Source organism: Vibrio sp. CUB2 (genome assembly GCF_001557945.1).
Lineage (GTDB): Bacteria > Pseudomonadota > Gammaproteobacteria > Enterobacterales > Vibrionaceae > Vibrio > Vibrio owensii.
In genome coordinates this window covers 57672-115342 of record NZ_LNRB01000013.1, presented here as the reverse complement: position 1 = coordinate 115342, position 57671 = coordinate 57672, and the positions used below count along the sequence as shown (strand labels likewise).

The following is a 57671-nucleotide window of genomic DNA, read 5'->3' as shown; positions in this document are numbered from 1 at the left end:
AATTTCACCTTGTAGATCATCCATAGAAACGCCAGCTTTAGCGAATACAGATGCTACACGAGTGTAAGCGTATTGCATGTACGGTGCAGTGTTACCTTCGAACGCTAGCATGTTATCCCAATCGAACACGTAGTCCGTGGTGCGGTGCTTAGAAAGGTCTGCGTATTTAACCGCTGCCATTGCAACTGTGTTTGCGATCGCTTTCTTCTCGTCTTCTGCTAGTTCTGGGTTCTTAGATTCGATCAACTGTGCTGCACGAACTTCTGCTTCATCAAGAAGATCAGCAAGACGAACCGTACCGCCTGCACGAGTCTTGAATGGCTTACCATCTTTACCTAGCATCATACCAAACGCGTGGTGCTCAAGAGATACTGACTCTGGTACGTAACCCGCTTTACGAACGATAGTCCAAGCTTGCATTAGGTGTTGGTGCTGACGAGAGTCGATGAAGTAAAGTACGCGGTCCGCGCCTAGTTCTTCGTAACGGTATTTCGCACATGCGATGTCCGTTGTTGTGTATAGGAAGCCGCCGTCGCGTTTCTGAACGATAACGCCCATCGCTTCGCCGTCTTTGTTCTTGAATTCTTCAAGGAACACAACTTGCGCGCCGTCATCTTCAACCGCAAGACCTTGTGCTTTAAGGTCTGCTACGATCTTAGGTAGCATGTCGTTGTACATGCTCTCGCCCATTACGTCATCACGAGATAGAGATACGTTTAGACGATCGTAGTTACGTTGGTTTTGGATCATGGTTACGTCAACCAGCTTCTTCCACATTTCTGCGCAGAACTCGTCGCCGCTTTGCAGTTTCACAACGTAGTTACGTGCTTTCACTGCGAATTCTTCGTCTTCGTCGTACAGTTTCTTAGACTCACGGTAGAAGCCTTCAAGGTCAGCCAGTTCCATAGAAACTTCGCCAGACTCTTGTTGTACACGCTCAAGGTTTGCGATAAGCATACCGAACTGAGTACCCCAGTCACCGATGTGGTTCGCACGGATCACTTTGTGACCTAGGAACTCAAGAGTACGTACTACTGCATCACCAATGATGGTTGAACGTAGGTGACCAACGTGCATTTCTTTAGCAACGTTTGGTGCAGAGTAGTCAGCAACGATAGTTTGAGCTTCGTCTGCTGCAACGCCAAGACGTGAATCAGCAAGTGCTGCTTCCGCTTGTTTTGCTAAGAATTCTTCGCTTAGGAAAATGTTGATGAAACCAGGACCAGCGATTTCTGTCTTGCTCGCAATACCGTCTAGGTCTAGAACATCCAGTACTTTCTGTGCAAATTCTCGTGGGTTAGTACCCAGTTTTTTAGCAACGCCCATTACGCCGTTTGCTTGGTAGTCACCAAATTGTGGCTTTGCTGATTGGCGTACTGCAGCAGGACTGCCTGCAGGTGCGCCAGCGGCTTCTAGAGCCTGAGATACTTTGTCATTAATAAGTGCTTGGATATTCACACGCGTTTCCTTCAATTCAAGGACGAAGAACTCGGCGAAGTAAGTGCCGAGTTCTGTTGGAGTTCACAAAAATGGGGCTAATGATAACAACTTTATTGCTTTTCATACAGAGAGGAATTGGGGAAATTTATACTTTTTCGATTGAATGGAAATGTGGCTTGGTTTGCGTTTACTATTGCGCGCAGAGTAATGAGATAAATCGCCCCATAAGAGAGCCACAATGACGACTCAACTAGTTGAAAAACGCCTAGCGCCTGAATTGATGATCCAAGATCTGGATGCATTTATGGCGAAGATTGAAGAGCTTGCATCCCTGTTAAAACTGGATCTGAGCTTTGCTCAAGCTGACCATATTGCGTTGCGTATTAACGATACTGAAACAGCGAAAGCCGCGCATGAAGCATGGATTAAATACGGTAAGGTGATTTCACAAGCGAAAATCAACGGTCGCCCGATTATTGTTATTGAATTCGGCAAAGCGTTAGAAAGCCGTGGCTGGAAGATAGAGTGTCTGGAGTTGCCATACCCTGCGGAAGGCAAAATCTACCCAAGCGAAAGTTGGGAGCATGTGGAGTTCGTGATTCCATCTCACGCCGATACCGCAGATGAGTTTCTTGCTGATTTGAAACACACTTACCCAGCGTTTGGCGCGCGTTTTGAGGAGTTAGAAGAGCTAGGTGTGAAGATCAAACTGTCGAGCCCGAAAGGGGAAGGCGAACGCTTGAACAACCCAACCGTGGCGTTTAAGTATCAAGGCATTTGTATCAAGCTGCACCCGCATTCACTTAAGCGTATTGTGGAGTCTGAGCAGGCTGAATAAGTTGGCTCTGAATAACTATAAAAAAGAAAGGGTTGCCAAATGAGCAACCCTTTTTTTAAATGCGGTGAACTTAAAGAATAACCGTCTTATTGCCGTAAACAAAAACGTGGTCATTGATCACTTTGTTCAGAGCCTTGCTCAATACGTTCTTCTCTACATCGCGACCTGCTTGCGCCATATCTTGTGCGCTGAACGTGTGATCCACTGGAATAACGTCCTGCTTGATGATTGGACCTTCATCCAAGTCATTTGTTACGAAGTGCGCCGTAGCACCGATGATCTTCACACCGCGGTCGTAAGCCTGCTGATATGGCTTTGCACCGATGAAAGCGGGTAAGAAACTGTGGTGGATGTTGATGATCTTATGACGGTATTTCTCTACGAAAGTCGGAGTGAGAACACGCATGTATTTCGCAAGAACTAGATAATCGGCATCATATTGATCAATCACTTCAAGCATCTTCTGCTCGTGCTCTTCACGGCTAAGATCTTCGTGAGTAACGTGATGGTAAGGAATATCAAAACGCTCCGTGAGTGTTTGCAGTTTGTCGTAGTTACCAACTACCGCAGCAATTTCAACATCTAAGCTGCCATCGTAAGTCTTCATCAGAATATCACCCAGACAGTGCGCTTCTTTGGTTACTAGAATGACGATGCGTTTGCGGCGAGAGCTGATAAGTTTGCGTTTTGCACCTTGTGGCAGTGCTTGGTCTAAATCGGCGAGTAGCGTTTGATCGTTGAAGTAACCCTCCAACTCGGTTCTCATGAAAAAGTGCCCACTGGTGTTATCAACAAACTCGTTATTATGAACGATATTCAGCTGATGTTTATAACAGATATTGGTGATTTTTGAGATCAAACCCGGTGCGTCAGAACAATGGGTTAACAGTGTTTTCTTTTCCATAAATCAGATACTTCCAGGCATTATTTTTCTAGCGTACGAATAAAAGGGTCACGTCAGAAGCGTGAATCGTACTGCAATCTGACTTCATAAATAATCTATTCTCGGCGCGGTTTCAACAAATTATCCGCGCGATGCTAAAACCTAGTGCTTTTGTTGGCTGATGTTTACGCTCAACTCCTGATATACTCTCGACAATTTTTCCAACCAGATGTCAGGCATGATCGCAAAAACATTCTCCTCTGAGGGCGCGTTAGGCAAAGCCATTCCGGGCTTTCAAGCTCGCCAGCCACAAATCGATATGGCAGAAGCTGTCAGCAGTGCGATCAAAGACCAAACTCAGCTGGTGGTTGAAGCAGGGACGGGAACGGGGAAGACCTTCGCTTACCTTGTGCCTGCGCTCTTGAGCGGCAAAAAAGTCATCATCAGTACGGGGTCGAAGAACCTGCAAGAGCAGTTGTATCACCGTGACCTGCCGTTGATGGTCAGTGCTTTAGGCTTTTATGGACAAGTCGCGCTACTAAAAGGTCGCTCCAACTACCTATGTTTGGATCGTCTAAGCCGACAAATGGTCGAGAGTCATACTAATCAAGCCGATCCAACATTGTTGACCCAATTGGTAAAGGTTCGCACTTGGTCGTCTGAAACCAAAACGGGCGATTTAGGGGATTGTGAGGACCTGCCAGAAGACAGCATGATCATCCCAACCATTACCTCAACCAACGACAACTGTTTGGGTAAAGAGTGTCCGAGCTACACCGATTGTTTCGTCTTAAAAGCACGCAAACGCGCGATGGATTCAGACATTGTTGTCGTTAACCACCACTTGTTCCTTGCAGACCTTGCGATCAAAGAAACCGGCTTTGGTGAATTGATCCCAGAAGCTGACGTGTTTATCTTCGACGAAGCCCACCAGCTTCCAGACATTGCCAGTGAATACTTCGGACAATCGATCTCTAGCCGTCAGATCCAAGAGCTCGCTAAGGACATTGAGATTGCCTACCGTACTGAAGCAAAAGACATGCGCCAGCTACAAAAAGTGGGCGATAAGCTGATGCAAAGTGCCATGGATATGCGCATCGTACTGGGTGAGCCGGGCTTTCGTGGTAACTGGCGTGAGGCGTTGCAATCTGAATCGATCAAGCGTGAGTTGGTGCGTTTAACCGATAGTTTAGATTTGGCGATTGATGTGTTGAAACTGGTGCTAGGTCGAAGCCAATTGCTGGATACTGCCTTTGAGCGTGCCAACCTGATCAAAGGACGAATTGACCGCGTCTGTGATGTTGATATTACCGGTTACTCATACTGGTACGACACGTCTCCCCGCCACTTTGCTCTGCACATTACGCCGCTATCGGTGGCGGATAAATTCCATGAGCAAATCGAAATCAAACAAGGCGCGTGGATTTTCACGTCTGCAACGCTCGCGGTATCGGGTGATTTTAAACACTTTACCGACCGTCTTGGATTGAAGCCGAAGCAGCAGTTTTCGTTGCCATCTCCGTTCGATTACGAGAAGCAAGCACGTTTGTGTGTGCCTCGTTATTTACCAGAACCAAACAGCCCAGGCTTAGCCGACAAACTGGTGCGAATGCTTGCGCCTGTGATTGAAGAGAACGACGGGCGTTGTTTCTTCCTGTGTACTTCGCACAGCATGATGCGTGAGCTTGGTGAACGCTTCCGTGAAGTACTGGATCTGCCTGTGCTAATGCAAGGTGAGATGAGCAAACAAAAGACCCTTGCGGAGTTTATGGAACTGGGTAATGCACTGCTGGTGGCGACGGGTGCATTCTGGGAAGGGATCGATGTTAGAGGTGATGCGCTGAGCTGTGTTATCATCGACAAATTACCGTTTACTGCCCCTGATGACCCGCTACTCAAAGCCCGAATCGAAGATTGTCGATTACGTGGTGGTGAGCCGTTTGCAGAAGTGCAAATCCCAGATGCGGTTATCACGTTAAAGCAGGGCGTAGGACGTTTGATTCGAGACCAAAAAGACCATGGTGCCTTAATCATTTGCGACAACCGTTTGGTAACGCGTGATTATGGTGGCATCTTCCTCGGTAGTTTACCGCCAATCCCAAGAACACGGGATTTGGAACGAATCAAAACATTCCTAAAAACAGAACAACCTGCCGCAGACTAATGCGCTGCGGCATCAATAAATTAAAGAAGAATTGTAGAGAGTTACATGAGCGCAAAAATTCTTGCTATCGATACGGCAACTGAGAACTGTTCAGTTGCGCTACTGGTTAATGACCGAGTGATTTCACGCAGTGAAGTGGCTCCTCGTGACCACACTAAGAAAGTACTGCCTATGGTGGACGAGGTACTGAAAGAAGCGGGGCTGACTCTACAAGATCTAGACGCATTGGCGTTTGGTCGTGGTCCGGGCAGCTTTACTGGCGTTCGTATCGGTATTGGTATCGCACAAGGTTTGGCGTTCGGTGCTGACTTACCAATGATCGGCGTTTCAACGCTGGCTGCTATGGCACAAGCAAGCTACCGCCTGCACGGTGCAACGGATGCCGCGGTTGCGATTGATGCGCGCATGGGTGAAGTTTACTGGGCACGTTATACTCGCCAAGAAAACGGTGAATGGGCAGGTGTGGATCCAGAATGTGTTATCCCACCAGCGCGTCTAGCGGAAGAAGCACAAGCAGACGACAAAACGTGGACTAAAGCGGGTACTGGTTGGGATGCTTACCAAGAAGATCTTGGCAAACTGCCATTCAACGTCACCAGTGGCGATGTTCTTTACCCTGATTCGCAAGACATTGTGATTCTTGCTGAGCAGGAACTTGAGAAAGGCAACACAGTCCCAGTAGAAGAATCGAGCCCGGTTTATCTGCGTGATAATGTGACGTGGAAGAAACTTCCGGGTCGCGAATAATCGGACTTTCAATGACATGACAAAGTGCAGGGCGTTTGCCCTGTATTTTTATGGAGCGTTATGGCGTCTATCAATGGTTTACCTCCTGCGTTAATACCGGGTGCAAATCGCACCAACAAAGTCGGTAAAAAAGGGCAGGTAAAGAAAGCTCAAGATAAGCAGCCTGTTGGTCAACCTTCTAAGGTGGCGAACGCTGTCGCGCATTCCATTAAGCAAGTGGATGAGTCTCAGATTCATCGCGCTCAAGTGCAATATGATTTGCCCGAGGGTCATGCTCGCAAAGCAATGGAACAGTATATGGACGTCATGAATCGAGCGAAGAAAGAGGAACTTGCTCAGTTACTTGGTGTCGATATCTATGTGTAAAACAACGAATTTATAGTGGGGGTTTATGAAACTTTCTGGACGTATTTTTCTGGTTATTATCGCGGCATTCGGGCTTTCTGCCTGTAGTTCTCTTCCTGAAGATCTGAATGCAAGCACCGAGCAGGTTTTGACGGATTACAAAGCCTTTGCTGAAGACCAAGGACAGGCTGCTAATGATGTCCGTCTTGGTGGTGTTATCGCGAAAGTAGATAACTTGAAAGACCAAACGCGCCTGGAGATCGTAAACCTACCAATCAGCAAATCAGGCAAGCCAGACATCGACCAAGAACCAACGGGTCGCTTCGCGGTTTATTTTGATGGTTACCTAGAGCCAGTAGCTTTCAGTAAAGGTCGAATCATTACCGTGGTTGGTAAAGGTGCGGGCGAAGAAGAAGGTAAAATTGGTGAACACCAATACATCTTCCCAGTAATCAAAGGCGATGGTTACCGCTTATGGAAGATTGAAGAGCGCGTACGTATGTACGACACGCCAACCTATTACTACCCTTGTTACTCCATTAACTGCCGAATGTGGCGAAATGATTTCCCTCAAGACGGCAAGGTGATCAAGAAGGTTAAATAATCTGTGATGAATGAGCGCCGTTTCGAACTCCCAAATGGGAGCATGGCAGCCTTAGAGATCGGAAACGAAAAAACGACTGCTTGTTCAGTCGTTTTTCTTCATGGGTGGATGGATAACGCAGGCAGCTTCAAAACCTTGATGAACGCCATCCATCAGCACAACCCTGATCTTCATTTACTGGCAATTGACCTATTTGGTCATGGCTTATCCAGTCATAAATCCTCAGACAATTACTACCCTTTCCACGACTACATTGCTGATTTACACCAATTATTGGATGAATTATCGCCAAACAGACTGGTGTTAGTAGGGCATTCACTAGGCGCTTTAATCGCAAGTTGCTATAGTGCTGCCTTTCCTGAACAGGTCGAAGCGTTAGTGCAAATTGAAGGAGCGGGTCCACTCGCAGAACAGCCTTCCAATAGCGTAAAACGACTGCGTGATGGTGTCCTTAGCCGGCAACGTCAACGCAACAAACCGGAGCGAGCTATCGCTTCTTTCGATCTGGCGTTAAAGCTACGCATGCAAGCGAATCACCTGACCGCCGAGCAGTTGATGCCAATCGTAGAGCGCGGAACTGAATGTCGTGATAACCAATGGTTTTGGCGACACGATGCCAAATTAAAGTGCGATTCTCTTTATCGCATGGCACAGGATCACGCGAACTCGATCACCAGCCAAATACGCTGTCCGCACCTAATCATATTGGGTGACAAAGGATTTCAGCATTTACAGTCTAACCAAGTCGATTGGGGCGAAAATCCACCGAATGTGGTTTCTGTCGCGGGTGGGCATCATTGCCATTTAGAGCAAACACTCGAGGTCGCAAAGCGAATTCTTGGTGTAGTTAACAAAATTTAAACAAGTGTTTGAGAGTTACGTGCTCAAGCACGTTTGCTGTGCTGTAATAGTGCTCAAAATAAAAAGGACGCTATTTTTTAGCCAGTTATAAACGAGGAGTAACATCGTGGATAAACCATGGCTTTCACGTTATCCAAGTGACGTACCTGAAACCATTAATCCAGAGCAATATGAGTCTTTGGTAGAAATGTTCGAGCAGTCTGTTCAAAAATACGCAGACCAGCCGGCATTCATGAACATGGGCTCGGTCATGACCTTCCGCAAATTGGAAGAGCGTAGCCGCGCATTCGCCGCATACCTACAAAACGAACTTAAGCTGAAGAAGGGCGACCGCGTTGCTCTTATGATGCCAAACCTGCTTCAATACCCTGTCGCGCTATTTGGTATTTTGCGTGCAGGCTGTATCGCTGTGAACGTGAACCCACTTTACACTCCTCGTGAGCTTGAGCACCAGCTAAACGATGCTGGCGCAACGGCGATCGTTATCGTTTCTAATTTCGCGAACACACTAGAGCAGATCGTAGAAAACACGCCAGTGAAACACGTGGTTCTAACCAGCCTTGGTCAAATGCTGCCACGTGCTAAAGGTACACTTGTCGACTTCGTGGTTAAGTACGTGAAGGGCATGGTGCCTAAGTACGATCTACCGGGTGCAATCTCAATGCGTAAAGCACTGCACAAAGGTCGTCGTCTTCAGTACGTGAAACCATTTATGTCTGGCGATGATATTGCATTCCTACAGTACACTGGTGGTACAACGGGCGTAGCGAAAGGCGCAATCCTGACGCACCGCAACATGATTGCTAACGTAATGCAGGCGAAAGGTGCTTATGGTCCAGTATTGTCTCCGGGTCGCGAGCTTGTTGTAACGGCGCTGCCGCTTTACCACGTATTCGCACTAACAGTGAACTGTCTACTGTTCGTTGAAATGGGTGGCAACAACCTGCTTATCACTAACCCGCGTGATATTCCGGGCTTTGTGAAAGAGCTACAAAAATACCAGTTCACTGCAATTACTGGCGTAAACACGCTGTTTAACGCGCTAGTGAACAACGAAGATTTCCATGAGCTAGATTTCAGCAACCTTCGCCTAGCAGTAGGTGGTGGTATGGCAGTGCAACGCGCCGTCGCTGAAAAATGGCAAAAGACCACAGGCTGTTACCTACTAGAAGGTTACGGTCTAACAGAATGTTCTCCATTGGTGGCGGCTTACCCGCACGACCTAGTGGAATACAACGGCTCTATCGGTCTGCCTGTACCATCAACTGAAGTACGTATTGTGGATGAAGAAGGTAACCCACTAGCAAATACTGAGACAGGCGAGCTTCAAGTTCGCGGTCCTCAAGTGATGCAAGGTTACTGGCAGCGCCCAGAAGCGACCAAAGAAGTGATCAACGAAGACGGTTGGTTATCGACGGGTGACATCGTTAAGTTTGATGATGAAGGCTTCCTGCATATCGTTGACCGTAAGAAAGACATGATTCTTGTCTCTGGCTTCAACGTTTACCCGAACGAAATCGAAGACGTGGTTGCACTGCACGGTAAAGTGTTAGAAGTTGCGGCAATCGGTCAGCCTCACGAAGTGTCTGGTGAGTTGGTTAAGATCTACGTTGTAAAACGCGATCCAAGCCTAACCAAAGACGAAGTGATTGCACACTGTCGCCAACACCTAACTGGCTACAAAGTGCCGAAGTTGGTTGAGTTCCGTGAAGATCTACCGAAGACCAACGTAGGTAAGATCCTTCGTCGCGTACTGCGTGAAGAGAACGACGCAGAGCTAGCGAAGAAGAGCGCATAAGCGGATTTCTTTGTGCAACAATCATTTATTGCCAAATAGTGTTAGAATGCCAGCGTTTTGCTGGCATTTTTTTATAGCGAGAAGCATGTGAATTATCAGATCATTACGAAAAACAAAGACCTAGAAGAAGTCTGCGCTCTAGCAAGAGAAGCCGACGTAGTTATGCTGGATACCGAATTCGTGCGAATCAGGACTTACTATCCGCAACTAGGTTTGATTCAGCTTTTCGATGGCAAACAACTTTCCCTTATCGACCCGACCGAACTGACTGACATGACATCGTTCGTCGAGTTGTTAAAAGACACCTCAGTACTCAAAGTGCTGCATGCGTGCGGTGAAGATTTAGAAGTCTTCCAAAATGCCTTTGGCTGCACACCATTCCCAATGGTCGATACGCAGTTGATGGCGGCTTTCCTAGGTCATGGCCTGTCGACGGGCTTTGCTACGCTGGTGGAAGAATACCTTGGCGTAGAGTTAGATAAGAGTGAGTCTCGCACTGATTGGATGGCGCGTCCACTGACTCAAAAGCAGCTTGATTACGCCGCGGCTGACGTGCACTACCTAATGCCTCTTTACGAGAAGCTATTAGATAAAGTCAACGAAGCTGGCTGGTGGGAAGCGGTTCAGCAAGAGAGCGACCTACTGGTATCAAAGCGTATTCGTAACTTAAATGAAGAAACCGTCTACCTAGACATCAAAGGTGCATGGCAGCTAAGACCCGCTGAACTTGCGATTCTTAAACCTTTAGCGACGTGGCGTTACCGCGAAGCGATCAAGCGCGACCTTGCGTTGAACTTCATTTTCAAAGAGGGCGACTTGCTGACGGTGGCTCGCCTTGGGCTGACAAACTTTAAGAAGGTGGAAGCGGAAGGCATCGACATTCGTGCGATTAACCGCCACGGCGCACGAATTGCGGCTATCGTGAAAAGTGCAAAGCAAACACCTGCCGATGATTACCCAGCGAAAATCGAACGTTTGATGGATTACCCAGGCTACAAGCAAATCTTCAAGAACATGAAGGATGTGGTGAAGGTAGCGTCGCAAAAGTCAGGCTTGGCGACCGAGTTCTTGGCGTCTAAAAAGCAGATTAACCAAATCATCAGTTGGGTATGGAAGAAAGACCGTGACCCAGCGCGTCTACCGGATGTGATGCAAGGCTGGCGTCTTGAATTACTCGGCGAGAAGATGAATAAGGTGCTGAAGTAAGTACCAAATAAAAAAGGTTGGCATTATCGCCAACCTTTTTTGTAACACGCATTTGTCTTTTGCTTTGAGTGCTCAAGTGTCTAGAGCGCTCAAGTAAAGTTGAAAAGTAATTACTTCTCGTCTTCTGGCAGCTTCACGTTTAGCTCAAGAACGGAAATATCATCGTCCTTATGCTCAAACGTCAAATCCACCATGTTTGGATCAATTGCAACGTATTTGCTGATCACCTTCAAAATATCCTCTTTCAATTGAGGCAAGTAAGAAGGCGCAGGATCGTTCTGGCTACGACGCTCAGCAACGATGATCTGCAAACGCTCTTTGGCTAGATTCGCAGAAGTTTTCTTTTGTGGGCGGAAAAATTCTAGTAGTGACATGTCTAGCCTCCGAATAGTCGTTTAAAGAGTCCTTTCTTCTCCTCAGTAAGGAAACGAAATTCAACCTGGTTACCCAGTAGGCGGTCTACCGTATCAGAGTAAGCCATGCCCGCGTCTGTGTTCTCGTCAAAGATCACTGGCACACCTTTGTTTGATGCATTCAGTACTGCTTGGCTCTCTGGAATCACGCCCAGTAGAGAAATGTGTAGGATCTCTTCTACGTCTTCAACGCTTAGCATCTCACCTTGTGTTACGCGAGAAGGGTTGTAACGGGTCAGTAGTAAGTGCTGCTTAACTGGCTCTAGACCTTGCTCAGCACGTAGAGACTTAGAATCCAAAATACCTAGGATACGGTCAGAGTCACGTACCGAAGACACTTCTGGGTTGGTCGTTACAATCGCTTCATCTGCGTAGTACAGCGCCATCAGAGCACCTTGCTCGATCCCTGCTGGAGAGTCACAGATGATGAAGTCGAAGCCCATTTCATCCAACTCAGTGAACACACGTTGCACGCCATCTTTGGTTAGCGCGTCTTTATCACGTGTTTGAGAAGCTGGAAGGATGAATAGGTTATCTGTGCGCTTGTCTTTGATCATCGCTTGGTTAAGCGTTGCTTCACCGTTGATGACGTTAACAAAGTCATACACCACGCGGCGTTCACAGCCCATGATAAGATCGAGGTTACGCAAGCCGATATCAAAATCGATCACCGCAGTCTTTTTGCCCTTAAGAGCCAGACCAGAGGCGATGGCTGCGCTTGAAGTGGTTTTACCAACGCCACCTTTACCAGACGTTACTACAATAATGCGTGCCATTTTATTTCCTTTTTAGACTAAATCGTGAGTGTTTCTAGATGTAATGATTCTTCGGCTTTACTGATCATTACTTTCTTTTGCCAATACTCACTCTCAATTTGATCGCTCAACCAGTAATCTCCTGCAATGGAAACCAGTTCAGCTTGTAAATCGTGACAAATAATTCGTGCTTCTTGTTGGCCGCTCGCCCCAGCAATGGCACGTCCGCGTAGGGTGCCATGAATGTGGATAGAGCCATCAGCAATCACTTCTGCACCAGCACTAACGTGTGCTAGTACAACCAAGTCACCGTCTTTGGCGTAAATCTGCTGACCAGAACGTACAGGCGTACGAACGATTTTGGTCGGCGCCATTTTCGCTGGTGCTTGAGTTGGAGATTTGCTCGCAGACATGATGGCGAAGCCCGCTTCTGAGGCAAGGTTTTGAACACGCTTATCTTTACAGCCAGTCACACCAACCGGAATAAACCCTGCATCGGCGATGCCTTGTTTAAGTGCGGTGAAATCAATATCGCCTTCTACTTTTGCTATATTGATAACCAGAGGTGCGGATGCGAAGAAAGAGGGTGCTTGAGAAACCTTTTCTTGCAAAAATTCGACAGTCTTAGCGATCTCGTTGTCAGAAAGGTGTAAAACTGACAATGTAAAACTGCTACCTTTAAGGTCAGGTGAATGGGTCATCGTGGACTTCTTGCCTTTATTGAAAGAGCGTTGCCTTAAACTAGGTCTGTCATGTTATATTTCATCCTTTAGCGCAGCAAGTTCTCAAGCGGGCAAATAAGTGAATTAATCTCAAATTTGCTATCAAGTTTGCGAGAATTTTACGTTTTCAACAAAATCCGCATTCAAAGCGGGTAAATCAGCACAAAAGGCTCGTCATGCTTTGTTCTATTTATAAAAGCTCCAGAAAAGAAGGCACTTATCTCTATATTCCGAAAAAGGATGATTTCTCACAGGTTCCTGACACGTTAATGCAGATGTTCGGTAAGCCTATGCCGGTGATGACAATCAAACTTGATGGTCGTACTTTGGCACAAGTTGATGTCGAGAAAGTGAAAACGTCATTAATTAATGATGGTTTCTTCCTACAGGTTCCGCCTCCGCCGGAAAACCTACTAGAAAAATACAAAGAACAAAAAGCCCAGCAGAAAGGCGAATAACGTCACCGCTTTTCATCTGGGAATTCTGCCTCGCTCAAGGAGGGCGATATGAAAAAGATACTGGCAGCAATGCTCAGCGTTGGTATGTGCACTTCAGCCTTTGCAAGCAGCGATGGCTTTGATGAATACCTAAATAAATTGCGTGCAGAAGCGCGTGATAAAGGCATTTCCGAACAGGTGATCAGTGCCGCTTTTGCTGATGTGGAATACAAACCACGCGCGGTAAAAGCCGATCGTAACCAACCTGAGAAGAAACTGACGTTAGACGAATACATTCCGCGCGCGGTACCTGAGTGGAAGGTAAAACAAGCGAAGCAACTGTATAAAGAACACTACGCTGAACTTAAACGCATTGGTGATGAGTTTGGCGTGCAGCCGCGCTTTATCGTTGCACTTTGGGGCGTGGAAAGTAACTTCGGTAAGTTTACTGGTAATTTCCGTGTGATCGACGCGTTGTCGACCATGGCGTTTGAAGGTCGTCGTGAAGAGTTCTTCCGTAAAGAAACCATGGCGGCGCTACAAATCCTAGATGAAGGCCATATCGAGCTAGAGAACTTCAAAGGCTCTTGGGCCGGTGCGATGGGTCAATGTCAGTTTATGCCAAGCTCATTCCTACGCTTTGCCGCGGATGGTAATGGCGACGGCAAGAAAGACATCTGGCAATCAGAAGCGGACGTGTTTGCTTCTACTGCGAACTACCTAAGTAAATCTGGCTGGGATGATAAGTTCACTTGGGGTCGTCAGGTTAAAGTGCCACACGGCATCGACCATAACCTGCAAGGTCGCGAAGCGGAAAAAGGTAAGTACCTGCAAGAGTGGAGTAAGCTTGGGATCACCAAATACGATGGCAGCCCACTTCCTAAGCTGGACGAAGACATCAAAGCTTGGTTGATCATGCCAGACGATGAGAACGGTCGTACTTACTTGGTGTACAACAACTACAATGTGTTAATGAAGTGGAACCGCTCTTACTACTTCGCACTGGCGGTAAGTCACTTAGCTGACCGCATCACATTCTAGGTTGAATGTATAAACGAATAAAAATGGGCTCTTCGGAGCCCTTTGTTTTTTCTATTTGAAACGAGGTTTGCGTGTTATCTGAACGTGCTGCACAAATGGTGATCTTCTCAGCGTTGATCAAACATAAGAACTTTACCGCTGCGGCAAAGAGCCTAGGCGTGTCTGTTTCTCACGTTAGTAAACAGCTCAGCCAGTTGGAAGCGTCACTAGGCATCAAGCTTGTGCAACGCACCACGCGCAGCTTCACGCCAACCGAAGCGGGGCAAACCTTCTATCATCATTGTGAACAAGTGGTGCAAGCCGTTAGCAGCGCAACGTTAGAGATGGAAAGCCAACGCGATGAAGTCGCCGGTTTGGTTCGTCTTGGGTTGTCGCAGTCTTTTGGCACGCTGCACATCATTCCTGCCATTCAAGAACTTCGTGAGAAATACCCGCAACTGCAAGTCGAGGTGCATTTGTTCGATTACAAAGTTGATATGCTCGAAGAAGGTTTGGATTTGTGGATCACCAACAATGAACACTTACCAGAAGGCTACATTGCTCAGCGATTAGCAGATTGCCAATTTGTGGTAGCGGCATCGCCGGATTACTTACTCAAGTTCGATACGCCAACCGAACCGAATGACTTGTCGCAGCATAACTGCCTTATTTACCGCAGTTGGGAGCGTGACTACACCAGTTGGGCCTTCACCAATCGCGAACAAGAGCTTAATGTGAAAGTCTCTGGTAACTACTCGGTTGATTTAGCAGAAGCTGTGCGTGATGCTGCAATCGCAGGGTGGGGGATTGCTTACTTAGCCACTTATTTACTGGGGGATGAGTTCCGCTCAGGCAAATTGATCCAGCTTCTACCTGATTGGAGAGCTAGCCAATCCATGCCGTTTTATGCGGTGTACCCAAGTCGTCAGCATATGCCGAAAAAGATCTCAGCAGTGATCGAATTCATCAAACAAAAGATCGGATCGCCTTGCCATTGGGATCAGCGATTAGCCCCGTATATTTCGATTCCGAAGTAGGGAATACATAAGGTGATTTGAATCACAAAATTTTTCCAAATCCAGAAACATCTTTTCCATTTGGAAATAATAACTTTAGGCAAACGTTTATCTTTATTTAATTCAATGAGTTATTTTGCTGGTTAAAGAGTGGTCAGGCGAGATTCTCAGCCTGTTAACATCCCCAACTTGCAGCATTTTTCACGCTCTATACAATCCGACGCCTTTCCTGTTCCCCCTTTTGTCGGATTCATTTTATGAACTCAATTCTTGGTATCGTAGTCATCCTATTCGTAGCATGGCTGCTTTCGACTAACCGTAAGAACATTCGTCTACGAACGGTGTCTTTGGCTTTTGCTCTGCAAGTAATCTTCGCGCTATTGGTACTTTACGTACCAGCGGGTAAAGAAGCACTTAACGCCGTAACTGGCGCAGTTTCTAACCTAATCAACTACGGTCAAGAGGGCATCGCGTTCCTATTTGGCAACCTAGCAACAGGTGGCTTTACCTTCGCGATTAATGTACTAGGTATCATCGTCTTCTTCTCAGCGCTGATTTCTGGTTTGTACCACATTGGTCTAATGCCAAAAGTGATCAACCTAATCGGTGGTGGCCTACAGCGTTTGCTAGGTACAGGCCGTGCAGAATCGCTGTCTGCAACAGCGAACATCTTCGTTGGTATGATTGAAGCGCCGCTAGTAGTAAAGCCATACCTGAAGCACATGAGCGATTCTCAGTTCTTCGCAGTAATGACTGGTGGTTTGGCATCGGTTGCAGGTGGCACGCTAGTGGGTTACGCATCACTGGGTGTGGATCTTAACTTCCTGATCGCGGCGGCATTCATGTCAGCACCTGCGGGTCTTCTAATGGCTAAAATCATGATGCCAGAGACAGACAGCGCAGCACAGGATATGGATCTAGACCAAGTAGAAATGCCACGCGCGACCAACGTGGTTGAAGCAATGGCAGACGGCGCAATGTCTGGTCTACGTATCGCAGTAGCGGTAGGTGCAACCCTATTGGCGTTCGTGAGTGTTATCGCGATGCTAAACGGCATTCTAGGCTGGTTCGGTGGTCTATTCGGTATGGAACTGAGCTTCGAGCTAGTGCTTGGCTACCTATTCGCACCAATCGCATGGTTGCTAGGTATTCCTTGGAATGAAGCTATCGTGGCTGGCTCCCTGATCGGTAACAAGATTGTGGTAAACGAGTTCGTAGCCTTCATCCAACTGATGGAAGTGAAGTCTCAGCTAAGCGCACACTCACAAGCTATCGTGACCTTCGCACTGTGTGGTTTCGCAAACATCTCAACCATGGCGATGTTGATTGGTGGCCTAGGTTCATTAGTACCAGAGAAGCGTTCATTCATCTCGAAATACGGCTTCCGCGCAATCGCAGCAGGCGTAATGGCGAACCTGATGAGCGCATCAATCGCTGGCGTGATTCTGAGTTTGTAACCTATTAGAGCGCTGCGCTTCTGGAATCGGGAACGCTTCGCTTCGAGAGAGTAGAGGAAGGAGCTTTGGCTCAAGCACTTCTTCTTACTCCCTCAAAAAGCAAAAGGGTTGACGTTTATCGTCAACCCTTTTTATTTCTTCGAATCTCGAATCTCGAATCTCGAATCTCGAATCTACTTCTTCGTATGGAACTGCTCGCAAGCCAGCATCGTGTTCTCAATCAAGCTTGCTACTGTCATTGGGCCAACACCGCCCGGTACTGGAGTAATGAAGCTCGCGTTCTCACGTGCTTTATCGTATTCCACGTCACCGACTAGTTTGCCTGATTCAAGACGGTTGATGCCCACATCGACCACAACAGCGCCTTTCTTAATCCACTCACCAGGAATGAAGTTTGGCTTACCAACTGCAACCACAACAAGGTCAGCTTGACGAACGTGGCCTTCTAGGTCTTTGGTAAAGCGGTGACAAGTTGTTGTCGTACAACCAGCAAGAAGCAGCTCAAGTGTCATTGGGCGACCAACGATGTTTGATGCGCCAACCACAACCGCGTGCTTACCGCGTAGTTCGATGTTGTAACGGTCAAGCAGCGTAATGATGCCTTTTGGCGTACAAGAACGAAGCTTAGGAATACGCTGCGCTAGACGACCCACGTTGTAAGGGTGGAAGCCATCAACATCTTTCTCTGGGTGAATACGCTCAAGAACGTGCGTTGCATCGATGCCAGCAGGAAGTGGCAACTGAACAAGAATGCCATCGATTTCTGCGTCGTTGTTCAACTCATCGATAAGTGCCAACAACTCTTCTTCCGACGTTGTCGCAGGAAGGTCAAAAGACTTAGAGACAAAGCCAACTTCTTCACACGCACGGCGCTTACTGCCAACGTAAACTTGAGAAGCTGGATCTTCACCAACTAAAACAACTGCAAGACCAGGAGCACGAAGGCCAGCCTCAACGCGAGCTTTCACACGTGCTGCAACTTCGGATCGAACAGTTTGGGAAATGAGAGTTCCATCTATATTTTGAGCAGTCATGACTTTCCTTTTTAAATTGAGAAGGCAAATTATTTGCGGCGCATTGTCGCAGAAAATCTATTTAACATCCATACGCAAACGTTTGCTTTGAGGTGTTTTTGAACATTTATCGCTTTAGTGCCCTTTTTTTAGGCATTCAGATCAGAATGTTATGAAAACCCGTTGATTTAAGCGCTTGAACTCGTATAATCCTGTCCCTGTAGCGCGCCCTTAGCTCAGCTGGATAGAGCACGTCCCTTCTAAGGATGTGGTCATAGGTTCTTATATTAGGTTATTTCTGGTGTAATGAACTAAGATGACTGACTAGAGGCTTTGTAACCTAACTTGGTGCAATGAGCGTACAAACAATTTGAATTTCGTTTTTTAGCTAGATATAGTTGAAAAGCAAAATAAAGCGCCCTTAGCTCAGCTGGATAGAGCACGTCCCTTCTAATTGGCTAGATTTTTCTAGCATTCAGATTGGGCCTCTTTTTGGAAACGATAAGAGTGTAAGATGTCAAATTCGGGGAAACCTTACTTTAACGAGTTGGCAATCCCGAGCCAAGCCCAATAATTTTGGGAAGGTGTAGAGACTAGACGGCATCTACCTAACGCTTTCAAAGCTATGGTAAAGGTATAGTCCAGCGCACGAAGCCTCGATAGGTGGTAGCGAAAGCTATAGTGTGACGAAGGATGTGGTCGTAGGTTCGAATCCTACAGGGCGTGCCACTTTTAAGAACCAGTATCTATTAATTTAGGTGCTGGTTTTTTTTTGCTCAGTAAACCATTTTCGCTATCGCGATCACAGCTTGGCAAAAAGAATTTCTTCATTGCACCAAATTTAAGGTTTTGATTGTAAGATATACATGTTGAAAGGTTAATTTTTGGTGCAATGGAAGAAGTGGCTAGAAAAACTAAAAATATTATTAAGAGAGAACTCACCGCTCCCGATGGAGTGATTTTTTATTCATTCGTATCGAGAATCACAGGCCCAGTGCTTGAGCTTGAAGAGCATATTAATAATCTAATACTGAGTAGCCAACCTTATAACACAGTGAAAGCTAAGGCTTCAGATTTAGCCAAGTTCTATGATTACTTCATCGAGGCATCAGATGTGCTGCATACTCAAGAGTTCGAGATGGCTTTATCACAAAGCAGCTCACACTCACCGGGTTTCCATCTAAGAACTACGCTTACAAATATCTTTTATGCCTACCCTTCTTACCTTCTCGATGGAAAAGAATCTAAAAACCCATTAGCTAAAATATGTGCATTAAACCTTGATGCTATACCTCTAAAGCGCACGTCAGCGAAACGAATGATTTCAAGCTTATGTGAATTTGTCACGGCATCAAACGCACTTGAGTACAGTTTAATGCAGCAGCGAAAGCTGGATGGACTTATTGACGTCGATCAGGCGTTTACTGCTGTTGGTCGTGAGCTTGGTGCTGTCAGAGAGTTGTCATCAAGCCAAAGAAAAGCACTGTTAGAGCATTCCTATTTAGCTTCTTGTATTTCCGGCGGTGCAAAGGTGGCTCAAATCAAAAACTTTTTCAAATTGCCTCCAGAACCTAAAGTAAAAAAAGAAAAACATTTCCCAATAGATGAAATTGGTAGATTTCTTTTGAGTACCAAATCGCATCGAGACAGGTGCATGTATTCACTTTGCTTTGGTGGTGGGTTGCGTTTTTCTGAAGCTAAAAAGTTGCGGTTTCGCGATATAGATGTAATTAAAGAGAAAGTGAGACTTCACGATAAGGATGTTATTAGCTATTTACATGGCATTGATTATAAGACACTCAATGGTAAGCCTATTGACCATTTCGATGTGCACTTCATTGAGCCATTTAAATCGTTTTTCTTTGATGAACTGATGAAGTACCTAGAGGAAGAGAGACCAGAATCAAATTCTGAGTATGTGTTCTTACAAGGCCGTGCCACCGCAAACAAACTAACAGATCAGCTTGAGCATCAGCCTTATTACAGATCTGCGCAAAGCACTATTAAAGATGCATGGGATCTTAACCTACAACGAGCTGGCTTAACTGACTCAAGATTTGATGACATTGGAACTCATTCAATGCGCCATTTTTATGGTGTCTACATGGTCAATTATGCTCCTCATCCTAGAGGAAGCTATGGGTATCCGCTTAATGAGGTTCAATATCTTATGAGGCATACGCAGTTAAAGAACACAAAAATTTACACGATGACTGCTAGCTTTGAAAAAATGGCAAGAGATATAGAAGTTACAAATCAATTTTTATTACAACGGGAAGCTGACTTCTATTCTGACACTCGTCAAACAACACCTATTTCAATTACCAATCAGAGCCATGGAAAATGATTTTTTTAGATGCTTTCAGTAAAGAGAAATTCAATTCACTCTTAACCGATTTTTCACCAAAGCTTAAAGAATACTGTAAGGAAGCATACCCTGCCGAGTATATAAATAATTATAGAGGTGCCTCCGATGGTTCTGATGCTCTTGTTGCCGCTTTAACTGAAGTTTCGAAGAAGCGACTAGATGATATAAAAACCTTTTTAGTTGATTGCCAGACTGCCATTATCAAAGAGTGTCGTGGTGGATCGTTTGATGAGTATAAGGAGTTGATGGATGATCTGATTCCCACTGATGGCAAGGTTAGAAAGAATGATTATAACAACCGCTTGCACAAGCTGCGTCTTTTCTTAAGTTACTTGGCTTTGCATAAAGTAGTTAGGCTGAACTGCATGTTTGGCTCCCACCCCAAATCAACAAATGCTGCTGAACGCATTAGTTTAACAAAACTAAGATTTTTTATGCCTCCGCTAGCTAGTGACTTTTGGATTGGCTCCACTTTGAAGCGCTTTGGTGAATTCGAAAGCCATATTCAAACCGCTTTCTTTGCCGACAGTTACAATGGTTATTTATCACACGAAAAGTTTGGTACAGATACTTTAAATCAGTCATTCAAAAGGATGGCTGATATTATCGTAGCGCATGGAATTACAAACCCAAGTGATATCAAGTTAGATACGCTATTAAATTACCACAATGATCTTATTGATTACCACGATGGCTATGTTCCTGCATACAATCTGAAGCCAGCTCTCGGACTCTTTGTTTATGCTGGCGAGCTGCCAAATTATGATTTTTATGGTGAATTTACCAAACTTCGAGCGGCGACCAAATCAAAGATTAAGTCAGATAGGACGTCAGAGAATATATATAAAGGAGGCACAAAGATGGCTGTGTCTCTTATTGGTGAAAAAGTCCAGAACGTTGAGGAAGTCAGAGTCCCGGTGCGAGATAGGAAAGTTCTTGTCGATTATGGGTACTGGCATGACGCCTCTGGTTCTGATACGAAATATTCTCCTGATAACTTAGATAGTAAAGATATCTGGATTGCTGCGCAGCTTGATTATATTCGCTCAACCTCAACAGAGGCCGCAACTGTAAAGCAAAAGAGGGCAAGACTGAGTTTGCTCAACAAGTATCTCTTCTCTTATCTTCCAGCATATTTTTCATCCGGTCTATCAGGGCAGTTTACTTTACCTAAAGCTCCAAGTGATTTGATACACAGTCTGTATATTCAGAGGAGTAACGTCTTTGAGTTGGAAAATGAGGCTAAGTTTACGGATGGCTTCCAGTATCCGGTCTCACTACCGCAGTTCGTATATGATATGACTTCTTCTGCCAGTAAACACAACACTAAAGAGAACAACAGTGGACGAGACGCTTTAGCTGTTATTAGTCATTTCTTTGACTATTTAAGTTCATTGGATTCGAGACAAATTAATGATTTCAGAAATCCTTTACTTGGAAAAGCGAAGGAAAACGTCGGCAGGAAGTTTATTAAGAATAGGAAGTATGTATTTAGTCTAAATTATTGGCTGGGATTGCGTTCTTTTTGTAAAGCTGTAACAAACCAGATGCTTGATGATGTTTTGAGCAGCTTAAAAAGTGGTGTCAACTCTCTGAGCACCATCGATGTACACCATGACGTTAGCATTAGTGGTGATGCTGAATTATTGATTGGTAGAGTTTCTTTAAAATCAATCCCACAGTTAAAGCTAACTAAAGATGATAGCGTTGTACGCAAAAACGGCGTCAAAGATACTCACATTTATGTTAGTAACTACACTCCGTGGGCAATGATGACGCTGCTGCTTCACTCTGGTATTAGAAGATCCAACGCACTCTGGTTAGATGATCGGTATTGTTTCGACCTTGTATGCGACGGTAAAGAATTCCAACAATTACTGATTTCAACCGATAAGGCCAGAACAGAAGCATATTCAGTTGCTGTAAGTTCAGAAATTGTAGATTTGCTCAGAAAAGTAAAAAACATAAAGGATTTTGCAGCCAAAGCTAACCCAAAACTAGCAGCGACTATCCCGTACTCAAATCATGAAGACTCTAAGTGGGGAGATATTTCACCTCTTTTTAGAATTAAGGAGAAGTACGGCGATTCAGTAGTCCCCCACTGTTTTTCTGAAATTATTAATGAATACGAGAACTTCTTGACTAGGAATAGTGTTGGTTTCGAACCAACAACGTTATATGCACCTTCTCAACACTACGTTCTCGATGAATTCATATACTTACGTGGACATGGAAATTTCGATACTAGAGTTTGTGAAATATCAGTCAAGTATGTAGATGATGCCAATGCAGTGTCATTCGTTCCAATGGTAAAGAAAACACTAATTACGCCACATTCATTACGAACTATGACGGTTAGCATTTATGCCCCAATCGTTGGTGCTGATATTGTAGGTAAATTACTGACTGGTCAATCAGAAGAGACGGTTGGTTTCTATACTAAGCAGCTACCAGATAGTGCATCTCAGGACTTTGTAAACCATTTGGCCTATCTACTAACGGTAGGTAAAGACGGTGGTGGTTTGGTAACCGTAGCCACCACCCAGATCAATGAGCAAAAATTTGAAAACGATCTTAAAAATGCCCCCAAAGAAACGATCACCAAATACAATGCGCAGTCGATCAATTTCGATATGACTGAAGATGTTGGGAATCAACTAAATGGTCTTGCTGAACTCGGTAGAACAAACCCTCAAAATATTGCTTATTTCCGGACACATATTTGTCCTGTAGGTGGATTCTGCCCAAAGAAAGTTATCGATGATATCGGTGAAAAGCATTGTTATGCCTGTCCCTTAACCGTTATTACAAATAACCATTTGCCTGCAATTGGTGCAACCATCCGTTCTTTGTGTGAGGAAATCAAAAACATCAATACTAAGTTGGAACATTTTGAAAATATGCTTGCTACTGAGTTTGACGGACTTGAACGAAGGAAGACTCAATGTGTGGCTGAAGCTTCATACTGGCAAGCACGAAAAGGTATCGCTCAAGAGTCCAATGATGGCAATACGTATTATGTATCGGAAGAAGGTATTGAGTGGATGTACGAGTTCAAACCACAAGAAGCCAGTGAGCAGGCTCTATTATTATTAAGGCTAAGGGAGACTCAAGGTATACCAACGTTGCAAAGTGAATATCTATCGAATCAAGCAGCAAGATTAAGAAGAAAAATTCAAGTGCTGTCTAAGGCTGCGTGGGATGAATTTTCAGAGCTATCTGATATTGAATACCTAGCTCAATTATTTAATGTTAAGTCTGATATTCATGGCTTAAGTAATAGTGACAAAGTGAAGTTGCTTTCAATTGCAGAGGAGTAAAGATCTTATGGCAAGTCTAATTGATAACAAGGTAAAAACGGCAAGCCGTAGAGCTGACATGATCCAAGAGATTCTAGCTTCACTTTCTAAATCCAATGCAAGCTTTAAATCGGCAAGAAAGCTATCTGAGTTTGTTGCTGAAAAAATGCAAGAGAAAGGAGAGCCAATCGATAGCTCTACATTGAGAAGAAAAGGATCTCAATACAAGGAGCTAATCGATAATTTCATAGGAAAAGGAGCCTATCAGAGTGAACACGCTGCCAATATCACAAAAGATCTAAAGTTAAGAAAGCAAAATAAGAGAGTCACTGAACTTGAAGCCCTACTCAAAAAAAAGGATCGTGAACTGGCTGATAAAGAGACAGAAATCGAAGTGCTACTTATTAATCGACATAAGGAAAGAAGCAGCGGTTTGGCAACAATTGCACCACCTAAGGCGTCAACATACAAAAAGAGCGAACTCGATGAAGCACATTCAGTATTACAGGAGCAGCTAAAAGATTTAGGACTACTTCAGCGTCAACTAGACTTAGCTTGTAAGACTATCAATAAAATGATGAAAGACGCCAGTGAATCATATGTAGTTGAAGATGGGCAGTTCAAAGATACTTTAAATGCAGATAACCCAGTGATGTTCCACAGAGGTAACTTAGAGAGATACTTCTTACTGTACCATACAGAGTAGGTAAGACGAGGTTGTTGAGCGCCATCGTCGCATTTTGGGTATAACATTTTGCGTGATGGCTATACTACATAGGGTATTCAGGCTGCGCAGACAGTACCAGTTTATCGTTTTGACGTCATAGTTTATCAATTTGGTGCACACAACACCGAATGGCAGTTATGGGCTGAAGGAATGAATATCGTCACTACCTCGCTATCCCCTTAGTCGAGTGACTGACGAAATGAACAAGTTCATTGATGACATACTCGGTAGCTTTTATGCTGTCGAGCTAAGAGGCGAATTGACTCACTCTACTTTAATCATTGGTTTGTAAAGAGGTTACACCGTTGAAGTCCAATATAACCTCACCGCAATTTTCACCAGACATTGACCAATGGCCTGTTGGCTCGCATGAGCGCCTAATAAATGGGTATTGGGAGTTGGGTATGATGAGGTTTCATACATTCACCAATGAGTGTGGGGAAGACCTCCAGAATACATACGATCGCATCAACAATGGATTAGGGATTCAAACGATCTACATCGACCTTCTCTCACTTGCAGGTGAAGATTACAGAAACAAGTCGCAAATCATGGATATCATTCGAAGTGACAAGCCAACGTGGATCTGGTTTATCAATTGCGAGGCGCTTCTAAGTGGTTCACTGGCTAGCTGGCTGCGATCAATCCTCACCACATACAATGCAGATCATATTCGAGTTACTTTTGTGCTCGATAATCAAGAGCAGTTCAGCAGTATCTTCCAGCGCTATTCCGCGCCACTATATCAATCGACTATGGCTCTCGATCTTAAGAAGAGCTAGCTCAGAATTGCCCAAAGATGAGTTGCAACGACCGTAACGGTATTTGTGATCACCAAGTTCTGGGACAAAAGCACCATAGATTGATTGCCCTAAACCGTTTCTGCCCCATTAGTGGTCTCGCTTGAAAAGTGAGCGTATTTAATCGTTCGAAGCAATTACAAAAGTAGCCCACCGAGGATATCCTATCGGCTTAGGTGTTTCCCCATTCTCCAAATGAAACACAGCACTAGATCATTCATAGAGGCAGAGAACTCTTAACACGTTGTGTTATCCCGAATTTTTTCCTACCAACATCACAAAACTGAACTGTTAGCAATGGCCCATACTCGCCGATATCACTATGCAAAGTGTGAACTTTCAGATTGGAACATCCTATCTCTCTATCTACTCAACCGAATGCACTATTAAATGCTCGTATTCTCCGTCAAATTGCCACGGTGATAAGCGTCATAGAGCTTGATACAGTTCGACTATTTAACGTGCGGCGGTGAACCCTTTTCCGCTCATTTCTTCGTTGTCATAAGAGCCGAATGGTATGGTTAATGATTTAAATTTCACCTTTGATGTTTCTGGGTTCTCCGGTGCATTTAAAGTCGAAAGCTTCCGGGTCACGGAAACAGTCTCTTCTCCCTTTGAAATGAATCTAACGGTATTGTCTGACGATGATGCCATCACGTTTGATGCCTTAAGTCGAAAAATGGGTGTTCTGAGCCTGTTTGGTCAAGGGGTGGGAGCGGCTCGTCAGTTTAACGGCAGCATCTCTGAGCTTCGCTACTTAGGCTCTGGTCGCCGCTTCTCGCGCTATCATATTACCTTGGTTCCACACCTCTGGTTCTTCACTCAGCGCCAAGACTGTCGTATCTTCCAGATGCAAACCGCGCCCGACATCATTCGTCAGGTATTTGATGATGCAGGCATGAGCGATTACCGCTTTGAACTGTCAGCGCAATATGAAGCGAAAGAGTACGTTCTTCAATACCGTGAGAATGACCAGCACTTTGTTCAGCGATTAATGGCAGAGCATGGCCTTTGGTACTATTTCGAACACAGTGATGCTGGGCATACCATGGTTATCGTCGATAGCAATGATGCGATACCAGAGCTTATCAGTTCACCTATCAATGCTTCTTACCTAGGACCAGTGATTTATCACACTCAAGGTGGGGGCACACCAGACCGAGAGCATATTTTCGACCTTGAGCAAATCCATAGAACTCGTACTGGGTTAGTGAGCTACGGCGATTACAATTATCTCACGCCAAAAATTCCGCAAGGCAAAAGTGCAGATGAGGGGCCAAACTTTGATTTGCAGCGCTACGACTATCTTGGTCGTTACACAACGCCAGAATTAGGTCAGCAGCGTGCAACAGAGTGGATGTCCGAATACACGGTGGATAGCCATCAGATTGAAGCTGCGAGCGATATCATGCGTCTCACCGCAGGTTACAGCTTCGATATCAGCCAGCATCCTCGTTCCAACATCAACCGTGATTACCTCATGTTGACGGTGATGCACACGGGCTTTAACCCTCGTGTACACGAAGAAGAATCGAGCGATGAGCCTACGACTTATCACAATCAGTTTGTCTGCTTACCAAGAGACGTAACATTCCGTGCACCTAAAATGGCGTCACCTGTAGTTGATGGTCCTCAAACCGCGGTTGTAGTTGGTCCTGCGGGCGAAGAAATCTACACCGATGAATATGGACGCATCAAAGTTCAGTTCCATTGGGACCGCTATGCGCAAAGTGATGAACATAGTTCATGTTGGTTACGTGTTAGTCAATCAATGGCAGCCCCGAACTGGGGAGCAGTCTATCTACCTCGTATTGGGCATGAAGTGATTGTGACCTTCCTAGAAGGTGACCCAGACCGTCCACTAGTGACGGGCGCGGTGTACAACGGTCTACACACGCCGCCATACCCATTACCAGAAAACAAAACGCGCACCGTGTTCAGAACCCAAAGCCATAAGGCTGAAGGTTACAACGAAATGTACTTTGAGGATGAGAATGACCAAGAAGAGGTTCACTTCCGTGCTCAAAAAGACATGAAGACCAAAGTGCTCAATAACCGTTACCGAGATATCGGTAATGATGAAGAGTTAAAAGTCGGCAACAACCAAGAAAACAACATCTTAGGCGACCGTAAAGAAGTCATTGATGGGCATAAAACTTCCATCACCAAGCAGACCTTTATGGAGCGAGTTGAGAAAGATGTTCACGTTACTTATAACGCCAACGCATCCGAGAAAATCGCCAACAACCGAGATTTGTACATCGATGAAAATCGTCAGACCTTGATTGGTAAAGACGATTCATTGGACGTAGGTCAAGACCAAAATACGGTCATCAAGGCATCACGTTCTATCGATGTGGGCGCAGATGACACGCACAGTGTCGGTAATCACCTCAGTGTTGAAGTCAACGGCAATACCTCTATCCGCTCTGATGGTGAAACAGCGGTGATCTCTGCGAATGAAATCAAGGTGCAAGTCGGTGCATCCAGCTTAGTGCTAAAGAGCAGCGGTAATATTCATTTAAACGGCACTTCAATCACGATTGATGGTGCAAGTAACGTTACCGCTACGGGAGGCAAGGTAGACATCAATCCGGGCGGCGCGGCAAACGGCAACAGCAGCGTTTCCACAAGAAGGCCAAAGAAACCATCGTTGGCGATGAAAGCGATGCCTGTGATGTCACCAGCGGCGTATGCCGGATTGGTTGAAGACGGCGCTTTATTACAAGAGATTTGTGATTGTGGGAGTGGAAGAACATGCCAACTGCACAGCTAAACCCAGAATGGGACATTCAACTTAACGAGCCGCTATTTCCATCCGCTGATGAAAAGCTTTATGTGCTGTTTGAACCTACGTTGTGGTCGGACTGGGAGGGAACCTTGTCGGAAGGTGAAAGTGCTCAACTTTTTTCTCACACTCGATTTGCAGCCTTGGGTAATGGGCCGGTATTGGCGGAGGTTGTCAGTAAACAAACACTCGAAAGCGTTAAAAGCCATCTAGAAGTGACGCCTTCGGGGGCCCTTTTCTTCGCTCCTAGCTCGATAGATATGGCGAGCCTGGCCGAGTCCTTACGCCGACGCCTTGTCGTGCAGCATGGTAAGACACAAGCGATGATGCGTTTTTATGAACCTCGCAAACTGGTCTCCCTCATCGGGTCAATGACAACCCATCAAAGGCAGCAGTTCTTCCCATCGTTGACTCGTACCCAATGGTTTGACCGCGATTGGCTGGACGCCTCATGGCACACACCAGAGCAGAGCACGCCATCCATTTGGGATTTAACGTCGTCGCAAACTCAACTCATGAACTTAATCTCAGCCCATTGGCAAGGAGTAAACGCCTAATGAGCCAAACTTACACCATCAAATCCGGTGACACATTGCTACAAATTGCGATTGAGCAAGAGGTGGACTTCACCACATTGCTTGAGCTGAATCCTCAATATCAAGCAAACCCTGATTTTATTCGTATCGGTGAGGCGCTTACCTTGCCGGATGAATCGGCGATTGAACCTGTTGAGCCTTCCTACCCAGTAGAACCTGTATCAGCGATGCGTCCGTGCTCTAACGACGGCGCATTGTTTGCGCCTCCGCTGTGTAAGAAGGGAGAGAGTGTTTATGATGTGGTCTTTATTACAGGCGATGGTCCGCTGGAATATTATTTATTAGACGAGAAAGCCAGCAACCAGCTAGAGCATGAAGCAAAGGAAACCGACCGCTTAGTCGAAAGCTATAAAGCGTTGCTAAGCTCAGCGCCTAGTGATAAAGAGGCGACCCGAGAAGCACTTGAGCAACATACGCTGAAGAGAGCCGCGTGGTTTGAAGATGCCATGCACGCGGGTATCTTCGGCGATAACAGCCGCCCGTTAAGCCCAGCTTCACAACGTGCCGCCGCCATGAGAGCGGCGCAGCCCAAGCCAAACCCGAACCTCGATTTAACTCAAGACAGACTCACTTCACTGCAACAGCGAAAAGCTTTCGTAGAGCAATACCGCTACCGTTGGCTTGAAGAAACATCGATGGAAACACTGAGAAAAGAAACCCTTCGTCAGTTAGACCGTCAAATTGATGAATTCAAAAAGCTAGAAACGAAAGCAAAACCCAAAGAGGAAAGCACAACCAAGCTTGGCGTTGGGGCAGACAACTTCACCAATGATAAAACTCAGCTCGTGACACAAAAGGCCAAGCGTCATGTCGTTGAAGCCTACTCCATCAACCAAGGTCGTTACGTGTACCTTCGTCACGCCTTTTTTGAACGAGAAAAGCCACGTTGGAGCCAGTCTTATCATCACAGTAATGCCGACGCTGCGCTCAAGCGAGGGGACTTAAATCGTCTGAGTCAGGAGATTGCGAAAGACATCAAAGAGAGCACCAAAGAGTTTAAGGTCGAAGCGAAGTTTGCCGAATGGAAAGCAGACGGCGGTAAATTCCACGAATGGAAGTCCACTCAGAAATACTTAACGGAAAGTGGTGAAACACGATTTGCGATTAGCCCAGAAGCGCAGTTGCTTCGCTGGGGCGCTCAAGCCAGTGTCGCGACAGTGTTTGAACCCACGAACGGGCGAGTCGACATCGGTATTGGCGCAGAGGCCAGTGTATCGCTCGCAGAAGCCAAAGTCGAAGCCAATCTTTACCTTCCGTACGAGAAAGGTTGGCACATCCGGCTCACTTACCTCGATGCAAATAAAAAAACGGCGACTTATTCATTTGGTTGCTTTCGCTTTGTCGGCAAAGTGGCAATTGGCTGCTTTACTGGCGCAATGGCGGAAGGCAGAGCAAGCGTTGCAGCGGGTGGGCGTCAACAAAGCAGAGAGGTTAATGAATATGGCGAGAGCGTTGGCGTCATGTATTCACCGAAAGTGAACCTTGCCCAAGGGGCTAAAGGTGACGTCGGTTTTAAGGTGCAAGGGTTTGCGGGAATGCAGGCCAATGGTCAGTTAGTGGGTGGCGTTGAGTGGCTACCACCTAAAAATGCCTCTTCCTCAACAGATGAGCCGGAAGGTGGTAAAAAGGAAAGCAAAGAAGCGGAGTTTCAAGCATTAGCCGAAGTTAAACCAGAGGGTAATATTGCGTGGGGTGTGGGCGTCAACGCTGAGTTTCAACTGGCTCTAGAGGGCGGTAAATTTTATGTCAAATGCTCAGGTCAAATTGTTTGTGGTTTTGGTGCTGGCGGCGGTTTTGGTGCGATGTTAGACACGACCCAACTCTGGGCATTGACCAAAATCATATTGCAAGGATTGCAGTACGTTGATTATCGGATGCTTAACAATATTAACCCGCTTGCTTACGAATATTTGGTGAACTCAACACTGGTTGCATTTGCTAGAGACTTGATTGCAGACCCGATACAGTCTTTTGAAGATGTCATTTTTGCGGGTGAAGAGCGTGTGGTTCGCTGGAAACGTGAATTTGAGTCTCTAAATGAGCGTCAACAACAAGCCACTGCACTGGCTAATCGTATTCTTGATGAATCGACCTTGTCAGGAGTGCCATTTGAGCAACTCCTGCCTGAGGCCATTGGAATTATGCTTGATGTATTGGTAGAGGAATTTCCTCTGAGTTTTAATGAACAGCAAGAGAGTGCGATACATAAATTGCTGTGTAAAAGCACTTACAGTTGGCACAAGTTTGAAGAGATTTTGCAACGCATGAACCCAGATGGGCGTGCTATTGCTGGTGAGAAAGCGATGTTTGATAACCTTGCGCGCATTAATGCGATTTTGGACAACATCCAGCAGCATGACTTTAACTTGTGGGTGACGCAGTTAGCAGAGAAAAATAAACTGGATGCTACCAGCAAGCCTTACACGCCGTTAAGTGGTGAGGCACTTGCACGCAAGAAAGCCCAAATTACCGCACCTAGCGATGAATACATGCCGTATCAATAAACCTAACGAGAGGAAGTAGGTCGTTGTGACCTATTTCCTCTCTTTCGCGTCATTACTTGGCTGGCGAGGTTTGCTGAAGTGCACAGCGAAAGCTCACCGACGGAAAGTATGCTTCTTTCTCTGGCTTGTCATGCATACGAGAGAAAACCATAGTCGTTCCTCCGGCATCGCGAAGCACTTTTTCTGTGCCTGACTCAGGACCTTGCGGATTACGCTCTGGTGAGACAAGATAATAATCTTTCGCATACCAATCATTTACCCACTCACTTATTTGGTTCGACATGCCTGCTACACCTAGAGGGTTGGGTGGATACGCATCCACATCTTCGATACGCTTAGCTGCATTCACCTCTTCATCGGTATACTCAATATAACGATCGGATGCAGGATCAAAGTAATAGCCATCTTGGAGTTGGGCATAGCCATTATTGGTGGCGAAATACACTTTTTTTCCACGACTTCTTGCGGCATACTCCCACTGTGCTTCCGTTGGCAGATCAAACGGTAATGTGCTGACATCACCTAGCCATTGGCAGTAGTCTTTCGCTTCTTGCCACTGCTTTGCTGACGCCGCATTATTTTTCCATTTTGAAATTACTTTTTTATACAGTTCGGAATTTCGCTCTATTATGTGTATCCCTCGATCGGCAGCCACCGGAAACCCATTGATTTGACGCATCCACTCCATATCAATAAAACGCGTTTCAAATTTTGCAATCGAGTATGAGTCCAATGTTACCTTGTGCAAGTTATAAGCTCCGGTTTCTCCGGTATTTGGGGAGCTAAAGCACTGCACATCCGGAGACCAGTCCATGCGATTTGGCGTACCGCTTGGAATTTCACATGGTGCACCAAAGTCCCCCATTTCAAAACTTCCACCTTCAACAAATACAAGCTCTTCAATTGCTCGAACTACGGTTTTTGCTGCTCTCAGCTTTTGCTCTTGAGTTGCCTCTGGATAAAGCTTATTGATGTTCGACACAATCGTATCGATTTGCTTTTGAGATACGGTCTCGCTAGACACTGGGATTGCTGAACTCTCGCGATTGCATGCAACCAATAAGGGAAGCACACAAGCCATACCTAACCATCTGTTTTTCATTTGATATTCCTTTTACTTTATGAGCATATTTTACGCAAAAATAAAAGGCGAAAACAGTTTCAAAGGCACTGTATGACTAGTTATAACGACTTCGTTCCTGTTTTAGGGAGGAAGCTACTTCGTTTCAGTTGGTGTTGCTGAAAGGAAGGAAGTCTCCAAGCTGATGTGGGTCTGATAACGCTTCGGGACAAAAGCAACCCAACTACAAATTTAGTTGTTAGTGGCAAAAGTTAGTTCTTCATTCAGAAAAGCCGCCACGGTTTCCAAAGCAGTGATATCGACGCATGTGTGGTTGTCTAGCTTTGCTTCTTTGGTATGTTTAGGATACAGAAATCCCCTATCAGGTTGCGGTATTGAATGATCTGCTTGGTAAGGGTATCGCTGATGCGTAAATACATTCGCATTTCTCGTTAGGTCATCACGTAAATCTCTTTTATAGCGAACTTGGTACAGGTTGATTAGATAAAGGGTATCTCGGGGGTGTTTACTGCTCAAATTCGAAAAGAGTTGTAATAAATCATGCCCTTTTTCATGCATAACACCTACACCTCTGCCGCCGCTCCAGTATGTTTTGGTTCGAATACTCTTTAGGTAGCACTCTATTGATAGTGATAACAGCACATAATAAGGAGTGCCACTTACTTTATGTTTGTGCAGGACCATTGCTGCATCATAGTAATCTTGGCCCTGAGAGCTAAACCCAAAGTCAACGATCTCATTCGTAGCTGTAATGGAGCCCTTATCAAGCGCATCATTCCACCGTTTTTGAATTTTTGTTTGAGTCTTATTTTTCATAGCGTCTTATGGATTTGTTGATGCTGTATGGATGAAAGAGACAATAGCACCTTAGATTGATAGTAAAGCTATAGTTACGCTATCGACAGTGAGAACGTTGCCGTAAACCCTAGACGATGAATTTTTGTTGCTGTAGAGCTGGACTTTACTGCAACTTTTGTCGAAGTCCATTTTTATACCCCAAACATCTCCCGAGTGAGGGCGATTATCCATCAATTCCTTTGTAATAAGGTTTTCGATGTCAGAGAGTGGCATTAAGATAAATTGGTCAGGCACCACTCGCACTAAAAGGTATGCATCTGTCGATAAGCGGTCGAGATTCACTCTACGCAAATCAAACCAATAACCACCAGTGCTATTTTGAGCAACTGATGGTGATATGATGCTTATTGCCTCTTTGAAAAATACAGTAGTATTTGAGAACTGCCTGAAACCATTATTTGTAAGTACTTGGATGTTGTGATGTCTTGTGGATGCAGTCATCATTTCCCCCCTTGTTCAAGCTGAGGCTGTCCCTCTTCAATCGGCACAAGACCTTGACGTTGCCTTAGTTTAGATATGGAATTTGGTATTCCCCATTACTCGGCAGAGGTTTCCCTGTTACATGTTCGAAAACTCTAGCTCCAGAACCATTATAGACTGGGCTTCACTTTCGCAATGGGTCTAAACTCATGGTTTTAGGAGGACAATGATGAAATCACCAACGTCAGTCAAAAAACTAGAAGATTTGGGGCGAACCCAACTTTCAAAAAACTACTTCATGCGCGATTTTTTATATTCTGAAATTTCGCAGATAGAAAGGATACCCAACGTCCCCGACTTCCCAGATGTTGCAATTGAAGCTGGAAGAAACTTATGTTCTCAATTACTTGAACCTATCGAAAAGACGTTCGGTCGGGTTTCGATACGTTCTGGTTATCGCTCTCCTTTAGTCAATGCTAAAGGTGCCGAAAATAGCAATCAATACAATTGCGCCAGTAATGACAAGAACTATGGTAAGCATATCTGGGACTATCGGGATAAAGATGGTTGTTTAGGAGCTACCGCTTGTATTGTAGTGAACTCGTTTATTCCTTATTACGAACGCACCCACCATTGGCAAGCATTGGCTTGGTGGATTCATGATAATGTACCGGAATACTCAGAAATGTATTTCTTTCCCAAGTTGGCTGCCTTCAACCTAACTTGGAGTGAAAGGCCGAAGAAAGTAATAAAAAGTCACATTGCTGGTTCTCGGGGAGTTCTTACTAAACCAACAATGGCAAACTTCAAAGGCAGTCACGCTGATGAGTACGCCAAACTTCTAGAAGAGCTGGCTTTTACAACAAAATAAGCAGGGCTACGTGATACCTCCGTGTTTTGAGTTGGGGGCTTTGGGACCGAAGCGACTTAGTGATAGCCCTAAGTTTGTGCCATCTATCTCGAATCTAGACTAGGTTCTTACTTTTCCTTTAACTGTATCTTGGACAACAAGTCCATTTTGACAACGGGCTAACAACGATTGGACATCAATTGCTAGCACGGGAAGCGCTAGATATCTAGCTCTAAATCGTTTGCCACGTAACTTTTTGACGACGACTTCATTAAGAAGAGAAAACCGCTCTTTGTAGTTCAATTATTTCATCAATATCCATCTTGTTACAACCTATATGGAATCGCGTTAGTTCTCCGATTGCTAAGCCCGATAGAGCCACAGCTAAATTTAGAAAGGGCTTACTATACTCTGCTGATCTGAGATTTGTTAAGGTATCGTCACTGTATTGAGCTGAGATTGATTGAATACCATTGTGAGTGTAGTCATTCTGTTCAACGACAAGAGGGGAAAGCTTGGTTGAGAGGAATGCAGTGCTTTTGAAGATTGGTACTGCATCTTCAACCAGTTCAATGAGTTTATCAATACGCTTCGGGAAGTGCATTGAACTATCGTGTTTTATCTCTTGCTCATCAACACAGTATGCTACCCACATTGCCCTCAGGTAAGCTTCAGTTGCGGGTCTAGCTAAAGCTGCCATTGATGATGGTAGATACTCTTTCTCTAATACACAGATAGAAATACAATGCTCAATCGCTATATTAAATAGAGGTACAGCTACGTTAGCTCGTTTGCTTGAACTGAACTCGAACTTGTTTAGTTCTCTATGAATCGCTTGAAAATATTGAAGTATTTCTTTGGATATTTCTTTTTGTGGCTCTTGGGGCATTTAGAATCAGCCTTACTTGGAACAAGAGTGATAGGGTTATGTCTGGATTTTTGCCTTTAGAAAGTTTGTCATACTACCCCTAACTTAGCGTTAACAGGCAAAGTAGCCTGCATCAATAAAATTATGCACCTTACTGCGCGATTTGGGCTAACCAGATTCTCTATGTTTGGGACAAAAGCGACCTAGGGTAGAATCATCTGAAGTTAAATTTTACTAGATTCTATGTAAAATGCATTTGGCGGTAGCTTCGAGTCTTTTATTAAGTATTTGCCCTCAGCAATCTTGACCCTTTCCTGTCCAGTAGTTTGGGGATATTTTGTGTTATAGGTAGTATGTTCCTTCCAAATGATGGTTCCATCAGATTCAATTGATGTACTCTCTCTAACGTACCGGAACAAAAATTGTTTTTCATCGCGTGCCATGATCTGAACGACTCTTGCTTTGACTGGGGTTAAGTGTTCATCCGCAACATGAGCTGGCAGAACTAAATTAATACACTTTCCAGTCGAAGCTACGCTCGGAAAAAAGATACCAGCACAGTTAAATCCTTTAAAGTATGCTTTTGATATTGCGTTAGTTTTTATATACATATGCTCAGAGCCTTCAGGCACTTTGCGACAAAACTCTTTATTCATCCAATTCCTTATCATCAAATTCTTTTTTCGCTCTTGTCGGTCACGAACCGTATAGTTGATATCGTTGATTTGGTCGTAACTAAAAAACTCGTCTGCGTGCCCGAGCGTAACAAGTGGAACTAGGGGAATTGTCGATGACTTTCGGCAAAAAATTTGTGTCACATAATCTCCAATCTTTGCGCCAACTTCATCTAAAGATCCTAGTTGGGCATTTGCTCCGTAACTCGCATAGAACATCTGCTCTCCAATATCATTCATCCGACCTAGCTGTTGTACTCGTTCACTTGGTGGATACCAGAGCCTCGATATATTAGAGTGTTCGCCGATTTGAGCACGACATAAGTCATAGTCAGGGTGAGGGTTAATGCCATAGGTAGGAGTCCACAACCCAGCACTAAGTTTAGTCAGCCTTGAGGCAAGATATTCTAGAGATAACGTCTTGGTTTTTAGATTATCTATTTGTTTTAATTCTTTTTTTATTTCTAAAATAGACAGTGGGATAGTTTTCAATCTGGTGTCGCTCCATTATCTCCTTCGAAAAAGGAGAGTTAGTATTACTCATCAACAACCTCAACGGTCATATGCTGAGCGCCATAATAAGTACCCTCATCAATGGTGTAACGCAGTGTCACTCCACAACTTGGGCAATCAAACTCTTCGTTTGGCTCAATGCACTCGTCTTCAATCCAATCCCAACCAAAATTGCCTTCACATTCTGGGCATTGCATGATGGTTCCTCACGTCTCACAACTCTCTGAAATCCTTAGCGCATCTTCAATCTTGACACCAAGGTATTCAATCGTGCTTTCGAGCTTAACATGACTCAGAAGTTACAGAATAGTCCTAAGGCTCTTGGTCTTAGCGTTGGTTCGGCTTAGAGAATGTGTTGTCATATCAACAGAATGGGTAACATTGATAACCAAGCACACAAACGGTAGCCAAGCTAAAGTATGATTTGATTACTGCATTTATTCGCATCATTTTTTGATGCGAATAACCTTGTGACAAAAACGAGATAGCTTCCACTATCTCGGGAAAAGTCTTATGTGTTTTTCAGTGCTTTTGCAAAGGCATCTGCTACTGCTGAGTTACCACCAGAACGTTGTTTCTTTTCAGATATCTTTTCTGCTTTTTGAGATGGACTTAAGAACTTATTGACTTCGTAGGCCGCACGTATCGGTAGTTCTAGTAGTGCTTCCGTGTTGAGTTCGAGAGTGACGTTTGTTCCCCAGCGCGGTTTCACATACCGAGAACATATTGAAAGTTTGATTTGCTTAGACCTCAATATTTGGTCAAGGCTGATAAAATGTTGTCCATTATTCATATCAAACACTAGCATAGCCTCAACCCCGTTCATTTTGGCAAAGAGCAAGGTTAGGTTGCCATCTGAGTTTGGTAGTTGCGCCCTCACATCAGTCAGCTCTAATCGGTGCTGTTCAAGAGCGACATCTGTATGCGTTTTTTGTAGATTCCTACGCTGTATAACTCCAGCCACTTCAATTGACGCCACACCAGAATGCACAGACACGGTTGCGTGTTCATCATCTTTAACTAAGCTTTGAATCAACGACTTTTTTAGAGAGTTTTTGTTTAGTTTCAGCTTTTTCAGACTCGAATGTTTGAATGTACATTTAATCCTTTCGTTGGTATTAGTTACAACGATTATCGCTTCTACTGAATTCGCGATGCCTACACCAGCGGTAACTTCTTTAAGTGACGATATCGTCGATGGTTTCCAGCCGTTAGTTATCCAGTTTGTTTGACTAGCATTTACATTTCGAACAACCGATGGCCTTTCGTGCTTACTGATTAGCTTTGGTGCTACCAGTAAAGCCCTTGGGTTGTCTGTACATGGGTGTTTAGGCCATGGTGGCCCTAATTCTTCAAAATAGACCTTGCTACCATTTGTATGCTCATAATAGAAAACAAGAGCGCCACAAACTGGGCATTGTGCGTTTGGAATTGTATATGCTTCAACTGATTGAAAATATTCGCTATTTATTTTTGATGTTGCAAACTTCGGTAATCGTGAAGCTCTTTTCTCCGGAAAGGAATCAATAGCACTTGAAACTGTCATCGGGACAACATTGCCATTAATGGTTCTAAAAATCGTAATAGCCATACTATTTCTCATTAGAAATTTAATGTGAGAACATTAACTACTCACGTATCACAACTCTCTGAAACCCTTAGTGCATCTTCAATCTCGACACCAAGGCATTCAATCGTGCTTTCTAACTTAGCATGACCAAGAAGTAACTGAATAGAGCGTAGATTCTGAGTTTTGGCGTAGATCAAGAAGACTTGGTTCAGTGCTGTGAATGGGTACTGTATTGCGCTTTGTCTAAGCTGATATTCGTTACTCAATGGCTTAATGGTATGAATGAAATTGGTAGTCTCCGAATCCTAAGTGAATTCACATCCGCTAAACCTTCTCTAACTTTTAACTAACTCGTTTACCTTTGTTCGAAGCCACCATGATGTGCTCCTTACTTCATAAAAATCACTATTAAGTAAGGCAGAAATCAGTGAAAACCCCATGTTTACTGGTAGAATGCACGCAACTTTTTCGAATCAAAGAACACCGAAATGAACCAACAAGAACAACAATTCCTGAAAGAGCTTGAAAGTAAGCTCTGGACAGCGGCAGACAAGCTGCGCTCAACGTTAGATGCAGCACAATACAAACATGCTGTACTTGGCTTAATCTTCGTTAAATACGTTTCTGATGCGTTTAAGTTGCGTCAGGAAGAGATCAAAGCAGACCTTGCTAACCCAGATCATGAATACTACCTAGACCCTGCTGACTTCTCTGAAGAGGAATTGGCAGCCGAGATCGCTGTTGAACTTGAGCAACGCGACTTCTACACCGAGAAGAACGTATTCTGGCTACCAACCGAATCTCGCTGGCAGTTCCTACAAGACAACGGCCCTCGTGTAATTGGTGGTGCCGACCTTGAGATCGACGGTAAGGTTAAGAAAATCACCTCTGTTGGTCACCTGATTGATAACGCACTTGAGGGGATCGAACGCGATAACCCAAAACTAAAAGGTGTTTTGAACAAGTCATACTCTGCATTGAAGATTGACCAAGCGAAGCTGAATGAACTAATCAACCTGATCGCTACCATTCCGTTTGTTCATGCAGACCTAAACAGTAAAGACATCCTTGGTCACGTTTACGAATACATGCTTGGCCAGTTCGCACTGGCTGAGGGTAAAAAAGGCGGTCAATTCTACACGCCAGCGTCCATTGTATCGCTGATTGTTGAGATGATTGAACCCTTTGAAGGTCGTGTCTATGACCCTGCAATGGGTTCTGGTGGCTTCTTTGTGCAATCAGAGAAGTTTATTGAGCGTAGAGCAAATCAAAAAGAAATCGACCCGCTGACGCAAAAGCAGAAGATTTCTATCTACGGTCAAGAATACAACCACACCACATGGCAGCTAGCGGCAATGAACATGGCTATCCGTGGTTTGGATTACGACTTCGGTAAAGAGCCTGCGAGTACCTACACCAACGTTCAGCACCCTGATTTACGTGCCGACTTCATCATGGCGAACCCACCATTCAACATGAAAGAGTGGAATACGGGCGTTGATGATAACGATCCTCGCTTTAAATACGGTAAGCCGCCAGCAGGTAACGCCAACTTTGCGTGGATGCAACACATGCTTCACCACCTAGCACCAGAAGGCTCTCAAGCTCTGCTATTGGCAAATGGCTCGATGAGTTCAACCTCCAACAACGAGGGTGAAATTCGTAAAGCGCTTATCGAGAACGATCTTATCGAGTGTATGGTGGCACTGCCGGGTCAACTGTTTACCAACACGCAGATCCCTGCATGTATTTGGTTCTTAACTAAGAACAAAACTGCTCGCACTGATAAAGCAGGTCGCAAACTGCGTGCTCGTAAAGGTGAAGTGCTGTTTATTGATGCGCGTAACCTTGGTTATATGAAAGACCGCGTTCTGCGTGATTTCACTCGTGATGATATCCAGAAAGTCGCTGACCTTTACCATGCTTGGAAAACTGGTGCAGAAGTAAATGGCATCGCTTATGAAGACCAAGCAGGTTTCTGTAAATCAGCAACCCTTGAAGAAATCACCAAGCATGACTTTGTACTGACTCCGGGGCGTTACGTTGGTGCGACTGAAGAGCTGGACGACGGCATTCCATTCGGCGAGAAAATGGCAACGCTAACCACTAAGTTGAGCAAGCAGTTTACAGAATCTGCAACGCTAGAAGCTGAGATCAAGAAGAACCTAGCGGGGTTGGGTTATGAGCTGTAATTGGTCAGTTAAGAAACTGGGCGACCTAGTTAAATTTACATCAGGGGGAACGCCATCTAAGAGCAATGAAGCTTATTGGGGCGGAGATATACCTTGGATAAGTGCATCATCAATGGATAGCACACGATACTCTGAATCAGATCTAAAGGTTACAACTGAGGGTTCTAAGAATGGAACTCGCTTAGTTCCCGAAGGCACCGTATTGTTGTTAGTTCGTGGTGGGGCACTCCACAATAAAATTCCGGTAGGAATAACAACGAGAGAAGTTACCTTTAACCAAGATGTAAAAGCGTTAGTACCTAAAACTGACGAGATTACACCGTGGTATCTTTTATTCTGGCTAATTTCTATAAAAAAGACCTTATTGGCTAAGGTGGAAAATACTGGAATTGGTGCTGGTAAATTGGACACAAAAATACTTCAAGAGTTAGAAGTTCCTTTGCCTCCCCGAGCTGAGCTAAAGAAATTAGAAAAGTTCTGTAAAGCTCTTGATGATAAGATCATCTTGAATACTGACACCAACCAAACCCTTGAGCAAATGGCACAAGCCATCTTCAAGTCGTGGTTTGTGGACTTCGATCCAGTGAAAGCTAAGATGAATGGAGAGCAACCAGAGGGTATGAATGCCGCTACTGCCTCGCTATTCCCAGAAAAGCTCGTTGAGTCTGAGTTGGGTTTGATTCCTGATGGGTGGAATATCAAGTCAATTAAAGATTTTGGTGACGTTATCTGTGGAAAAACACCATCAAAGAAAAATGCTGATTTTTACGGTGGTGATGTTCCATTTATCAAGATTCCTGATACACATGGCAAGGTATTTATCACTGAAACTTCGGATACATTGACGCAGGCCGGGGATGAATCACAACCGAAGAAACGTATACCAGAAAATAGTATCTGTGTGAGCTGTATTGCTACTGTTGGACAAGTTTTTATAACAACGAAACCAAGTCATACAAATCAACAAATTAACTCTGTTGTTCCTTATGATCAGAACTCGCTCTACTACCTATTTTTTAAATTCAAGGGTTTGAATAAACACTTCCATGATTTGGCTAGTGGTGGTAGCGCAACATTAAACATGAACACAAGTACCTTTTCTAAGGTGGCTCTAGTTCGCCCAACGGCTGATGTGCTGGAAGCATTTCACAAAACTGTAGGTGGTTTAATGGAGAAAATGTTGGCGAATCAACTAGAGAATGCCACGTTATCAGAACTACGAGACACCTTGCTTCCTAAATTGCTTTCGGGCGAAATCGAGTTGAAAGAGTCTGGCGCTGTTGATGAAAACGAAGTCGTAAATCGTCTTCTGAAACAGGTGGATTTTGGTGTCAAATCCAAGCCTAGGAAAAGCTCCATTCCAAATGGTCATATTGGATATATTACAACGAGCGGCACCTTTGGCTCTGATGGCGGCACTTTCGTTGACATCCCTAAAGCAGTTCAAGCTCTGACAAAAATCACCTCTGCTGATGGAACTTATGGCGAAATCGCAGGCAATGCTCTGACCGAAAATGTCTTGTCTGGAACGGTTGAACTTGCAACCAATAACATTATTCCTCTGGGAGTGTTAACCAAAATCTGCACCGTTGTTTTCGGAAAAAAAACGCCGATAAAGCCCAGAAATGCTGTATTACTGACGTCTATCCATCAAGCCAAAAATAAGACTTTAGACAGCATCATGAATGAGCAAGCAAAGCGGTTCAAATTTTTAGAACAATCCTCAATGGATGAACAAGAGTTTGGTGAGAGTTTACGGTATTTAGAATCAATTGGTGTGGTTAAGTGTGAAGGGCAACATATAACTCTGCTCGACACCATTGTTCAACATTAATTAGGAATAGTAATGGCTACCCGAGTAGAAATGATTATAGAAACGCTTAAGGCGCATCCTGAGCAAAAATTTACTGCTCGGGATTTAGCTAAAGTGTTCATTGAACGCTATCCAACCGAGATGGCAGAAAAGCAAACCAATCCAAGATATGACACCACTGAAAAGTTAATCGCACAACTTGCGGCTGAAATCGGTGGTGAGCGCACAGTTGCAGCAAAAAAAGTGTGTCCTAATGTGGCTACAAGGGATAAACCGAGGCCTCGTATTTATTTTTGGAATGAGAAACCTGAACTGGACACGGTTGAATTGTCGACGGATAGTGAAGATGCCGATGTTCCAGAAGTGAATACGCCTCTCGCTGTTCAAAGCTTCAGTGAACATGATTTATATCCATTGTTAATCGAATTTTTGAATAAAGACCTTGGGCTGTATTGCCAGCGCATTGATGAACGAAAGTCTAAAAACTCACATGGGAATGGCGGGAACCATTGGTTGCACCCTGATGTAGTGGCGCTTGAGCCTCTCGACCAAGGTTGGGATGAAATTGTGCGCAGTTGTGTACGTAGCGGCAATCATAGCTCGGTTCGTTTATGGTCGTTTGAAGTTAAAAAGCACCTGACGAAAGGTAACGTGCGCAAATACTTCTTCCAAGCTGTTTCAAACTCAAGCTGGGCAAACTTTGGTTACTTGGTTGCAACAGGCTTAAATAGTGACGTTGAAGCAGAACTCCAAATGCTATCCAGCCTACATGGGATTGGCGTGCTTATTCTCGACACCGAGTCACTTTTTGATAGCCAAATACTTATACCAGCCCAAGAACGCAATAACGTAGATTGGCAGTCGGCTAATAGAATTGTCGCGGAGAATAGCGATTTTCATCACTACATCGAACAGGTTGGGATCTACAACCAAACAGGTCGTTTGATTCATAGTGCTTGGAATAAATAATAAGGAAGAGAGTGGTCATGATCACAGAAGACCAACTAGAGCAGCTCTGCCTTGACTGGTTTACAGACCAAGGCTACCTATACAAAAATGGCTACGACATCGCCCCTGATGGTGATTCTCCTGAGCGTGATGATTACCACCAAGTCGTGCTCAAGCAGCGCTTGCTTGAGCGTTTAGAGGTATTAAACCCTGAACTGTCACAAGAAAGCTTGGATGCGGTGGTGAATACAGTCAGTACACCAGACACACCTGTACTGATTAAAAGCAACCGAGCTTTCCACAAATACCTGATTGAAGGTGTACCTGTTGAGTACACCGTATATGAAGATGGGGAAACCAAGACCAAGCACACCCATGCTCGCTTAATGGATTTTACCAATCCAGATAACAACGAGTTTCTGGTGGTGAATCAGTTCACCATTACAGGAAAAAAAGGCAACCGCCGCCCAGATGTGGTGGTGTTCATTAATGGTTTGCCCATTGCGGTTATCGAGCTGAAAAACCCTGCCGACGAACATGCGGACATTTGGCATGCTTACAACCAACTTCAAACCTACAAAGATGAAATTCCTGATCTGTTTGTTTTCAACGAATCTTTGGTGGTGAGTGATGGCTGGACGGCGCGTGTTGGCTCTCTCACCGCAAACAAAGAACGTTTTTTACCTTGGAAAACTGTTTCTGGTGAAGATGATAAACCGCTTTGGGATTACCAGCTTGAAACTATGGTTAAGGGTTTCTTTAAGCCTGATTTGCTGCTTGATTACATTCGTTATTTTGTCTTGTTCGAAACTGACAATGATACGGTCATCAAGAAGATTGCAGGTTACCACCAGTTCCATGCGGTGCGAGCGGCAGTCGAAGCCACTGTACGTGCGAAACAAGCCGATGGCGAACTTCCTTTAGTCGCCGAAAGTATGGGACAGTACCAAGTTCAAGCGACAAAAGGCTTAGATAAAATCAAGCCCGGCAGTGGTAAAGCGGGTGTGGTTTGGCATACGCAAGGCAGTGGTAAAAGTATTTCAATGGTTTGCTACGCAAGTAAACTATTGCAACAGCCTGCGATGAACAATCCAACGATTGTCGTGGTGACAGACCGCAATGATCTCGATGGTCAGCTTTTTAATACCTTTGGTATGGCGCATGAAACGCTTAAGCAAGTGCCATCGCAAGCGGACGGTCGCGATAAACTGCGTGAACTGCTGTTGAGTCGTCAGTCTGGCGGCATCATCTTTACCACTATCCAAAAGTTTGCCCTACTTGCGGAAGAAACAGAGCACCCAGTGCTATCAACGCGTGCCAATATCGTCGTGGTATCGGATGAAGCGCACCGAAGTCAGTACGGCAACAAATCAAAGTTAGTGGACGTTAAAGACGCTAACGGCAATGTCATCTCACAAAAGTTTGTTTATGGTTATTCCAAATACATGCATGATGCGCTGCCGAATGCATCGTTCATTGGTTTTACTGGAACCCCCATTGCCATGGACGACAAAGACACCCGTGGCGTATTTGGTGAGTATGTTTCTATCTACGATATCCAAGATGCAGTCGATGATGGTGCCACAGTGCCAATCTACTATGAGTCTCGCTTAGCAAAGTTGGATATCAACCAAGCTGAAATCGAGCAGCTCAATGACCAAATCGAAGATGAGATTGGTGAGGACGAAGAGACCGCGAGCCGCGAGAAAATCAAATCTCAATGGGCGACGCTTGAAAAGCTCGTCGGTGCAGATCCGCGCATACAGCAAGTTGCTCAGGACTTGGTTAATCACTTTACTACGCGTACCGAAACGTTCCCCGGTAAAGCTATGATTGTGGCAATGAGTCGTGAAATCTGTGTTGACCTCTACAATGCGATTGTTGCTATCAAGCCAGAGTGGCACAACGATGACCCTGCTAAAGGGGCGATCAAGATTATCATGACGGGAAGCGCATCTGATAAACCTAAGATGCAGCCACACATCCATGATAAGAAAACCAAGAAGCTCTTTGAGGCCCGATACAAAGATACTAGCGACGAGCTAAAGCTGGTGATTGTGCGTGATATGTGGCTAACAGGCTTTGATGCGCCGTGTTGTCATACCATGTATGTCGATAAGCCGATGAAAGGTCACAACCTGATGCAAGCTATCGCACGCGTAAACCGTGTTTTTAAAGATAAACCGGGCGGTCTGGTGGTTGACTATATCGGCATTGCTAATGAGCTTAAAAATGCACTCAAAACCTACACCAATAGCCAAGGTAAGGGACAACCAACCGTTGATACTGCCGAAGCCTTTTCTGTGCTGATGGAAAAGGTTGATATCGTTCGCGGTATGTTTGCGACTCCAGTTGATGGCAAGGTGTTTAACTATCGTCCTGACTTCGAGACCGATGCTTTACGCTTGCTGCCCGGTGCGGTAAACCATCTATCAGGTTTGTCACACACAGATAGCAAAGGCAAAGAAGTACGCGATGGCAAACGTCGATTCCTCGATGTGATGGCTGCGTTAGGTAAAGCGTATTCATTGTGTAATACCATGGATGAAACGCGTGGTTACAAGAACGAAATTGCCTTCTACTCTGCGATTAAAGCCGCGTTTATGAAGCACTCTACCGTTGATAAAAAGCGTACGGATGAAGAGCGCAATACGGCTTTGAAGCAGATCCTCGACAATGCTGTGATCGCTGATGGTGTTGATGATATTTTCTCAATGGTTGGTTTAGATAAGCCTAACATCGGTTTGCTTTCTGAAGAGTTCTTAGAAGACGTTAAGAACATGAAAGAAAAGAACCTTGCTGTTGAGCTGCTTGAGAAGCTGCTGCGTGATGAAGTCAAAGCTCGGATGAAGAACGATGTGGTGCAAGAGAAAAAATACTCAGACCGCATTTTGACGACATTAAACAAGTACCACAACCGTAGCATCGAAACAGCTCAGGTCATTGAAGAGCTAATTCAATGGGCAAAAGAGATGCAAGAAGATGCGGAGATGGTCGATAAGCTTAATCTTTCTGTTGATGAGATGGCATTTTATCGTGCGTTGGTTGAAAACGAGTCTTCTGTTCGGGAGCTTGGCGACGATGATTTACGTAACTTAGCGATTGAACTTACTCAGCAACTTCGCAAATCTGCAACGGTTGACTGGCAGAAGCGCGAAAGTGTTCGTGCTCGTATGCGTAATCTAGTACGGCGACTGTTGCGCCGCTGGAAGTATCCACCAGATGCCGCAGAGGAAGCAATCAAGCTTGTTCTTGAGCAAGCAGAAGTGCTAGCTGACGGTTGGTATAAGTAGATGAGAAAGGCAAGGGTGATACCTTGCCTTTTGTACAATTAAATTCGATATTTTTTTATCTGAATATTACTTTGCTTAAGGATGCGTTTAGGCGTTGTGCCTTTGGGTAAGCAAGGCACAGTGAATGCTTCGTTGATATTCCCTGCTGATGGTAGTGGCAGTTTATTTCCTTCAGCATCTTTTTTAAATTGAGCGACTCGCTTCACACTTACTTTATTGCCAGTTACGGGAATATTTAAATGAAGATTCCAGCCCTTAAAGATCGCGGATAACTTACACAGTAGAGCATAAGATGTAGATTCACGTACCAGAGACTGTAGATAGTTACGAACTTGATACTCGATATCTTCTTCTGAGTTTAACCCTAAACCAGATATCACTCTTGTTAAGTAAACCTCAGGGGTAACGGGTAAGTCGTCAAACTCCATCCCTTTTAAGTGTTGTGTTATCAAATAATGCGCAAATGCGTATATCGGTTCTGAAATTTGGCTTTCTAGCCTGTGACGCTTAACAATGGTTGACGCAAAATCCACTGAGAGCGCTAGCTCTTCGTGTTCTTCAACGTAGCTGAGAATTTCAGCAGGCTGAAAAGAGGTGCCTTGGGTTCCTCTAAAATTGTACTTGTTCTTTGTCATATCAAAGGCTTTTGCCAACATCGCTACGCGAGATAAGATTGGGGCACTGACTTTTACCCCTGACATTTCTAAGACTTGCGCTCTAGAACGCATATTGCCGACATCAATATGAGCAAAAGATAAATCATCGGTTACGCCGTATGTGACGGTTGATATGAATCCCACACCTGCTTCTAGGCATGCCTGCAAGCGGTGATGTCCGTTTAGAATCTCTCCATCATCCGAGATGATAATAGGCTCTCCAGTCAGACACCATTTTCCAGCTTTCATTGCTTCGGCATACTTATTTACCTTGGTTTTGCTTAGTTTCCTATTCTTATTTTTCTTGTTCACGGCACCGCGTTGCGAAAACTGCAACATATCCCGTGCCAATTGAGGTGAGATGAAAATTTCTATGTGTTTGAGGCTAGTCTTAACGGATTTGATCCCAGCGTAGTACCTAGATTTGGATTTAAAAATATCATAGATACTTTGAGAGCTAAGGACTTCACTCGACGTTTCGACAATCACCTTGGAGCTAGCAAGGTAGCTAGAACCTTCTTTATTTTCGTATTTCTTTACCAAACTACTACTTACTGAGTTTGCTAAAGAATTATCTCCAATTTCATCTAATTGAGTGCGTTCATTGTCATCGTTCATCTGTTTTACCAAATAAGTCTGTATTAGCGGTGGCAGTTATGGAGTGGTTGATTTTTGTGTTGTTATTATTGATCAGACGTTAAGTCTGATCAATTTGTTTGTTTTCGTTAGACTGCTTTGAAGAATGCTTAAAGGACACGAGGCTGAAGTTGTCTGAGTTAAATTTAACGGGCTGCTTGATTGCTAGTTCAGATAAAACAATAAAAAGTTTAGTAACTTACATACCAGCTATTGAGCTTGAAAATTATTTTTTTGTTAATCGAATCCCACCTCAGTTGGAGGTCTTTTTCGATGCAGCTAAAAATAAAACTAATCTTAAAAGGGTTAATGACATTCAGGCTGATTTGGAAAAAGAGTTATCTCAAGGGGTGATCGGTGCGCCAATTTCACTCACAGTGGTGCTAAGTGGAAAGCCTGCGCTCCGTTTGGCTGGTGATACTGCAAAGGTTACATATGATCGAACTTCCAGCTTTGTTGTAGGGGAGGTTTTGATTCTGACTGCTGTCTTAAAATCTCTTGGCATCAGAACTCCTCTCTTTTCGTCTAGATTAAGTGCTTCAGAAATAAAGAAGAAAAGCGCATTTCGACAAATGTTAGCCGTTCAAAGTGTTGTATTGACTGTTATTTTTGATGATGAAATCGGCATCGATGAAGAGCAAGTTAAAGAGTTATTCTTTAAATTTAATCGGCAACATTCTGGGTTGCACCTCAGCCAATTCTCGCAGGTCAACAACGCCTTTCCTCTGAAGTCTTATGTGTTGAGGCTTGCTGATGATTTGAATTTGGAAGATTTTGGAGGAGTATCCGAAAAGTCCAAACATGTAAAAATGTCTGAGAGCTACCTAACAACAGAGTACATCTTGTTTAAGTTTTTAGTGGGGGCGATCGCTGGTGCGCATGTTCAAGAGATTTGTAAGATGTCAGATGATGTGACAACTCAGTCAGGCAAGAAAGTCTCCGAGTGTCTTGCTAAAGGCAATCTTGAGTACATAAAGGCATTTTTGAGTTCGTGGCTTACTCCCTTAGAGCAAAGTGGCAAGGCTGAACGTGCTGGTTTTCGTTTATCTGCGCAAATATGGCAAGCACTGGCTTTAGTCATATATCGATTAAGTTCAGATGGTGCAAGTGTTCAAGATGTTAGTCATGCAGGCTTAGTTTTAGGTCGTCTTGATTACAGTAAGAAGGCTACACATTGGAGTGCCTGCGAAGTGATGGCGCTAGACTCAAATGGCCGCCTGTATAAAAATGCCGCCAATTCAACTCGTGAGTTTAAAAATGGATTGGCGGACTATTTTTATTGCATTGTCAGTCAGTAACGTTTTTGTTCATCTATTGCGGATGAAGATAGCAAAGTTGTTCAACGAAACTGGTATTTATCACCATCAATTTGGCTAGTTATCGGTAGGCGTTTCATCACCTCAATCAAGATGGAGTTCACATGATGATTTGGTCGCAGTAGGTAACACACTATGACAACTCGATTTTTGAGAGCGTGGTTGTGTGAATACTTTGCAGGGAATTATTGGCGATGGTGGTAGGGTCGTTTAACAGTGGCTGCTGCCAACAGCTCTCTCAAGGCCTTCTTTATACTTATGTAACTGTGAATAGGTAGCATGAAAGATATTCACATTTTTGAATAATATTTCAATGGGAGCATCTTGGTGTTAAGCTTCCGAATCAACATACTAATTTATGATCATTGTGGCGTTGAAAACAACCTGTATTGCACCAATGGTGCAATAGAGTTATCTATGGATTTAATTCAGTTTGTTTTAAGTGAAGGCTATATGTGAGCAGGGATGGCTAGACTTTTTACTCACACACTCACTCGGCAAGCTTAAAATTAACCTAATATAAGAGTTCGAATCCTATAGGGCGTGCCATTTATTTAGAAACCCCGATAACTCCTCGAGTTATCGGGGTTTTGTCGTTTGGGCGTCAGAATTTCCAACTCAACGTCTCCTACAACTTTTGCACGACCTTCTAGTCTTTGCAATCAATAGCACTTACTATGTGTTCAGTTCAATTGCAGCCTTATCTTTATGTCTTCTACCTCCAATTTCTATAACCAAAATGCGAGCGCATTAGCGGAGCAATACAACTCGACGACGTTTGAGAACGTTCACGTGAGCTGGCAGGCTTTTTGGCCTCATGCTGGTGATCGGGTATTGGATGTGGGAGCAGGTTCTGGACGAGATGCAAAATGGATGTCGGAGCAAGGCTGTGAAGTGATTGCTCTTGAACCTGCCGCATCTATATTAGCGCTTGGTAAAGTTAAGACGGGTGATTCGGTTACTTGGCTTGATGATGCCTTGCCTGCGCTTGAAAAAACCACCAACTTAGGGCTTCGCTTTGATCTTATTTTGGTGAGTGCGGTTTGGATGCATCTTGCTACTTCTCATCGTGAACGCGCTTTCCGTAAGCTCTCTAATCTACTAGCACCAAATGGTCGATTGGTCATAAGCCTTCGTCATGGTGACTTCACTGATGGGCGCAAAGCTTATCCTGTCTCCGTTCAAGAATTAGAAAAGCTGGCGAAGAACAGTGCGCTTATGGTTAGGCATGTCTCCGACAGTGACGACCAACTCAAGCGTGATGACGTTCATTGGCAGACAGTTGTCATGTCACTTCCCGATGATGGTTCCGGTGATCTCAACAAGGTTCGCCATATTATCGTGAACGATTCTAAGTCAGCGACTTACAAACTGGCATTGCTACGAACCTTATTGCGAATTGCAGACGCACATTCCGGAGCCGTTATTGATCGTACTGATGGCAAAGTCGCGATCCCCCTTGGTTTAGTTGGCCTATATTGGATGCGTCAGTTCAAACGTCTCATCGATAAAGAAAACATCCAGCAGAATTCCAATGCATCAAAAGGGCTCGGATTCATCAAGCCTGATGGTTGGGGCAAGCTATCTCATTTAAGTCCTGATGATTTGTCGATTGGTACCATGTTTGTTGGTGATGATGCGGCTGCTTTAGATAAAGCGATTAAAGACAGTTTGAAAACCATCAAAGATGGCCCAGTTACCTACACATACCAAGGTGACAAATCGAATCCATATTTTGAAATGGTACGTTCATCGAAAAAGCATAAAGGCACTATTGTTGTTGATGGAGCATTCCTTGAAAGCTATGGCCAATTTATTCTGGATGAGAGCTTGTGGGACTGCTTTAGGCTTTATCACTCTTGGATTGAACCGCTGGTGGTCAACCAATGGATCCTTGAAATGCAGCGGTTTAGCTCAAACCAAGAGCGAGGCATCGCGCTACAAACATACCACGACTGTTTGGTTTGGATTGATAAAGATCACGACACTCGCGCGGTACGCAAGCGGGTAGAGCAGTTGCGTTCGAATCACTCTGAGATCATCAGTGTTTGGAGCGGGAGCAAGCTGCGTAACGAATACCATGTTGACCACTGTTTACCGTTTGCTTATTGGCCGAACAACGATAAATGGAACCTGCTGCCCACATCCAAAACTGAAAACCTCAACAAGCGCGATCGGCTGCCAGCGGTCTATCGGTTGAATGCGTCGAAACAACGTATTTTGGATTGGTGGGAATTGGCGTGGGGAGAATCAGACACGCTCAGCCAATCATTCTTTACAGAAGCATCGCTGTCTTTACCCAATGTGCCCGCCTCCTGCCAAGACTTTGAACATGTATTTGAGGCCATGGGGTTGCAGATTCGCGGTGTGAAAAGTCGCCTTTGTATTGCTGAGTGGTAACTGAGCTCTCCGTCTAAGTTTTGATGGAGACGGAATGCCCCGAGATTAAGACTTCGGTAACCTTCCATGCAAACTGTATGCATGGAGGTGAGCATGGTGAATTTGACGGTTGATGCGCTGGTTCTGGCGGCTCTCTCTACCGCTAGTTGGGATGGTGTTTATCACTGTGAGGTTGGACTTGGTCAGACCAACGCTGGTCTAAATGCATGGGTTGAGTATCAACTTTCTATTGATGATGAAAGCTGTACTTTGGGCATCTTGGGCTTTCAGACAGAAGAGAACATAAAGTGTGCGACGAGTCGTCAAGACCACACTATCGATATTTTATTTACGTCTTATTCAAGCGGTAGAGTTACCAATCGATACGGTGTTCAACTTTACCAAGTTGGAGAGCCTCTACTCAGACTAATTCAGCGTGAAGACAGTGTTGTGACTGAGTGGAAGGCCATTCAACCGAATTCCGATGTGCAACAAACTACTTATTGCTTTGATCGGAAAGAAAAATCATGAAGTATGATTTTTTCTCATTCCTATTCTTATCCTAAATGTTTTCTATAAAGCTCACTGATCTACCTCACACTTTTGTGCTTCACAACTGATACTGATGTTAAAAAAGTAAGAAATGGACTACAGTTTTACAAATGTTTTCCCACTGTGGTTTTATCGTGAAAACGGTTTCTAAGCGATTGTATAAGCTACTAAAAATAACAAAGCTTAAGCACAAAAAAGATAAGGTTTTTTCCTTTCCTAACAGCCTGATGCGTAAGAACCAGAAGGTTGTAAACACTCTCTCGCCTTTATCTTTATTCCCTAATAAAAATGATGTTTCTTGTTCGTGTTTTTCCTCCTCTCCTGTTGATGCCCTAGCTTGGGGTAATCGCGTTTCACCCGAGTTTAAAAGCAAAGTCAGCGACATTTCTCAAGAGCTCAATATAGACCCAAACCACCTAATGGCTTGCATGGCGTTTGAAACGGCAGAGACGTTTAGCCCGAGCATCAAAAATGGTTCTGGAAGTGGCGCGACAGGGCTGATTCAGTTTATGCCTTCAACGGCCGAGGCGCTGGGTACCAGCACCAAAAAACTGGCTAAGATGAGCGCAATTGAGCAGCTCGATTACGTCAAAGCGTACTTCTTTCCGTACCGTGGCCGAATGGACTCTCTTGAGGATGTGTACATGGCGATCCTCTATCCGGCTGCCATTGGTAAACCCCATTCGCATGTGTTGTTTAAACAGGGGTCGATCGCGTATCGTCAGAACGCGGGGATCGACCGCAACAACGCTGGCAAGATCACGTTAGGTGATGTGTCCTACAAGGTGAGGCGCAAGCTAGAGAAGGGCAGGCACCCCAAGTTTTACGGTTAACTTTCCGTTCGGCGGAGGATCAGAAGGTCGCTCCGCCATCCACTCTCAGATCATGCATGGTGATATGACCTGATTTATCGCTGAGCAAAAACTCAATCGCGTTGGTGATGTCTTTGGTCTCGGCAATCTTATTTAACGGAATGCCCATGCGATGGGAGGCCAAGTTGCCTTGAATTGTTTCTCGCTCGCCATAAGCTTCATTCCACATCTGCTCTTGCATTGGGGTTCGGGTTGAACCGGGACTGACGATGTTGCAGCGAATACCATGCTCTGCCAGTTCTAACCCCAAACATTGCATCCACATGTGCAGGCCAGCTTTGGAAGTGCAGTAAGCGGACATCTTGACGCGTGGTGTGTCTGCGGCGTTGGAACCGACGGCCACAATCGCGCCTCGCTTGCTGTGTTTGACCAGAATTTTAGCCAGTTGTTGTGTGAGCAGCATGGTGCCTTTTAAGTTCACATCCAAGGTTTTATTCAGTGCTTCCAATGGCAAATTTAAAACTGATTCGAGATGCAAAGTGCCAGCACAAGTGACGATGTAATCTGGGATAAGCTGGTCTTGCTCTAGGTTGTGGCAAGCGGTTTGAATTGCATTTGAATCTGCCAAATCAAAAGGGACAAGCAGCGTATTCGATTGTTGGCATTCTGGTAGCGACTGCTGGAAGGCATCGAGTGCCAATTGAGTGACATCACAGGCAATCACTCGTGCTCCTTGTGCCAATAAGCTTTTGGCACATGCTAGGCCAATCCCTTGTCCTGCGCCTGTCACTAAACACAGTTTGCCGTTGAATTCTGAGCGGTTTTCACTCATTCCTTTCTCCTTTTGTGCAACAAGTATCAAATCAAAATTGGATGAATGATAATGATTTTTGTTATCGTTGTCGCGAAATTAACAAGGAGGTCGTGAAATTGATGAATAAATTTGGCTGGAAAATCAAACCTTGGCTTTTGGCTGTGGGGCTCGTTGGAATGGTTGGGTGCGAGTATTTACCACACTCTGCCGAGGTGGACTTACCCAAGCAGAAAATTGAGCAAGTAGTGAAACAAGCCCAGCCTGCAAATGTGGCTATTTTAAAAGCGTTCGAGCAACACAATTTTGTTGGGATCGGCGATTACCATTGGAACGATGCGTTTCTGAATTACGCTACCGAACTGGTGACGACTGAGGCGTTCTCTGACCAGGTTACTCATATTGTGGTTGAGTTTGGCAATGCGAAATACCAGCCGGTGCTGGATGAATATTTGGCTGGGGGCGAAGTGACGCAAGCGCAGTTGGAGGAGGTGCTGAGGGGATCAATTTATTTTATGGCCTGGATGCCGGATGCGTATCGAAACTTTTTTGAGGCGATCAGAACGCGCAATGCGAACTTGCCTGAAGGGAAAAAGATTCAGGTTCATTTAGCGGAAGCCCCTTTTGATTGGCAAGGTGTCCAAGACGAGAAAGTGTGGAAGCAGGCAGCAAAAAATAAGACGGATCATTTCTATCAAATTGCGGCGGAGCGGATGGCGAAAAAAGAAAAAGCGTTGTTGATTTTTGGCGCTTTTCATCTGGTGAATGCACCGAAAGACTATGTTGCTAAAACGCAGGACAGTGCTTGGCCACTGGCGACGCGTTTGGAGCAAGCGTATCCAGACAGCACGTATTTAATTTGGCCAATGACTGAACCGGAAGTCGTGGAAACTTTTCACAGTGTGCAGGCTCCGGCTTTGCTTGAAGTCGCGCAGAGCCCGATCGCTGAGTTAAGATTTATCGATCTTCTACCAAAAGCACGATACAAGCTTGCGGCGATGGACAAGATGGATGCTCAGGTGGGGGAGTTATTTGATGCGTTTCTTTACCTTGGAGACAACCAACGCACAACGGTATTTCCTCGTGACGTTATGGCAGACCGAGATTGGGTGAATGAGATGCAAAGACGCGTCGACTTGATAGGTGGCAAGATGCAAGATCGTTTCAACGAAATCCGATCTCAGAGTGACGAAAAGTACGGCTTCAGCGACAACAGCTAAACTCTTCTTTGTTGTGCTGTTAGATTGATGAAAAGAATGAATGATGGCTGACCCTATAAGGGGGTGGCCATTTTTTGTCCGCCAATTTTTACGGTGAAATCAACGCTAACTATAAGTAATTATTTGCCTTTTACCGTATTAATACTAAGGAGTTAATTTATAAAATTATAAATAATGCGAATGATAATTATTATCAAAAGTGTTTGATAAATTAAATCTGTATGTGTAGTCTCACTTTTCAAATGAGAAGAAATCTCATTTAGAACGCTATGTTTAATACAGTTTGAGAGATGATTATGCTTCGTAACTCAATGGGAAGCGGTGCTATGCTCACAGAGTTTCTTAACGCTCATACGGATGATGCTTCGTTCTTCTTTAGCTCACCCACTGTGACGTTGCTTACTCAAGGCATTGCCGCAGAATTTACCCAACAAGTCAGATTCTCAGAGTTAGATACTCACATCAGCCAATTACTTGAATCGGCGAAGGAAGAGGGGAATGAGAACCCGATTGCCGTTGGTGTGATCCCATTTTCTGAACACAATCCAGTGCACTTTATTGTCCCAGAACGTCTCATCACGACGTCACCGATCAGGCCGGATAAGATCTCTGATGTCGATGGCTTTGCCGATTGCCCTCCATCATCCATCCAACCGATTCCAGACCCAAGCGAGTACAAACGTAGTGTCGAACTGGCAGCAAAGCAATGCCAACGAGAAGACGCTGAACTCGACAAAGTGGTGTTGTCACGCACCATGCAAGTTGATACGGAAGAAGAGATTGACCGCGCGCGCTTTTTGAAAACTTTACTGAAGCAAAATCCCGGTGGTTACACATTTTCAACCCGCATTGGTGGAAGTCAGTCTGACGCTTACTTGATGGGATCGAGCCCTGAGCTTCTGGTCTCTCGTAAGGGGCCACATGTTTGTTCTAATCCTTTGGCGGGGTCTCGCCGACGCAGCGAAAATGCTTCAATGAATCAACAGCAAGGCGAGCTGATGATGGAAAGTGCAAAAGATCTTCATGAGCACGCTGTGGTGGTGGATGCCGTCGAAAAAGCACTACAGCCTTGGTGTCATAACTTGTACGTGCCAATGGTGCCGTCAGTGATTGAAACCAAAGCCATGTTGCACTTATCAACCCGAATCGAAGGCACAGTGTCTGATGCCAACACGAGTGTGCTGAAGTTGGCAAGTGCACTGCACCCAACCCCCGCCGTGTGCGGCTATCCTACTGCCCAAGCTTACGATTTCATCAGCAATGTTGAGCCCTTTGACCGCGGTTACTTCACCGGCCTTGTCGGTTGGGTCGATGCTCGCGGTAATGGCGAATGGGTAGTGGTTATCCGTTGCGCCGAGGTAGAGAAAAAACGTCTCCGAGTTTATGCCGGAGCAGGCATTGTTGCCGGGTCTGAGCCGCAAAGTGAGCTTGAAGAAACGGGTAACAAGATGCGCACTGTACTCAATGCGTTAGGTATTGAGATCCGCGAAAATATGGAGGTGGTGCAATGAGCCGCCAAGCCATGAAAGCGTCAGGATTTACGCCTTGGCCAGAAGCGCGAGCAGAGCAATATCGTCAAGCTGGCTTTTGGATAGAACAAACCATCCCGCAAATGTTGCAAGCGAGTGCAAACCAATTTCCAAATCAGACTGCGTTAGTCGAAGGTGAACGTCAGTGGACGTATCAATCTCTAGTTGAACAAGTCGATCAGCTTGCAGCAGGGTTCCAATCCAACCTAAACCTCAAGCCGGGTGATAAAGCGGTATTGCATTTACCCAATATCGGCGAATTCTATCTGAGTTTCTTCGCGTTACTCAAAATTGGTGTTCAGCCGATTCTGGCACTGCCCGCGCACCGTTACTCGGAGATTCGATACTTTTGTCATTTTACTGAGGCAAAAGCGTTGATTACCGCTCCTCAAATGGGAGTCAACACTGCAGAGATTGCCCGGCAAGTTGCGGCTGAACTACCGAGCTTAAAGCATATCGTTTGGGCGGGTGAAACGAGCTTAATGCCTACCGGTGGTCAAGAGCTAAAATGGTTGTTTTTAACGGATGCTGAGTTGAGCGAGAAGCAGGGCGAAGATTTCGCGTTCTTCCAACTATCGGGTGGAACGACGGGAACGCCAAAACTGATCCCTCGCACTCACACCGATTACCTCTACAGCGTTCGCGCCAGTAACGAGGTTTGTCAGTTCTCTGATCAAACTCGGTATCTTTGTGTCTTGCCCGCTGCGCATAACTTCCCGCTTAGTTCGCCAGGTGCGTTAGGTTGCTTAATGGCTGGTGGCACAGTGGTTCTCGCGCCAGACACCACACCTCAAACCGCGTTTGCTTTGATTGAGAAACATCAAATCACTGTGGCGGCTTTAGTCCCACCGTTAGCTTTATTGTGGCTTGATGAAGCGGTTCGCACTCAGCATGACATTCGTTCACTGGAAGTTCTGCAAGTGGGCGGGGCGCGCTTTAGTGAAGAGGCCGCAAAACGCGTCAAACCGGAACTTGGTTGTACGTTGCAGCAAGTGTTTGGTATGGCTGAAGGGCTAGTGAACTACACCCGTTTAGATGATCTGGAGTCTGAGATCATTTCTACTCAAGGCCGTCCGATGTCTTCCGCAGACGAGTTGTTAATCCTCGATGAAATGGGCAATCCAGTTCCACAAGGAACAGAAGGCATCTTGTTTGTTCGAGGACCTTACACCATTCAAGGTTATTACCAAGCACCAGAACACAATCAACGTTCATTCAACGAGCAAGGTTACTACCGCACTGGCGATATTGTTGTACTGACAGAACTGGGCAACTTACAGGTGGTTGGGCGCGACAAAGACCAGATCAATCGTGGCGGAGAAAAGATTGCTGCTGAAGAGGTAGAGAACCACTTACTTGCACACGATTCGGTGCACGATGCCGCAGTGATTGCCATTCCCGATGATTACCTTGGTGAGCGAAGCTGTGCAGCCTTGGTTTGCACACAACAAAACCCCAAGCCGATTGAAATCAAACGCTTTCTAAGAGGCCGCGGACTTGCTGATTTTAAGATTCCCGATCGGGTGATTTTTGTTGATGTGTTGCCTAAAACGCCAGTAGGCAAAATCAATAAAAACAAACTTCTAGAACTTGTTTAACTGACTCTGCGTCGCCAACAACGTTTTGGCGCGCCGAGCTATTTTTGAATATTTTGGAGAGAAGCCCAATGGCCATTCCATCTATCTCTGGTTATCCGTTATCCAAAGCGATTCCAGAAAACCGCGTTAACTGGTCTGTAGACCCACAACGCGCTGTGTTGTTGATTCATGACATGCAGCAATACTTCCTTAACTTCTACGATGTGGAAAGCGAGCTGATCCAAACGCTGACTCGCAACATTCAAACCATCAAACAGACGTGTATTGATGCCGGTATCCCC

General features: G+C 44.9%; 47 protein-coding genes, 1 tRNA gene and 2 pseudogenes (2 of these 50 cut by a window edge). 33 read left to right on the top strand and 17 right to left on the bottom strand.

Going from position 1 to position 57671, the window contains the following annotated elements; all coding sequences use genetic code 11:
• Nucleotides 1-1458, bottom strand: the 5' portion of a protein-coding gene (argS, locus tag ATB78_RS19700; RefSeq protein ID WP_005446437.1) for an arginine--tRNA ligase. Its footprint begins 276 nt before the window's first position; only the first 1458 of its 1734 coding nucleotides appear in the window; it begins with the start codon at nt 1456-1458; its stop codon lies beyond the left edge, outside the window.
• A gap of 220 nt (nt 1459-1678) precedes the next feature.
• On the opposite strand from argS, the gene ATB78_RS19695 reads away from it, so the two are divergent.
• Nucleotides 1679-2278 (top strand): VOC family protein, encoded by a 600-nt coding sequence (locus ATB78_RS19695; RefSeq protein ID WP_061010034.1) that lies wholly within the window; start codon nt 1679-1681, stop codon nt 2276-2278.
• A gap of 70 nt (nt 2279-2348) precedes the next feature.
• On the opposite strand, the gene purU is transcribed toward ATB78_RS19695, so the two are convergent.
• The gene (gene purU, locus ATB78_RS19690; protein ID WP_005428723.1) at nt 2349-3182 is read right to left on the bottom strand and encodes a formyltetrahydrofolate deformylase; all 834 of its coding nucleotides are present in this window, start codon (nt 3180-3182) and stop codon (nt 2349-2351) included.
• Between the two features lie 217 nt (nt 3183-3399).
• Here purU and ATB78_RS19685 point away from each other — a divergent pair, with 217 nt between their 5' ends.
• The 7 genes from ATB78_RS19685 (at nt 3400) to rnd (ending at nt 10886) form a co-directional block, all read left to right on the top strand.
• On the top strand, nt 3400-5325 hold the full coding sequence (locus ATB78_RS19685) for an ATP-dependent DNA helicase (protein WP_061010032.1): 1926 nt from the start codon (nt 3400-3402) through the stop codon (nt 5323-5325).
• A 45-nt stretch (nt 5326-5370) separates the two neighbouring features.
• Nucleotides 5371-6072: a tRNA (adenosine(37)-N6)-threonylcarbamoyltransferase complex dimerization subunit type 1 TsaB gene (gene tsaB, locus ATB78_RS19680; protein ID WP_061010030.1), complete on the top strand. Its 702-nt coding sequence runs from the start codon at nt 5371-5373 to the stop codon at nt 6070-6072.
• Between the two features lie 60 nt (nt 6073-6132).
• Entirely contained in the window at nt 6133-6438 is a 306-nt protein-coding gene (locus ATB78_RS19675) for a hypothetical protein (protein ID WP_005437006.1), read from the top strand.
• Nucleotides 6439-6463: 25 nt separating this feature from the next.
• Nucleotides 6464-7021 carry a Slp family lipoprotein gene (locus ATB78_RS19670; RefSeq protein WP_061010028.1) on the top strand — a complete coding sequence of 186 codons (558 nt, stop codon included), beginning with the start codon at nt 6464-6466 and terminating at the stop codon, nt 7019-7021.
• Nucleotides 7022-7027: 6 nt separating this feature from the next.
• On the top strand, nt 7028-7882 hold the full coding sequence (locus tag ATB78_RS19665; RefSeq protein ID WP_054822926.1) for an alpha/beta hydrolase: 855 nt from the start codon (nt 7028-7030) through the stop codon (nt 7880-7882).
• Nucleotides 7883-7988: 106 nt separating this feature from the next.
• The gene (fadD, locus tag ATB78_RS19660) at nt 7989-9680 is read left to right on the top strand and encodes a long-chain-fatty-acid--CoA ligase FadD (protein WP_005437015.1); all 1692 of its coding nucleotides are present in this window, start codon (nt 7989-7991) and stop codon (nt 9678-9680) included.
• A gap of 87 nt (nt 9681-9767) precedes the next feature.
• Nucleotides 9768-10886, top strand: coding sequence for a ribonuclease D (gene rnd / locus ATB78_RS19655; protein WP_061010027.1), 1119 nt, complete (start codon nt 9768-9770; stop codon nt 10884-10886).
• A 110-nt stretch (nt 10887-10996) separates the two neighbouring features.
• Here the strand turns inward: rnd and minE are convergent, their stop codons facing one another.
• The 3 genes from minE to minC are packed head-to-tail and all read right to left on the bottom strand — an operon-like array spanning nt 10997 to nt 12755.
• Nucleotides 10997-11260, bottom strand: a complete 264-nt coding sequence (minE, locus tag ATB78_RS19650; protein ID WP_005437690.1) for a cell division topological specificity factor MinE — start codon at nt 11258-11260, stop codon at nt 10997-10999.
• Nucleotides 11261-11262: 2 nt separating this feature from the next.
• Complete coding sequence (gene minD / locus ATB78_RS19645; protein ID WP_005437688.1) at nt 11263-12075, bottom strand: septum site-determining protein MinD; 813 nt, start codon at nt 12073-12075, stop codon at nt 11263-11265.
• A gap of 17 nt (nt 12076-12092) precedes the next feature.
• Nucleotides 12093-12755: a septum site-determining protein MinC gene (gene minC / locus ATB78_RS19640; protein WP_005437686.1), complete on the bottom strand. Its 663-nt coding sequence runs from the start codon at nt 12753-12755 to the stop codon at nt 12093-12095.
• 197 nt (nt 12756-12952) lie between these two features.
• Between minC and ATB78_RS19635 the strand changes: the two genes are divergently transcribed.
• The 4 genes from ATB78_RS19635 (at nt 12953) to ATB78_RS19620 (ending at nt 16706) form a co-directional block, all read left to right on the top strand.
• Nucleotides 12953-13234 (top strand): YcgL domain-containing protein, encoded by a 282-nt coding sequence (locus ATB78_RS19635; protein ID WP_005430875.1) that lies wholly within the window; start codon nt 12953-12955, stop codon nt 13232-13234.
• Between the two features lie 48 nt (nt 13235-13282).
• On the top strand, nt 13283-14254 hold the full coding sequence (locus tag ATB78_RS19630; protein ID WP_005430863.1) for a lytic murein transglycosylase: 972 nt from the start codon (nt 13283-13285) through the stop codon (nt 14252-14254).
• A 71-nt stretch (nt 14255-14325) separates the two neighbouring features.
• Nucleotides 14326-15270: a LysR family transcriptional regulator gene (locus tag ATB78_RS19625; RefSeq protein WP_005446456.1), complete on the top strand. Its 945-nt coding sequence runs from the start codon at nt 14326-14328 to the stop codon at nt 15268-15270.
• Nucleotides 15271-15506: 236 nt separating this feature from the next.
• Entirely contained in the window at nt 15507-16706 is a 1200-nt protein-coding gene (locus ATB78_RS19620) for a NupC/NupG family nucleoside CNT transporter (protein ID WP_005536160.1), read from the top strand.
• A 173-nt stretch (nt 16707-16879) separates the two neighbouring features.
• Here the strand turns inward: ATB78_RS19620 and folD are convergent, their stop codons facing one another.
• Nucleotides 16880-17740 (bottom strand): bifunctional methylenetetrahydrofolate dehydrogenase/methenyltetrahydrofolate cyclohydrolase FolD, encoded by an 861-nt coding sequence (gene folD / locus ATB78_RS19615; RefSeq protein ID WP_005430847.1) that lies wholly within the window; start codon nt 17738-17740, stop codon nt 16880-16882.
• A gap of 206 nt (nt 17741-17946) precedes the next feature.
• On the opposite strand from folD, the gene ATB78_RS19610 reads away from it, so the two are divergent.
• The 8 genes from ATB78_RS19610 to ATB78_RS19575 all read left to right on the top strand — a co-directional run bounded on the left by ATB78_RS19610 (nt 17947) and on the right by ATB78_RS19575 (nt 30801).
• Nucleotides 17947-18013, top strand: a tRNA-Arg gene (locus ATB78_RS19610).
• A 598-nt stretch (nt 18014-18611) separates the two neighbouring features.
• Nucleotides 18612-20066, top strand: coding sequence for a site-specific integrase (locus ATB78_RS19605; protein WP_240537422.1), 1455 nt, complete (start codon nt 18612-18614; stop codon nt 20064-20066).
• Nucleotides 20063-23407, top strand: a complete 3345-nt coding sequence (locus tag ATB78_RS19600) for a hypothetical protein (protein WP_061010025.1) — start codon at nt 20063-20065, stop codon at nt 23405-23407. The genes ATB78_RS19605 and ATB78_RS19600 overlap by 4 nt, the downstream gene beginning before the upstream one ends.
• Before the next feature lie 7 nt (nt 23408-23414).
• Nucleotides 23415-24092, top strand: a complete 678-nt coding sequence (locus ATB78_RS19595; RefSeq protein ID WP_061010023.1) for a hypothetical protein — start codon at nt 23415-23417, stop codon at nt 24090-24092.
• 425 nt (nt 24093-24517) lie between these two features.
• A complete protein-coding gene (locus ATB78_RS19590; protein ID WP_240537421.1) occupies nt 24518-24895 on the top strand; it encodes a hypothetical protein in 378 nt (125 codons plus the stop codon).
• A 535-nt stretch (nt 24896-25430) separates the two neighbouring features.
• Nucleotides 25431-27689 carry a type VI secretion system tip protein VgrG gene (gene tssI / locus ATB78_RS19585; RefSeq protein ID WP_061010022.1) on the top strand — a complete coding sequence of 753 codons (2259 nt, stop codon included), beginning with the start codon at nt 25431-25433 and terminating at the stop codon, nt 27687-27689.
• Nucleotides 27671-28258 carry a DUF4123 domain-containing protein gene (locus ATB78_RS19580; RefSeq protein ID WP_061010021.1) on the top strand — a complete coding sequence of 196 codons (588 nt, stop codon included), beginning with the start codon at nt 27671-27673 and terminating at the stop codon, nt 28256-28258. Before tssI ends, ATB78_RS19580 begins: the two co-directional genes overlap by 19 nt.
• Nucleotides 28258-30801 carry a LysM domain-containing protein gene (locus ATB78_RS19575; protein WP_061010019.1) on the top strand — a complete coding sequence of 848 codons (2544 nt, stop codon included), beginning with the start codon at nt 28258-28260 and terminating at the stop codon, nt 30799-30801. Before ATB78_RS19580 ends, ATB78_RS19575 begins: the two co-directional genes overlap by 1 nt.
• 52 nt (nt 30802-30853) lie before the next feature.
• Here the strand turns inward: ATB78_RS19575 and ATB78_RS19570 are convergent, their stop codons facing one another.
• The 3 genes from ATB78_RS19570 to ATB78_RS19560 form a co-directional block, all read right to left on the bottom strand.
• Complete coding sequence (locus ATB78_RS19570) at nt 30854-31903, bottom strand: SUMF1/EgtB/PvdO family nonheme iron enzyme (RefSeq protein WP_061010016.1); 1050 nt, start codon at nt 31901-31903, stop codon at nt 30854-30856.
• Between the two features lie 210 nt (nt 31904-32113).
• The gene (locus tag ATB78_RS19565; protein WP_061010014.1) at nt 32114-32698 is read right to left on the bottom strand and encodes a hypothetical protein; all 585 of its coding nucleotides are present in this window, start codon (nt 32696-32698) and stop codon (nt 32114-32116) included.
• Between the two features lie 51 nt (nt 32699-32749).
• A complete protein-coding gene (locus ATB78_RS19560; protein WP_240537420.1) occupies nt 32750-33184 on the bottom strand; it encodes a hypothetical protein in 435 nt (144 codons plus the stop codon).
• A 202-nt stretch (nt 33185-33386) separates the two neighbouring features.
• Between ATB78_RS19560 and ATB78_RS19555 the strand changes: the two genes are divergently transcribed.
• Complete coding sequence (locus ATB78_RS19555) at nt 33387-34031, top strand: peptidase M15 (protein WP_240537419.1); 645 nt, start codon at nt 33387-33389, stop codon at nt 34029-34031.
• A gap of 250 nt (nt 34032-34281) precedes the next feature.
• Here the strand turns inward: ATB78_RS19555 and ATB78_RS19550 are convergent, their stop codons facing one another.
• From ATB78_RS19550 to ATB78_RS30140, 6 genes and pseudogenes are all read right to left on the bottom strand, one after another.
• A complete protein-coding gene (locus ATB78_RS19550) occupies nt 34282-34899 on the bottom strand; it encodes a hypothetical protein (protein WP_061010009.1) in 618 nt (205 codons plus the stop codon).
• A 203-nt stretch (nt 34900-35102) separates the two neighbouring features.
• Nucleotides 35103-36044, bottom strand: a complete 942-nt coding sequence (locus ATB78_RS19545; RefSeq protein WP_061010007.1) for a hypothetical protein — start codon at nt 36042-36044, stop codon at nt 35103-35105.
• A 44-nt stretch (nt 36045-36088) separates the two neighbouring features.
• The gene (locus ATB78_RS29870) at nt 36089-36262 is read right to left on the bottom strand and encodes a hypothetical protein (RefSeq protein WP_179947012.1); all 174 of its coding nucleotides are present in this window, start codon (nt 36260-36262) and stop codon (nt 36089-36091) included.
• Nucleotides 36263-36271: 9 nt separating this feature from the next.
• A pseudogene (locus ATB78_RS30145) lies at nt 36272-36397 on the bottom strand (integrase); the annotation flags it as partial.
• 179 nt (nt 36398-36576) lie between these two features.
• On the bottom strand, nt 36577-37656 hold the full coding sequence (locus ATB78_RS19540) for a hypothetical protein (RefSeq protein WP_061010005.1): 1080 nt from the start codon (nt 37654-37656) through the stop codon (nt 36577-36579).
• Nucleotides 37657-37697: 41 nt separating this feature from the next.
• A pseudogene (locus ATB78_RS30140) lies at nt 37698-37909 on the bottom strand (integrase); the annotation flags it as partial.
• 214 nt (nt 37910-38123) lie between these two features.
• On the opposite strand from ATB78_RS30140, the gene ATB78_RS19535 reads away from it, so the two are divergent.
• The 4 genes from ATB78_RS19535 to ATB78_RS19520 are packed head-to-tail and all read left to right on the top strand — an operon-like array spanning nt 38124 to nt 45881.
• Entirely contained in the window at nt 38124-39827 is a 1704-nt protein-coding gene (locus ATB78_RS19535; protein WP_061010004.1) for a class I SAM-dependent DNA methyltransferase, read from the top strand.
• Nucleotides 39817-41661: a restriction endonuclease subunit S gene (locus ATB78_RS19530; protein ID WP_081096629.1), complete on the top strand. Its 1845-nt coding sequence runs from the start codon at nt 39817-39819 to the stop codon at nt 41659-41661. The genes ATB78_RS19535 and ATB78_RS19530 overlap by 11 nt, the downstream gene beginning before the upstream one ends.
• A gap of 12 nt (nt 41662-41673) precedes the next feature.
• Nucleotides 41674-42609 carry a hypothetical protein gene (locus ATB78_RS19525; RefSeq protein ID WP_061010002.1) on the top strand — a complete coding sequence of 312 codons (936 nt, stop codon included), beginning with the start codon at nt 41674-41676 and terminating at the stop codon, nt 42607-42609.
• A gap of 17 nt (nt 42610-42626) precedes the next feature.
• Nucleotides 42627-45881, top strand: a complete 3255-nt coding sequence (locus tag ATB78_RS19520) for a type I restriction endonuclease subunit R (RefSeq protein WP_061010000.1) — start codon at nt 42627-42629, stop codon at nt 45879-45881.
• Between the two features lie 38 nt (nt 45882-45919).
• Here ATB78_RS19520 and ATB78_RS19515 read toward each other — a convergent pair whose 3' ends face one another.
• Nucleotides 45920-47155 (bottom strand): ParB N-terminal domain-containing protein, encoded by a 1236-nt coding sequence (locus ATB78_RS19515; RefSeq protein ID WP_061009998.1) that lies wholly within the window; start codon nt 47153-47155, stop codon nt 45920-45922.
• Nucleotides 47156-47304: 149 nt separating this feature from the next.
• Between ATB78_RS19515 and ATB78_RS19510 the strand changes: the two genes are divergently transcribed.
• From ATB78_RS19510 to ATB78_RS19495, 4 genes are all read left to right on the top strand, one after another.
• Nucleotides 47305-48471: a hypothetical protein gene (locus ATB78_RS19510; protein WP_061009996.1), complete on the top strand. Its 1167-nt coding sequence runs from the start codon at nt 47305-47307 to the stop codon at nt 48469-48471.
• Nucleotides 48472-49197: 726 nt separating this feature from the next.
• Nucleotides 49198-50889 (top strand): class I SAM-dependent methyltransferase, encoded by a 1692-nt coding sequence (locus tag ATB78_RS19505; protein WP_061009994.1) that lies wholly within the window; start codon nt 49198-49200, stop codon nt 50887-50889.
• Nucleotides 50890-50982: 93 nt separating this feature from the next.
• Nucleotides 50983-51399 (top strand): DUF5991 domain-containing protein, encoded by a 417-nt coding sequence (locus ATB78_RS19500; RefSeq protein WP_240537418.1) that lies wholly within the window; start codon nt 50983-50985, stop codon nt 51397-51399.
• 131 nt (nt 51400-51530) lie between these two features.
• Entirely contained in the window at nt 51531-52253 is a 723-nt protein-coding gene (locus ATB78_RS19495; protein WP_061009993.1) for a transglycosylase SLT domain-containing protein, read from the top strand.
• A 19-nt stretch (nt 52254-52272) separates the two neighbouring features.
• Here the strand turns inward: ATB78_RS19495 and ATB78_RS19490 are convergent, their stop codons facing one another.
• The gene (locus tag ATB78_RS19490; RefSeq protein WP_061009991.1) at nt 52273-53064 is read right to left on the bottom strand and encodes a 2,3-dihydro-2,3-dihydroxybenzoate dehydrogenase; all 792 of its coding nucleotides are present in this window, start codon (nt 53062-53064) and stop codon (nt 52273-52275) included.
• A 101-nt stretch (nt 53065-53165) separates the two neighbouring features.
• On the opposite strand from ATB78_RS19490, the gene ATB78_RS19485 reads away from it, so the two are divergent.
• The 4 genes from ATB78_RS19485 to ATB78_RS19470 all read left to right on the top strand — a co-directional run.
• On the top strand, nt 53166-54263 hold the full coding sequence (locus tag ATB78_RS19485; protein WP_061009989.1) for a hypothetical protein: 1098 nt from the start codon (nt 53166-53168) through the stop codon (nt 54261-54263).
• 290 nt (nt 54264-54553) lie between these two features.
• Nucleotides 54554-55774 carry an isochorismate synthase gene (locus ATB78_RS19480; protein WP_050567625.1) on the top strand — a complete coding sequence of 407 codons (1221 nt, stop codon included), beginning with the start codon at nt 54554-54556 and terminating at the stop codon, nt 55772-55774.
• Nucleotides 55771-57390 (top strand): (2,3-dihydroxybenzoyl)adenylate synthase, encoded by a 1620-nt coding sequence (locus ATB78_RS19475; protein WP_061009987.1) that lies wholly within the window; start codon nt 55771-55773, stop codon nt 57388-57390. Before ATB78_RS19480 ends, ATB78_RS19475 begins: the two co-directional genes overlap by 4 nt.
• A gap of 68 nt (nt 57391-57458) precedes the next feature.
• On the top strand, nt 57459-57671 hold the 5' portion of the coding sequence (locus ATB78_RS19470) for an isochorismatase family protein (RefSeq protein ID WP_061009985.1). 678 nt of this gene lie beyond the right edge of the window; 213 of the gene's 891 nt are visible here — the first part of the coding sequence; the start codon lies at nt 57459-57461; its stop codon lies off the right edge, out of view.

Bases quoted from the DNA above. Each gene is read 5' to 3' on its own strand.
- minD (WP_005437688.1), bottom strand. From the start codon at position 12,075: ATGGCACGCATTATTGTAGTAACGTCTGGTAAAGGTGGCGTTGGTAAA.
- ATB78_RS19475 (WP_061009987.1), top strand. From the start codon at position 55,771: ATGAGCCGCCAAGCCATGAAAGCGTCAGGATTTACGCCTTGGCCAGAA.
- ATB78_RS19480 (WP_050567625.1), top strand. From the start codon at position 54,554: ATGATTATGCTTCGTAACTCAATGGGAAGCGGTGCTATGCTCACAGAG.
- ATB78_RS19605 (WP_240537422.1), top strand. From the start codon at position 18,612: ATGGAAGAAGTGGCTAGAAAAACTAAAAATATTATTAAGAGAGAACTC.
- minE (WP_005437690.1), bottom strand. From the start codon at position 11,260: ATGTCACTACTAGAATTTTTCCGCCCACAAAAGAAAACTTCTGCGAAT.
- ATB78_RS19550 (WP_061010009.1), bottom strand. From the start codon at position 34,899: ATGCCCCAAGAGCCACAAAAAGAAATATCCAAAGAAATACTTCAATAT.
- ATB78_RS19500 (WP_240537418.1), top strand. From the start codon at position 50,983: ATGGTGAATTTGACGGTTGATGCGCTGGTTCTGGCGGCTCTCTCTACC.
- ATB78_RS19620 (WP_005536160.1), top strand. From the start codon at position 15,507: ATGAACTCAATTCTTGGTATCGTAGTCATCCTATTCGTAGCATGGCTG.
- ATB78_RS19675 (WP_005437006.1), top strand. From the start codon at position 6,133: ATGGCGTCTATCAATGGTTTACCTCCTGCGTTAATACCGGGTGCAAAT.
- ATB78_RS19580 (WP_061010021.1), top strand. From the start codon at position 27,671: ATGCCAACTGCACAGCTAAACCCAGAATGGGACATTCAACTTAACGAG.
- tssI (WP_061010022.1), top strand. From the start codon at position 25,431: ATGGTTAATGATTTAAATTTCACCTTTGATGTTTCTGGGTTCTCCGGT.
- ATB78_RS19490 (WP_061009991.1), bottom strand. From the start codon at position 53,064: ATGAGTGAAAACCGCTCAGAATTCAACGGCAAACTGTGTTTAGTGACA.
- ATB78_RS19505 (WP_061009994.1), top strand. From the start codon at position 49,198: ATGTCTTCTACCTCCAATTTCTATAACCAAAATGCGAGCGCATTAGCG.
- folD (WP_005430847.1), bottom strand. From the start codon at position 17,740: ATGACTGCTCAAAATATAGATGGAACTCTCATTTCCCAAACTGTTCGA.
- ATB78_RS19575 (WP_061010019.1), top strand. From the start codon at position 28,258: ATGAGCCAAACTTACACCATCAAATCCGGTGACACATTGCTACAAATT.
- ATB78_RS19670 (WP_061010028.1), top strand. From the start codon at position 6,464: ATGAAACTTTCTGGACGTATTTTTCTGGTTATTATCGCGGCATTCGGG.
- ATB78_RS19600 (WP_061010025.1), top strand. From the start codon at position 20,063: ATGATTTTTTTAGATGCTTTCAGTAAAGAGAAATTCAATTCACTCTTA.
- tsaB (WP_061010030.1), top strand. From the start codon at position 5,371: ATGAGCGCAAAAATTCTTGCTATCGATACGGCAACTGAGAACTGTTCA.
- ATB78_RS19595 (WP_061010023.1), top strand. From the start codon at position 23,415: ATGGCAAGTCTAATTGATAACAAGGTAAAAACGGCAAGCCGTAGAGCT.
- purU (WP_005428723.1), bottom strand. From the start codon at position 3,182: ATGGAAAAGAAAACACTGTTAACCCATTGTTCTGACGCACCGGGTTTG.
- minC (WP_005437686.1), bottom strand. From the start codon at position 12,755: ATGACCCATTCACCTGACCTTAAAGGTAGCAGTTTTACATTGTCAGTT.
- ATB78_RS19685 (WP_061010032.1), top strand. From the start codon at position 3,400: ATGATCGCAAAAACATTCTCCTCTGAGGGCGCGTTAGGCAAAGCCATT.
- ATB78_RS19570 (WP_061010016.1), bottom strand. From the start codon at position 31,903: ATGAAAAACAGATGGTTAGGTATGGCTTGTGTGCTTCCCTTATTGGTT.
- ATB78_RS19695 (WP_061010034.1), top strand. From the start codon at position 1,679: ATGACGACTCAACTAGTTGAAAAACGCCTAGCGCCTGAATTGATGATC.
- ATB78_RS19590 (WP_240537421.1), top strand. From the start codon at position 24,518: ATGATGAGGTTTCATACATTCACCAATGAGTGTGGGGAAGACCTCCAG.
- ATB78_RS19560 (WP_240537420.1), bottom strand. From the start codon at position 33,184: ATGATGACTGCATCCACAAGACATCACAACATCCAAGTACTTACAAAT.
- ATB78_RS19515 (WP_061009998.1), bottom strand. From the start codon at position 47,155: ATGAACGATGACAATGAACGCACTCAATTAGATGAAATTGGAGATAAT.
- ATB78_RS19520 (WP_061010000.1), top strand. From the start codon at position 42,627: ATGATCACAGAAGACCAACTAGAGCAGCTCTGCCTTGACTGGTTTACA.
- ATB78_RS19665 (WP_054822926.1), top strand. From the start codon at position 7,028: ATGAATGAGCGCCGTTTCGAACTCCCAAATGGGAGCATGGCAGCCTTA.
- ATB78_RS19530 (WP_081096629.1), top strand. From the start codon at position 39,817: ATGAGCTGTAATTGGTCAGTTAAGAAACTGGGCGACCTAGTTAAATTT.
- ATB78_RS19535 (WP_061010004.1), top strand. From the start codon at position 38,124: ATGAACCAACAAGAACAACAATTCCTGAAAGAGCTTGAAAGTAAGCTC.
- ATB78_RS19495 (WP_061009993.1), top strand. From the start codon at position 51,531: ATGTTTTCCCACTGTGGTTTTATCGTGAAAACGGTTTCTAAGCGATTG.
- ATB78_RS19635 (WP_005430875.1), top strand. From the start codon at position 12,953: ATGCTTTGTTCTATTTATAAAAGCTCCAGAAAAGAAGGCACTTATCTC.
- ATB78_RS29870 (WP_179947012.1), bottom strand. From the start codon at position 36,262: ATGCAATGCCCAGAATGTGAAGGCAATTTTGGTTGGGATTGGATTGAA.
- ATB78_RS19565 (WP_061010014.1), bottom strand. From the start codon at position 32,698: ATGAAAAATAAGACTCAAACAAAAATTCAAAAACGGTGGAATGATGCG.
- ATB78_RS19485 (WP_061009989.1), top strand. From the start codon at position 53,166: ATGAATAAATTTGGCTGGAAAATCAAACCTTGGCTTTTGGCTGTGGGG.
- ATB78_RS19555 (WP_240537419.1), top strand. From the start codon at position 33,387: ATGATGAAATCACCAACGTCAGTCAAAAAACTAGAAGATTTGGGGCGA.
- ATB78_RS19630 (WP_005430863.1), top strand. From the start codon at position 13,283: ATGAAAAAGATACTGGCAGCAATGCTCAGCGTTGGTATGTGCACTTCA.
- ATB78_RS19540 (WP_061010005.1), bottom strand. From the start codon at position 37,656: ATGGCTATTACGATTTTTAGAACCATTAATGGCAATGTTGTCCCGATG.
- ATB78_RS19525 (WP_061010002.1), top strand. From the start codon at position 41,674: ATGGCTACCCGAGTAGAAATGATTATAGAAACGCTTAAGGCGCATCCT.